Source organism: Pseudomonas arabinosi, assembly GCF_047758675.1.
Lineage (GTDB): Bacteria > Pseudomonadota > Gammaproteobacteria > Pseudomonadales > Pseudomonadaceae > Aquipseudomonas > Aquipseudomonas arabinosi.
Genome location: NZ_CP180480.1, coordinates 5,830,389 through 5,887,225 on the forward strand (window position 1 = coordinate 5,830,389; position 56,837 = coordinate 5,887,225).

At 56.1% G+C, this 56,837-nt stretch carries 52 protein-coding genes and 1 pseudogene (2 of these 53 cut by a window edge); 26 read left to right on the forward strand and 27 right to left on the reverse strand.

Annotation, left to right across the window (positions count from 1 at the left end):
- From ACMXYJ_RS27160 to ACMXYJ_RS27175, 4 genes are all read right to left on the reverse strand, one after another.
- A protein-coding gene (locus tag ACMXYJ_RS27160) for a YebC/PmpR family DNA-binding transcriptional regulator (RefSeq protein ID WP_056741401.1) crosses the window boundary here: on the reverse strand, positions 1-408 show its 5' portion. 339 nt of this gene lie to the left of the window's left edge; only the first 408 of its 747 coding nucleotides appear in the window; the start codon lies at positions 406-408; the stop codon falls past the left edge of the window.
- Positions 409-531: 123 nt separating this feature from the next.
- Positions 532-2,307: an aspartate--tRNA ligase gene (gene aspS, locus ACMXYJ_RS27165; protein WP_056741400.1), complete on the reverse strand. Its 1,776-nt coding sequence runs from the start codon at positions 2,305-2,307 to the stop codon at positions 532-534.
- 119 nt (positions 2,308-2,426) lie between these two features.
- The gene (locus ACMXYJ_RS27170) at positions 2,427-2,648 is read right to left on the reverse strand and encodes an FmdB family zinc ribbon protein (RefSeq protein ID WP_010457489.1); all 222 of its coding nucleotides are present in this window, start codon (positions 2,646-2,648) and stop codon (positions 2,427-2,429) included.
- 115 nt (positions 2,649-2,763) lie between these two features.
- Complete coding sequence (locus ACMXYJ_RS27175; protein ID WP_415757624.1) at positions 2,764-3,123, reverse strand: ribbon-helix-helix domain-containing protein; 360 nt, start codon at positions 3,121-3,123, stop codon at positions 2,764-2,766.
- A gap of 514 nt (positions 3,124-3,637) precedes the next feature.
- Between ACMXYJ_RS27175 and ACMXYJ_RS27180 the strand changes: the two genes are divergently transcribed.
- Complete coding sequence (locus tag ACMXYJ_RS27180) at positions 3,638-4,240, forward strand: cold-shock protein (protein ID WP_111451443.1); 603 nt, start codon at positions 3,638-3,640, stop codon at positions 4,238-4,240.
- A gap of 70 nt (positions 4,241-4,310) precedes the next feature.
- On the opposite strand, the gene ACMXYJ_RS27185 is transcribed toward ACMXYJ_RS27180, so the two are convergent.
- Both ACMXYJ_RS27185 and ACMXYJ_RS27190 read right to left on the reverse strand, forming a co-directional pair.
- Positions 4,311-4,517 (reverse strand): SlyX family protein, encoded by a 207-nt coding sequence (locus tag ACMXYJ_RS27185; RefSeq protein ID WP_056741397.1) that lies wholly within the window; start codon positions 4,515-4,517, stop codon positions 4,311-4,313.
- Between the two features lie 3 nt (positions 4,518-4,520).
- Positions 4,521-4,946, reverse strand: coding sequence for an HIT domain-containing protein (locus tag ACMXYJ_RS27190; protein ID WP_415760813.1), 426 nt, complete (start codon positions 4,944-4,946; stop codon positions 4,521-4,523).
- Positions 4,947-5,405: 459 nt separating this feature from the next.
- Between ACMXYJ_RS27190 and ACMXYJ_RS27195 the strand changes: the two genes are divergently transcribed.
- Together ACMXYJ_RS27195 and ACMXYJ_RS27200 are read left to right on the forward strand one after the other, a co-directional pair.
- Positions 5,406-5,768, forward strand: a complete 363-nt coding sequence (locus ACMXYJ_RS27195; protein ID WP_415757625.1) for a hypothetical protein — start codon at positions 5,406-5,408, stop codon at positions 5,766-5,768.
- A gap of 95 nt (positions 5,769-5,863) precedes the next feature.
- Positions 5,864-7,132 carry an OprD family porin gene (locus tag ACMXYJ_RS27200; protein WP_415757626.1) on the forward strand — a complete coding sequence of 423 codons (1,269 nt, stop codon included), beginning with the start codon at positions 5,864-5,866 and terminating at the stop codon, positions 7,130-7,132.
- 161 nt (positions 7,133-7,293) lie between these two features.
- Here the strand turns inward: ACMXYJ_RS27200 and ACMXYJ_RS27205 are convergent, their stop codons facing one another.
- Positions 7,294-8,136, reverse strand: coding sequence for a mechanosensitive ion channel family protein (locus ACMXYJ_RS27205; protein ID WP_415757627.1), 843 nt, complete (start codon positions 8,134-8,136; stop codon positions 7,294-7,296).
- A gap of 186 nt (positions 8,137-8,322) precedes the next feature.
- Entirely contained in the window at positions 8,323-8,808 is a 486-nt protein-coding gene (locus tag ACMXYJ_RS27210) for a YajQ family cyclic di-GMP-binding protein (RefSeq protein ID WP_007906601.1), read from the reverse strand.
- Positions 8,809-8,949: 141 nt separating this feature from the next.
- On the opposite strand from ACMXYJ_RS27210, the gene ACMXYJ_RS27215 reads away from it, so the two are divergent.
- The 4 genes from ACMXYJ_RS27215 (at position 8,950) to ACMXYJ_RS27230 (ending at position 13,721) form a co-directional block, all read left to right on the forward strand.
- Positions 8,950-9,867: a putative 2-dehydropantoate 2-reductase gene (locus tag ACMXYJ_RS27215; protein WP_415757628.1), complete on the forward strand. Its 918-nt coding sequence runs from the start codon at positions 8,950-8,952 to the stop codon at positions 9,865-9,867.
- 45 nt (positions 9,868-9,912) lie between these two features.
- On the forward strand, positions 9,913-11,949 hold the full coding sequence (locus ACMXYJ_RS27220) for a sensor histidine kinase (RefSeq protein WP_415757629.1): 2,037 nt from the start codon (positions 9,913-9,915) through the stop codon (positions 11,947-11,949).
- Positions 11,950-11,951: 2 nt separating this feature from the next.
- Positions 11,952-12,533 carry a cob(I)yrinic acid a,c-diamide adenosyltransferase gene (locus tag ACMXYJ_RS27225; protein ID WP_415757630.1) on the forward strand — a complete coding sequence of 194 codons (582 nt, stop codon included), beginning with the start codon at positions 11,952-11,954 and terminating at the stop codon, positions 12,531-12,533.
- 240 nt (positions 12,534-12,773) lie between these two features.
- Positions 12,774-13,721: an IS110 family transposase gene (locus ACMXYJ_RS27230; RefSeq protein WP_415756263.1), complete on the forward strand. Its 948-nt coding sequence runs from the start codon at positions 12,774-12,776 to the stop codon at positions 13,719-13,721.
- A gap of 101 nt (positions 13,722-13,822) precedes the next feature.
- Here the strand turns inward: ACMXYJ_RS27230 and ACMXYJ_RS27235 are convergent, their stop codons facing one another.
- The 4 genes from ACMXYJ_RS27235 to secA form a co-directional block, all read right to left on the reverse strand.
- On the reverse strand, positions 13,823-14,773 hold the full coding sequence (locus ACMXYJ_RS27235; RefSeq protein WP_415757631.1) for a Nudix family hydrolase: 951 nt from the start codon (positions 14,771-14,773) through the stop codon (positions 13,823-13,825).
- Positions 14,770-15,402: a glutathione S-transferase family protein gene (locus ACMXYJ_RS27240; protein ID WP_415757632.1), complete on the reverse strand. Its 633-nt coding sequence runs from the start codon at positions 15,400-15,402 to the stop codon at positions 14,770-14,772. Before ACMXYJ_RS27240 ends, ACMXYJ_RS27235 begins: the two co-directional genes overlap by 4 nt.
- A gap of 165 nt (positions 15,403-15,567) precedes the next feature.
- Positions 15,568-16,785 carry a bifunctional glutamate N-acetyltransferase/amino-acid acetyltransferase ArgJ gene (gene argJ / locus ACMXYJ_RS27245; RefSeq protein WP_415757633.1) on the reverse strand — a complete coding sequence of 406 codons (1,218 nt, stop codon included), beginning with the start codon at positions 16,783-16,785 and terminating at the stop codon, positions 15,568-15,570.
- A gap of 122 nt (positions 16,786-16,907) precedes the next feature.
- Complete coding sequence (secA, locus tag ACMXYJ_RS27250) at positions 16,908-19,643, reverse strand: preprotein translocase subunit SecA (RefSeq protein ID WP_415757634.1); 2,736 nt, start codon at positions 19,641-19,643, stop codon at positions 16,908-16,910.
- A gap of 307 nt (positions 19,644-19,950) precedes the next feature.
- On the opposite strand from secA, the gene ACMXYJ_RS27255 reads away from it, so the two are divergent.
- Positions 19,951-20,406, forward strand: a complete 456-nt coding sequence (locus ACMXYJ_RS27255) for a DUF721 domain-containing protein (protein ID WP_111451433.1) — start codon at positions 19,951-19,953, stop codon at positions 20,404-20,406.
- A 124-nt stretch (positions 20,407-20,530) separates the two neighbouring features.
- Here ACMXYJ_RS27255 and ACMXYJ_RS27260 read toward each other — a convergent pair whose 3' ends face one another.
- Positions 20,531-22,018, reverse strand: a complete 1,488-nt coding sequence (locus ACMXYJ_RS27260; RefSeq protein ID WP_415757635.1) for a helicase HerA-like domain-containing protein — start codon at positions 22,016-22,018, stop codon at positions 20,531-20,533.
- Positions 22,019-22,350: 332 nt separating this feature from the next.
- On the opposite strand from ACMXYJ_RS27260, the pseudogene ACMXYJ_RS32090 reads away from it, so the two are divergent.
- The 5 genes and pseudogenes from ACMXYJ_RS32090 to ACMXYJ_RS27280 form a co-directional block, all read left to right on the forward strand.
- Positions 22,351-23,190, forward strand: a pseudogene (locus ACMXYJ_RS32090) (HAMP domain-containing protein); the annotation flags it as partial.
- A gap of 141 nt (positions 23,191-23,331) precedes the next feature.
- The gene (locus tag ACMXYJ_RS32095) at positions 23,332-24,096 is read left to right on the forward strand and encodes a methyl-accepting chemotaxis protein (protein ID WP_432760549.1); all 765 of its coding nucleotides are present in this window, start codon (positions 23,332-23,334) and stop codon (positions 24,094-24,096) included.
- Between the two features lie 189 nt (positions 24,097-24,285).
- Entirely contained in the window at positions 24,286-25,407 is a 1,122-nt protein-coding gene (locus ACMXYJ_RS27270) for a glycosyltransferase family 4 protein (protein WP_415757637.1), read from the forward strand.
- Positions 25,400-26,176 (forward strand): DUF2334 domain-containing protein, encoded by a 777-nt coding sequence (locus tag ACMXYJ_RS27275; protein ID WP_415757638.1) that lies wholly within the window; start codon positions 25,400-25,402, stop codon positions 26,174-26,176. Before ACMXYJ_RS27270 ends, ACMXYJ_RS27275 begins: the two co-directional genes overlap by 8 nt.
- The gene (locus tag ACMXYJ_RS27280) at positions 26,173-27,168 is read left to right on the forward strand and encodes a lysylphosphatidylglycerol synthase transmembrane domain-containing protein (RefSeq protein WP_415757639.1); all 996 of its coding nucleotides are present in this window, start codon (positions 26,173-26,175) and stop codon (positions 27,166-27,168) included. Before ACMXYJ_RS27275 ends, ACMXYJ_RS27280 begins: the two co-directional genes overlap by 4 nt.
- Here ACMXYJ_RS27280 and ACMXYJ_RS27285 read toward each other — a convergent pair.
- Together ACMXYJ_RS27285 and purU are read right to left on the reverse strand one after the other, a co-directional pair.
- Positions 27,155-27,331, reverse strand: coding sequence for a hypothetical protein (locus ACMXYJ_RS27285; RefSeq protein ID WP_415757640.1), 177 nt, complete (start codon positions 27,329-27,331; stop codon positions 27,155-27,157). The two genes, ACMXYJ_RS27280 and ACMXYJ_RS27285, sit on opposite strands and share 14 nt — an antisense overlap.
- Before the next feature lie 86 nt (positions 27,332-27,417).
- The gene (purU, locus tag ACMXYJ_RS27290; RefSeq protein ID WP_056741382.1) at positions 27,418-28,266 is read right to left on the reverse strand and encodes a formyltetrahydrofolate deformylase; all 849 of its coding nucleotides are present in this window, start codon (positions 28,264-28,266) and stop codon (positions 27,418-27,420) included.
- 339 nt (positions 28,267-28,605) lie between these two features.
- Between purU and mvaT the strand changes: the two genes are divergently transcribed.
- A complete protein-coding gene (gene mvaT, locus ACMXYJ_RS27295; RefSeq protein ID WP_007933316.1) occupies positions 28,606-28,983 on the forward strand; it encodes a histone-like nucleoid-structuring protein MvaT in 378 nt (125 codons plus the stop codon).
- A gap of 100 nt (positions 28,984-29,083) precedes the next feature.
- Here mvaT and sbcB read toward each other — a convergent pair whose 3' ends face one another.
- The gene (gene sbcB / locus ACMXYJ_RS27300) at positions 29,084-30,514 is read right to left on the reverse strand and encodes an exodeoxyribonuclease I (RefSeq protein ID WP_415757641.1); all 1,431 of its coding nucleotides are present in this window, start codon (positions 30,512-30,514) and stop codon (positions 29,084-29,086) included.
- Positions 30,515-30,697: 183 nt separating this feature from the next.
- On the opposite strand from sbcB, the gene ACMXYJ_RS27305 reads away from it, so the two are divergent.
- The 8 genes from ACMXYJ_RS27305 to ACMXYJ_RS27340 all read left to right on the forward strand — a co-directional run bounded on the left by ACMXYJ_RS27305 (position 30,698) and on the right by ACMXYJ_RS27340 (position 40,353).
- Positions 30,698-31,423: an RDD family protein gene (locus ACMXYJ_RS27305; protein WP_415757642.1), complete on the forward strand. Its 726-nt coding sequence runs from the start codon at positions 30,698-30,700 to the stop codon at positions 31,421-31,423.
- Positions 31,420-32,397 carry a stage II sporulation protein M gene (locus ACMXYJ_RS27310; protein ID WP_415757643.1) on the forward strand — a complete coding sequence of 326 codons (978 nt, stop codon included), beginning with the start codon at positions 31,420-31,422 and terminating at the stop codon, positions 32,395-32,397. The genes ACMXYJ_RS27305 and ACMXYJ_RS27310 overlap by 4 nt, the downstream gene beginning before the upstream one ends.
- Positions 32,384-33,928: a DUF4129 domain-containing protein gene (locus tag ACMXYJ_RS27315; protein ID WP_415757644.1), complete on the forward strand. Its 1,545-nt coding sequence runs from the start codon at positions 32,384-32,386 to the stop codon at positions 33,926-33,928. The genes ACMXYJ_RS27310 and ACMXYJ_RS27315 overlap by 14 nt, the downstream gene beginning before the upstream one ends.
- On the forward strand, positions 33,925-35,088 hold the full coding sequence (locus ACMXYJ_RS27320; protein ID WP_415757645.1) for a DUF4350 domain-containing protein: 1,164 nt from the start codon (positions 33,925-33,927) through the stop codon (positions 35,086-35,088). The genes ACMXYJ_RS27315 and ACMXYJ_RS27320 overlap by 4 nt, the downstream gene beginning before the upstream one ends.
- Before the next feature lie 141 nt (positions 35,089-35,229).
- Entirely contained in the window at positions 35,230-36,375 is a 1,146-nt protein-coding gene (locus ACMXYJ_RS27325) for a tyrosine-type recombinase/integrase (RefSeq protein WP_415757646.1), read from the forward strand.
- Positions 36,375-38,051, forward strand: a complete 1,677-nt coding sequence (locus ACMXYJ_RS27330) for a hypothetical protein (protein WP_415757647.1) — start codon at positions 36,375-36,377, stop codon at positions 38,049-38,051. Before ACMXYJ_RS27325 ends, ACMXYJ_RS27330 begins: the two co-directional genes overlap by 1 nt.
- Positions 38,048-39,928 carry an integrase gene (locus ACMXYJ_RS27335; protein ID WP_415757648.1) on the forward strand — a complete coding sequence of 627 codons (1,881 nt, stop codon included), beginning with the start codon at positions 38,048-38,050 and terminating at the stop codon, positions 39,926-39,928. The genes ACMXYJ_RS27330 and ACMXYJ_RS27335 overlap by 4 nt, the downstream gene beginning before the upstream one ends.
- Entirely contained in the window at positions 39,925-40,353 is a 429-nt protein-coding gene (locus ACMXYJ_RS27340) for a TetR family transcriptional regulator (protein ID WP_415757649.1), read from the forward strand. The genes ACMXYJ_RS27335 and ACMXYJ_RS27340 overlap by 4 nt, the downstream gene beginning before the upstream one ends.
- Positions 40,354-40,546: 193 nt before the next feature.
- On the opposite strand, the gene ACMXYJ_RS27345 is transcribed toward ACMXYJ_RS27340, so the two are convergent.
- Positions 40,547-40,912 (reverse strand): histone-like nucleoid-structuring protein, MvaT/MvaU family, encoded by a 366-nt coding sequence (locus ACMXYJ_RS27345; protein ID WP_415757650.1) that lies wholly within the window; start codon positions 40,910-40,912, stop codon positions 40,547-40,549.
- Positions 40,913-41,253: 341 nt separating this feature from the next.
- On the opposite strand from ACMXYJ_RS27345, the gene ACMXYJ_RS27350 reads away from it, so the two are divergent.
- Both ACMXYJ_RS27350 and ACMXYJ_RS27355 read left to right on the forward strand, forming a co-directional pair.
- On the forward strand, positions 41,254-41,730 hold the full coding sequence (locus ACMXYJ_RS27350; RefSeq protein ID WP_415757651.1) for a hypothetical protein: 477 nt from the start codon (positions 41,254-41,256) through the stop codon (positions 41,728-41,730).
- Positions 41,730-42,761 (forward strand): serine/threonine-protein kinase, encoded by a 1,032-nt coding sequence (locus ACMXYJ_RS27355; RefSeq protein ID WP_415757652.1) that lies wholly within the window; start codon positions 41,730-41,732, stop codon positions 42,759-42,761. The genes ACMXYJ_RS27350 and ACMXYJ_RS27355 overlap by 1 nt, the downstream gene beginning before the upstream one ends.
- Before the next feature lie 896 nt (positions 42,762-43,657).
- Here ACMXYJ_RS27355 and ACMXYJ_RS27360 read toward each other — a convergent pair.
- Complete coding sequence (locus ACMXYJ_RS27360) at positions 43,658-44,227, reverse strand: hypothetical protein (RefSeq protein WP_415757653.1); 570 nt, start codon at positions 44,225-44,227, stop codon at positions 43,658-43,660.
- 320 nt (positions 44,228-44,547) lie between these two features.
- On the opposite strand from ACMXYJ_RS27360, the gene ACMXYJ_RS27365 reads away from it, so the two are divergent.
- Positions 44,548-46,314 (forward strand): retron Ec67 family RNA-directed DNA polymerase/endonuclease, encoded by a 1,767-nt coding sequence (locus ACMXYJ_RS27365; RefSeq protein ID WP_415757654.1) that lies wholly within the window; start codon positions 44,548-44,550, stop codon positions 46,312-46,314.
- A 963-nt stretch (positions 46,315-47,277) separates the two neighbouring features.
- Here ACMXYJ_RS27365 and ACMXYJ_RS27370 read toward each other — a convergent pair.
- The 5 genes from ACMXYJ_RS27370 to ACMXYJ_RS27390 all read right to left on the reverse strand — a co-directional run bounded on the left by ACMXYJ_RS27370 (position 47,278) and on the right by ACMXYJ_RS27390 (position 51,056).
- Complete coding sequence (locus tag ACMXYJ_RS27370; RefSeq protein WP_415757656.1) at positions 47,278-47,649, reverse strand: hypothetical protein; 372 nt, start codon at positions 47,647-47,649, stop codon at positions 47,278-47,280.
- 32 nt (positions 47,650-47,681) lie between these two features.
- A complete protein-coding gene (tnpC, locus tag ACMXYJ_RS27375) occupies positions 47,682-49,235 on the reverse strand; it encodes an IS66 family transposase (RefSeq protein ID WP_415755988.1) in 1,554 nt (517 codons plus the stop codon).
- 17 nt (positions 49,236-49,252) lie between these two features.
- Positions 49,253-49,612: an IS66 family insertion sequence element accessory protein TnpB gene (tnpB, locus tag ACMXYJ_RS27380; RefSeq protein WP_412041168.1), complete on the reverse strand. Its 360-nt coding sequence runs from the start codon at positions 49,610-49,612 to the stop codon at positions 49,253-49,255.
- 572 nt (positions 49,613-50,184) lie between these two features.
- Entirely contained in the window at positions 50,185-50,607 is a 423-nt protein-coding gene (locus ACMXYJ_RS27385; RefSeq protein ID WP_095022987.1) for a hypothetical protein, read from the reverse strand.
- Between the two features lie 41 nt (positions 50,608-50,648).
- Complete coding sequence (locus tag ACMXYJ_RS27390) at positions 50,649-51,056, reverse strand: DUF6957 family protein (RefSeq protein WP_415757657.1); 408 nt, start codon at positions 51,054-51,056, stop codon at positions 50,649-50,651.
- Between the two features lie 188 nt (positions 51,057-51,244).
- Here ACMXYJ_RS27390 and ACMXYJ_RS27395 point away from each other — a divergent pair, with 188 nt between their 5' ends.
- Positions 51,245-51,712, forward strand: coding sequence for a helix-turn-helix domain-containing protein (locus ACMXYJ_RS27395; protein WP_415757658.1), 468 nt, complete (start codon positions 51,245-51,247; stop codon positions 51,710-51,712).
- A gap of 203 nt (positions 51,713-51,915) precedes the next feature.
- Here ACMXYJ_RS27395 and ACMXYJ_RS27400 read toward each other — a convergent pair whose 3' ends face one another.
- From ACMXYJ_RS27400 to ACMXYJ_RS27415, 4 genes are all read right to left on the reverse strand, one after another.
- Positions 51,916-53,856 (reverse strand): DUF3732 domain-containing protein, encoded by a 1,941-nt coding sequence (locus ACMXYJ_RS27400; RefSeq protein WP_415757659.1) that lies wholly within the window; start codon positions 53,854-53,856, stop codon positions 51,916-51,918.
- Entirely contained in the window at positions 53,853-54,338 is a 486-nt protein-coding gene (locus ACMXYJ_RS27405; protein WP_415757660.1) for a three component ABC system middle component, read from the reverse strand. The genes ACMXYJ_RS27400 and ACMXYJ_RS27405 overlap by 4 nt, the downstream gene beginning before the upstream one ends.
- Before the next feature lie 3 nt (positions 54,339-54,341).
- On the reverse strand, positions 54,342-55,553 hold the full coding sequence (locus ACMXYJ_RS27410; protein ID WP_415757661.1) for an ABC-three component system protein: 1,212 nt from the start codon (positions 55,551-55,553) through the stop codon (positions 54,342-54,344).
- 232 nt (positions 55,554-55,785) lie between these two features.
- Positions 55,786-56,837 carry the 3' portion of a hypothetical protein gene (locus tag ACMXYJ_RS27415; RefSeq protein WP_415757662.1) on the reverse strand. It continues 316 nt past the right edge of the window, so only the last 1,052 of its 1,368 coding nucleotides appear in the window; its start codon lies beyond the right edge, outside the window; the stop codon is at positions 55,786-55,788.

Genomic DNA, 56,837 nt, shown 5'->3' on the forward strand with positions numbered 1-56,837 from the left:
GCGTTCGAACAGATACGCCACCGAACCGTCCGTACCGAGGTTGCCGCCGCACTTGCTGAACGCGTGGCGAACAGCGGCGGCGGTGCGATTGCGGTTGTCGGTCATGCACTCGACCATCACCGCCACGCCGCCCGGGCCGTAGCCTTCGTAGCTCAGCTCGACCATGTCGTCGGTGTCGGCAGCACCAGCGCCGCGGGCGACCGCGCGATCAATGATGTCGCGGCTCATGTTCGCGCCGAGGGCCTTGTCCAGCGCCAGACGCAAACGCGGGTTGGAACCCGGATCACCACCGCCCTGACGGGCAGCAACGGTCAGTTCACGAATCCACTTGGTGAAAATCTTGCCCTTCTTGGCATCCTGACGTTCTTTGCGGTGCTTGATGTTCGCCCACTTGGAATGACCCGCCATATCTCGCTCCGAATTCTCTTTGAAACATTGCCCGCCGCGCAATGACGCGCCAGCCAGCAAACAAAAATCTCGACCAATCTATAAAGAAAGGGCGCATCCGAAGATGCGCCCTTCTGGTCAGCCTTACTCAGCTTTAGGCGTTTCGCGCAGACGAATGTGCAGTTCGCGCAATGCCTTGGCATCTACAGCACCCGGAGCCTGAGTCATGACGTCAGCCGCGCTCTGGGTTTTCGGGAAAGCGATCACTTCACGGATCGACTGGGCGCCGGTCATCAGCATCACCAGACGGTCCAGACCGAAGGCCAAACCACCGTGTGGCGGCGCGCCGTACTTCAGGGCGTCAAGCAAGAAGCCGAATTTCTCTTCCTGTTCCGCTTCATTGATACCCAACAGGCGGAACACCGTCTGCTGCATTTCCTTGCGGTGGATACGGATCGAACCGCCACCCAGCTCGGTGCCGTTCAGGACCATGTCGTAGGCACGGGACAGAGCGGTCGCCGGGTTGGCTTCCAGTTCTTCCGGGGTGCACTTCGGCGCGGTGAACGGGTGGTGCAAGGCAGTGAAGCTACCGTCGTCGTTCTCTTCGAACATCGGGAAGTCGACGACCCACATCGGCGCCCACTTGCAGGTCAGCAGTTCCAGGTCGTTACCGACCTTGATCCGCAGCGCGCCCAGGGCCTCGCTGACGATCTTGGCCTTGTCGGCACCGAAGAACACGATGTCACCGTCAACCGCGCCAACGCGATCGAGGATCACATTGAGGTTGGCTTCAGGGATGTTCTTGACGATTGGCGACTGCAGGCCTTCAACACCTTTGGCGCGCTCGTTGACCTTGATGTACGCCAGGCCCTTGGCACCGTAGATGCCGACAAACTTGGTGTAGTCGTCGATCTGCTTGCGCGGCATGCTCGCAGCACCTGGAACGCGCAGGGCGGCAATACGGCATTTCGGGTCGTTGGCCGGGCCGCTGAACACCTTGAAGTCGACGTCTTTCAGTTGGTCGGCAACGTCAACCAGTTCCAGCGGGTTACGCAGGTCCGGCTTGTCGGAACCGTAACGGCGCATGGCTTCTTCGAAGGTCATGTGCGGGAAGTCGCCGAATTCCAGATCCAGCACTTCCTTGAACAGGTTGCGGATCATTTGTTCGGTGATGCCCATGATCTCTTTTTCATCGAGGAAGCTGGTTTCGATGTCGATCTGGGTGAATTCAGGCTGACGGTCGGCACGCAGGTCTTCGTCGCGGAAGCACTTGGCGATCTGGTAGTAACGGTCGAAGCCGGCGACCATCAGCAGTTGCTTGAACAACTGTGGCGATTGCGGCAAGGCGAAGAAGGAACCGGCGTGGGTACGGCTCGGCACCAAGTAGTCGCGAGCGCCTTCTGGCGTGGCGCGGGTCAGAATCGGCGTCTCGACATCGAGGAAGCCGTTCTCGTCCAGGAAGCGACGGATGCTGGTGGTCATGCGCGAACGCAGACGCAGCTTCTCGAGCATTTCCGGGCGACGCAGGTCGAGGAAGCGATAACGCAGGCGGGTTTCTTCGCCGACGTCGGAGAACTCGTTGAGCGGGAACGGTGGGGTTTCCGACTCGTTCAGCACTTCAAGTTCGTAGCCCAGCACTTCGATCATGCCCGACGCCATGTTGGCGTTGGTGGCACCGGCCGGGCGCAGGCGCACCTTGCCGGTGATCTTGACCACGTATTCGCTGCGCACGCGATCGGCGGCGGCGAAGGATTCAGCGCGGTCCGGATCGAACACCACCTGGGCCAGACCGTCACGATCACGGATATCGAGGAAAATCACCCCACCGTGGTCACGGCGACGGTGAACCCATCCGCAAAGGGTAATTTCCTGGCCTTCCAGGCTTTCGTTCAGTTGGCCGCAATAATGGCTGCGCATCATGGTAGTGGTTTCACTTCTCGTAATCGAAATTCGGTTGGAGGCCTTGCATATTCTGCCCTTGTGAAAGGCGCCAGATGATGCAAGAGCTCGCACGTGTCGTTCAACTCAGGTTCAAGACCCTAGTCAGCTTTGTCGCCGCCGGCCAGATTCTTCTTGGAACCGGTCTTGAAATCGGTTTCGTACCAGCCGGTGCCGCTAAGGCGGAAGCCCGGCATGGACAGCATCTTCTTAAGCTCTGGCGCCTGGCAGGCAGGGCAGTCGACCAGCGGTGCTGCGCTGATCTTTTGAATGGCTTCCAACTGATGACCACAGGAAGCACATTGATAGTCGTACATCGGCATGGGGGTTGTCTCGGCGATCAGATTGCTACCGCACACGCTGGGTTTTGCGGCAAAGAGCGGGATTATATCCATTAAATGCAGCCTGTGCAGCCGTAAGACTGCACAGACCGACACTCTACCCATTCCACCCCTGTGACTGAGGCATGGCGACGCAGCCGCCTTCCTTCAGGCTGTGCACGACGCACACAACCCGCACCAGCCCGGTGAAGTTCTTGACCCCGCCGTGACGTAAATGCACCTCGCGGTCCACATGGGACAACAGCGCACTGACCGTACAGCAGTTGACCTTGGCCATGTCGCCCAAAATATCCCAATAGACCTGCTCAAGCCGCAAACAGGTGGCGAAGCCATTCAAACGCACCGACCGGGATAAAGGCTGGGCCAGGCCCATATCAAATTCGCTGACAAATGGATCGATCCTTATTTCCTTGACCGGGCCGACCCTCCCCTCGCTTCGCCTGTCTTCGTAATCCATATCGTTGACACTCCTTTGCCATCCTTGCTTTTTTATAAGAGCAACAAGCTGTTTCTCTATAAAAGCGCAGGCGCAAAGTTATATCCAGATGACTTTATGACCATCAACGTAGGATAAGCCAACAACTGAAGAGCGATCATGGAGACCGTCCTACTCCAGATAATTTCCTACGCGACTGGACGCAATATCATTCAACAGGAAGGCACTTAAAGTTACGAGAAGACAGGGAGCGCAGCCTCCACGCGGTTTTCTCGTCAACTTGCACACGCGGGGTCAGGCAGCCCGGGATTCTTCGGCCACCTGCGACAAATCGACCCTCAGGGCACCGCTGGACTGCCTGATTTGAGTAGCTGCAGGCTTTGCTGTTAAATAGACAGTGTGTCGCGACCGCCTATTTTCCGGGGGCTGCGCATAGGCTGGTACCGGGTACGTGTCCAACGCCTCTTATTGTTCTGAAGCGAACCGTGCTCAATCAGCTCTTCCTTGTGATCCGTCTTAACGTGAGTTACTCAAAATGTTGAAAATTGTCCACCTGCTAATGGGCGCAGCAGCCTTGCTGTTGTCCTTCATCCCTAGCCTGCGATCCGAAGCCGTACCTTACCTGCAACAACCTGATGCGCTGTACCTGGCCTTTTTCGGCCTGCTCAACCTCACCCTCGCTCCTGTTATCCCTTACTGGAACAAAGGCCCGCGTCATCAACTGCAAAACCTGGTCAGCGCCCTGCTGGTTCTGGCCGTCGTCCTGCAAACCCTGACGCTGATCGCGCCGATGCCTGTCATTGCCGGTCAACCCGCTGTTCTGTTCAGCCTGGTCGCTGCCCTGATTGCTGTTCTTCTGCACCTGGCCATCAGCTTCTACAAATCTTCACCGGCTGCCGCCTCGCCAAGCTATGACATGAGCAACCGCGATACCGGTACCGTCAAGTGGTTCAACACCTCTAAAGGCTTCGGCTTTATTTCCCGTGATTCCGGCGATGATATTTTCGTGCATTTCCGGGCCATTCGTGGCGAAGGTCATCGTGTTCTGGTCGAAGGCCAGCGCGTGGAGTTCTCCGTTATGAACCGTGACAAAGGCCTGCAAGCCGAAGATGTGATCGCCGCACTGCCGCGCCGCTGATTCAAGGCTAAAAAAAACCGCGAACAGCCTGGCTGTTCGCCGTTTTTTATTGCCCGTCTGTTGGTCACACTCAGTAATGCGGCGGTGGCGCTTCTTCTTCAAACGTCTCGAACTGGCCAGCCATTTCTTCTTGCCGCTTGAGCAATGCCGCCATTTGCAGTTGCAGGCGCTCAACCGCACGCTGCTGCGTCGCCAGCACATCACTCAATGCCTGGATGGTGTCATCCTGAAACGCCAGCTGACTCTCCAGATCGGTAACGCGATCTTCCAGGCTCATGATTCAAACCTCCAGAAACGTAAAATCATCGGTCAATACCAGGCGCAACCGCTCGCGAATCAACGCGATCTGCTCCGAGCCATAAGGCTTGGCTGGGTGTTTACCCCAGACCGGCGCTGGCCAGGCGGCATCCTCACGCTTGCGCACAATCACATGCATGTGCAACTGACTGACGACGTTACCCAAGGCCGCGACATTCAACTTGTCCGCGTCGAACGAGTCCTTGAGCATTTCCGCCAGTGCGGTCGTTTCCTGCCACAGCTGGTGTTGATCTGCGACATCCAACTGAAATATCTCACTGATATCGTCGCGACGTGGCACCAGAATGAACCAGGGGTAATTCGAATCATTGGACAGCAGCAACCGGCACAGCGGGAAGTCCCCGATCGGTAACGTGTCTTGTTGAAGTCGTGGATCTAAAGCGAACACTGCGCGCACTCCCGCCTGGTCATCATTTTTCAGCTTAGCGCCCATCCCGAGAGACGGCGCACCAAGCGACAGGACGGCAGCATACCTGCGAACGCTGCTGGCTTCACGACGAACCATGGTCGAAGCCAACCCGAGAAACAACAAACGACCGGTCGTGCGCCCCGACATGAGTCATTTTCGTTCAGGACGCACCATTACAGAACCAGCAACCACACAAAAAACGCCGAACTGACTGATAAACAACGACACGTTCGAATTTGGCAAACGGCCGCACTGTATGAATTCAGTACAGCGATTAAAATTTTTTGCACCAAAACCGCACAGTGCGTCTACGCTGAGTCGGTCAGGTATCCGCCATTTACTCACTGGCGGGGTGAACCGGTAACGTTTTGGGTTGTCGCGCAGTCGGCCACGAAGGCACAACACGATGCAAACCATGGCGTCAAGCCCGAACAAAACGTGCTTGAACCCCCCGGCTTTATGAGGTTTTTACAGCAACAGGCAGGCTTTCAGAAAAAAAACCAGCAGGATTCTGATTTGTGCACGCTTGTTGCATTCACACCCATATCGCCTCTAAAGCGTCCGCTGGAAGTGGAAGCTTTAAGGCAAATAAAAACAGTGGCAGGGTTGCCCGATGGAGATTCAAACGTTTCACCAAGGACTCTTTTTACCGATGCCCAAACCCTGAAAAACAACGCTAAAAGTTGTCAGCCCGCTTGCATCGATGCTGTAAATTTGCGACATCTACCAAGCCGTTTGCGACAGGGTCGTAAAGAAGCTGAAAGGTTAGATACGCAAGTATCGCCAACATGGTCGGCGTGATATAAGTTTGCGCCGACACAAAAAGAAAGAGCCGCCCAGATAATAAATCAGGTGGGACGGCAGTACTCTTCTAAAAACCAAAGGAGCAAATCACGATGCGCGTGATGAAGTGGAGCATGATCGCACTGGCTGTTTCGGCCAGTACTTCGCAGTTAGCAATGGCGTCCTCTCAAGAGGAATCCAAGGGCTTTTTTGAAGATCAGAGTCTGAATGTTCATAGCCGTATGCTGTACATGAACCGTGACTTCAAGAACGAAAACGCGGTTGACAAAGACCAAAGCTATCGCGAAGAGACTGGCCTCGGCGTGCGTACCACGTACGAGTCGGGCTTCACTCAGGGCACCGTAGGTTTCGGCGTGGATGCCTTGGTCAATGCCATGGTCAAACTGGACAGTGGCCGTGGCCGCACCGGTAATGGCCTGTTTGGTACGGATAGCGAAGGCCGCCCGGAAGACACCCAATCCAAGGCTGGCGGTGCAGTCAAATTCCGTCTGTCCGACACTGTCCTGAAATATGGTAACCAATACGTTGCCAGCCCTGTCTTCTCCACAGACGACAGCCGTCTGCTGCCAGAAGTGGCTACCGGCACCATCATCACCAGTAAAGAAATCAAAGGGCTGGAGCTGAGCGCTGGTCGTTTCACCGCTTTGAGTTCGCAGACTGGCATGGGCCGTGACAGCATCAACGGACCGCACAACCCAGGCCTGAGCAGTGCCAACATTGCCGGCGCTACCTACCAGTTCACCGACAACTTTGTAGCTGGCGTGGCTGCTTCCGATGTAGATGACTACTTCAAGAAGCAATACGTCAACGCCAACTACACCCTGCCGATCAACGAAGATCAGTCCCTGAACTTCGACTTCAACGGCTATCGCTCCAAGAGCCAGGGTCAAGAGCTGAGCGGCAATGTTGACAACCGCATCTGGTCCCTCGCAGCTGCCTATAGCATCGGCGCTCACAAGTTCACCGTGGCTCACCAGCGCTCTACCGGTGACACAGGTTATGTTTACGGCGTTGACGGCGGCGGCACTATCTTCCTCGCCAACTCCATCCAATACTCCGACTTTAACGGTGCAGACGAGCGTTCGTGGCAGGCCCGTTATGACCTGAACATGAAAACTTACGGTGTACCAGGTCTGAGCTTCATGACTCGTTACGTCAAAGGTGACAACATCTCCACAGCCACCGAAGAAGGTAAAGAACACGAGTTTGACTTCGAAACCAAATACGTATTGCAAAGTGGTCCAGCCAAAGACCTGTCTTTCCGCCTGCGTAGCGCAATCTATCGTTCGAACACTGCCTACTCTGGCGGCGACAACAACGACTTCCGCGTGATCGTTGAATACCCACTGAGCATCTTGTAATTTCTCAGCGGTAGTTCGATAGCTTCAAATCTGCAATAACAAAAAACCGCTCACCTGATCCAGGTGAGCGGTTTTTTTGCATCTGGCTTCCTAAAGACTTATTCGCCACTTGCTTGCATAGCAACCTAACAATAAAAAGCTGACAAAACCGCCAAAAAGCGTTATTGCGCAGCTCGTTCGTGGAGCATACGGACAACTCGCTGTGGAAACGGAATATCGATACCGGCTGTTTTCAAACGATCACGGGATTGCTCATTGAACATGAACATCACATCCCAATAATCCGCAGTCTTCACCCACACTCGCAGGGAAACAGTAATCGAACTGTCGCCCAGTGTCGAAATCACTGCCTGAGGTGCCGGGTCAGCCAAAACACGCTCATCTTTGGCCAGGTCCAGCAAAACATGACGGGCCTTCTGCAGGTCCGCTTCGTAATCAACGCCCACATCAAACACAACTTTGCGCGTCGGTTGACGGTTAGTGTTGGTGATGATGCCGTTCGACAGGTTGCCGTTCGGCACGATGATGGTTTTGTTATCGCCGGTGCGCAGGACGGTGTGGAAGATCTGAATGCTGTCGACCGTGCCGGCAACACCTTGGGCTTCGATCCAGTCACCAATGCGGAACGGGCGGAACAACAGAATCAGCACACCGCCGGCGAAGTTCGCCAGGCTGCCCTGCAAGGCCAGGCCGATGGCCAGACCGGCCGCACCGATGGCCGCGACGAATGAAGTGGTTTCCACCCCGATCATCGAGGCGACGCTGACGATCAGCAGAACCTTGAGAATGATGTTTGCCAGGCTGCTGATGAAGCCTTGCAGCGCGAGGTCGGCATTACGCAGCGCCAACAGGCCGCCGAGCTTTTGCGTCACCTTGTTGATCAGCCACCAGCCGATGGCCAGGGTAATCACTGCCAGCAGCACGCGGCTGCCGTATTCCATGATCATCGGAATCCAGGCTTGAGACGCCTTGACCAGGTTGTCCACTTCAGTATTCAAATCCATCTACTTTCTCCTGATTTCCGGCCATCCGGCACGCGAAAATGAGCGGCAGAAAAAGACCCGCCGGAATAAACACAATCCCTGTGGGAGCGGGCTTGCTCGCGAAAAAGGTGTATCAGTCGACATCATTGTTGAATGACACACCGCTTTCGCGAGCAAGCCCGCTCCCACAGGTTCCCGCCTGAAAGGTCAGTCGCGGAAGTTGTTGAACTGCAGCGGCATATCGAACGTCTTGGCGCGCAGGGCCGCGATGGCTTCCTGCAAATCGTCACGCTTCTTGCCGGTAATGCGCACTTGCTCGCCTTGAATGGCAGCCTGAACCTTGAGCTTGGCGTCTTTGACATGAGCGACGATTTTCTTCGCCAGCTCTTTGTCGATGCCTTCCTTCAGGACCGCTTCCTGCTTCATCAGTTTGCCCGACGCATAGGCATCCTTGACTTCAAGGCACTGCACGTCGATTTTGCGCTTGACCAGGGCCAGCTTGAGGATCTCAATCATCGCTTCGAGCTGGAAATCGGCTTCGGCGGTCAGGTTGACGGTCAGGTCCTTTTCCTTGAACTCGAAGGTGCCTTTGCCTTTCAGGTCATAACGACGATCGAGTTCCTTGACGGCGTTCTCGACCGCGTTGGTGACTTCGTGTTTGTCCAGTTCGGATACCACGTCGAACGACGGCATGTAATCTCTCCAATAAAAGGGCATGCTCGATCACGATGGAGCACGCCTGGCTTGCGGTTAAAATCCGCGCTGATTATAACGGGTCTTTCCCATCATTCACTGCGAGCCTCCCATGCGCGCGATAAACAGAGCAAAAAGCTGATGTCCACCACCTGGCATGTTCTGGGCGCTGGCAGCCTTGGCACCTTATGGGCCACTCGACTGGCGCGGGCCGGCGTGCCGGTCAAGCTGATCGTGCGGGACGCTGCCCGCTTGCAGGCGTATGAGGTGGCGGGTGGGTTGACGCTGGTCGAACACGGTAAAGCGCAGTGCTATCCAGTGCCTGCCGAGACACCCGACAGCGGTGAACCAATCAACCGCCTGCTGGTGGCCTGCAAAGCCTACGATGCCGAGAAAGCCGTAGCCCAACTGGCACCGCGCCTGGCTCCCGACGCCGAGCTGATCCTGTTGCAGAACGGTCTTGGTAGCCAGGACGCCGTCGCCACGCAGGTACCGCAGGCTCGCTGCATTTGTGCGTCGAGCACCGAAGGTGCCTTTCGCGATGGCGACTGGCGCGTGGTGTTCGCCGGCCACGGTTACACCTGGCTGGGGGATGCCGGACATCCCGTGGCGCCAATCTGGCTGGATGACGTGAGCGCCGCCGGTATTCCCCATGAGTGGAGCACCGACATTCTGACCCGGCTGTGGCGAAAACTGGCGCTCAACTGTGCGATCAATCCGCTGACCGTGCTGCACAATTGCCGCAATGGGGGTTTGCAGGAACACCGCTGCGAAGTCGCCACCCTCTGCGGCGAATTGACCGAGTTGCTTGAGCGCTGCGGTCAGCCAGCAGCGGCCGAGGACCTTCAACAGGAAGTCGAACGGGTAATTCACGCGACCGCCGCCAACTACTCTTCGATGTACCAAGACGTCGCGAACCAGCGCCGCACCGAAATCAGCTATCTATTGGGTCATGCCTGCAAAGTCGCCGCGAGACATCAACTCAACCTGCCGCACCTCAATCAACTGGAGCAACGGTTGATCACCCATCTGCACAGCCTTGGATTGCCCAGCGACTGAGCAGCGGCTACGCTGGCCACTTGTTCCTTTTCAGCGATGAACCTGATGCCATTGCGCCAGCGCCTTGAAAACCTTCCGGTCGGCCAGAAATTGCTGGCCGCCCTGCTGGTGCTGTTGACCACCGTCCTGCTGGTCGCCAACCTGACCTTTATCAGCGCCGCGTACTACATCTCCCAGGAAAGCATGGCACCTCAGGCCTTGCAGACCATCGGCCGCCTGGTGTCCAACCCCAGCCTGGTGTCCGAAGCCTTGCAGTCACCGCAAAGCGCCGAACGCCTGCTCAATGAACTCAACAGCTACTCACCATTGCGCGCGGCGGCCCTCTATGACGGCAAGGGCGAGCGTCTGGCGCAGTTGCAGCATGGCGACAATCTGAGCCTGCCAGCGCGTTACCGGCACATTGAATCCTGGCAAGCTACCGAGTTTCGCAGCAATCAAATCATCACCCTGCCCCGCCCCGGCACCGCGCCCGGCCACCTGTTACTGGTCGCCAGCAGCGAACTGCCGATGGCGTTCTACACCGGTACCCTCACCGCCAGCCTCGGGATTCTGATCTTCAGTGTGCTGTTGTGGCTGGTGATCGCCCGGCAGATCAAACGCCTGATTACCCGGCCGATCCATGAGCTCGAAGAGTTGTCCCGGCAAGTGACACGGGAGGAGAACTACGCCCTGCGCGCCTCCCGCGGCAACCATGACGAAATTGGCAGCCTCGCTGAGGCGTTCAACACCATGCTCTCGCGGATCGAGGCCCGTGAGCAGCAACTCAAACGGGCCCGGGACGATTCCCAGGCGGCGTATGACCAGGCTCAGGGCCTGGCCGAAGAAACCCGTCATACCAATCGCAAGCTGGAACTCGAAGTCCAGGTGCGCAGCAAGATCGAGAAGAAGCTCACCGGTTTCCAGAACTACCTCAACAGCATCATCGACTCCATGCCCTCGGCGCTGATCGCCCTTGATGAACAGCTCTACGTGACGCAGTGGAATCAGGAGGCCAGCGCCCTGTCTGGTACACGCCTCGACGAAGCCTTGAATCAGCCGATCTTCCTTGCCTTCGAACCGCTCAAGCCGTTTCTGCCGCAACTCAAGCAAACCGTCGAGCAGCACACAGTGGCCAAGATTGAACGGGTGACGTGGCTCAAGGACGAAGAACCCAAGCACTACGCGCTGACGTTCTACCCGCTGATGGGCGGTGCCGGGCGTGGTGTGGTAATCCGGATCGACGACATTACTCAGCGTCTGTCGCTGGAAGAAATGATGGTGCAGTCGGAAAAAATGCTCTCGGTCGGTGGCCTCGCCGCGGGCATGGCTCACGAGATCAACAACCCGTTAGGCGCGATCCTGCACAACGTGCAAAACATTCGCCGACGCCTTTCGCCTGATCTGCCGAAGAATCTCGAACAAGCCGAGCAAACCGGGATCGCGCTGGAAACGGTCAACAAATACCTGCAAGCGCGCGAAGTGCCGCAGTTGCTCGACGGCATTCAACAGGCTGGCGCCCGGGCGGCAAAGATTGTCACGCACATGCTCAGTTTCAGTCGCCGCAGTACCCGGCAAATGGCCCCGTGCGACCTGCCGGCGCTGATCGATCAGGCGGTGGAAATCGCCGGTAACGACTTCGACCTGGCGATCGGTTTCGACTTCAAGGGCCAGGCGATCATTCGCCAGTTCGATCCAGCGTTGGGCCCGGTGCCCGGGACCGCCAATGAACTGGAGCAAGTGCTGCTCAATCTGCTGAAAAACGCCGCTCAGGCGATTCACCAACGTGAAGACGACCGCGAGCCGGGACGGATCATTCTGCGCACCAAGCTGAACCCGCCCTGGGCGGAAATCCAGGTGGAGGACAACGGCATCGGCATGAGCGAGAACGTGCGCAAACGCACCTTCGAACCGTTCTTCACCACCAAGGAAATCGGTCAGGGCACCGGCCTTGGCTTGTCGGTCTCGTATTTCATCATTACCAACAACCACAAGGGTCAGATGGAAGTGCAATCGACCCTGGGCCAAGGCACGTGTTTCACCTTGCGCCTGCCCCTGGCGGGCACCCCGCTCGTCTCTCAAGAACTCAATCAGCTATCGAGGTAACCATGGGCTTTCGCTTGTCGAAGATTTACACCCGCACCGGCGACAAAGGCGAAACCGGGCTGGGCGACGGCCGCCGCGTGCCCAAGGATCATCCGCGGATCGAAGCCATTGGCGAAGTCGATACGCTGAACAGTCAGGTGGGTGTGCTATTGGCCGGGTTGGCGGCGGAAAGTGGCACCTATCCAGGATTGAACGAGGTGATCGAGGTTTTGGCGCCTTGCCAGCATCGGTTGTTCGACTTGGGTGGCGAGTTGGCGATGCCGGCGTATCAGGCACTGAACACGGCAGAAGTCGAACGTCTGGAAGCGGCGATTGATGTGTGGAATGAAGAGCTGGGGCCGCTGGAGAATTTCATTCTGCCGGGTGGTTCGGCGTTGATTGCTCAGGCCCATGTGTGCAGATGCCTGGCGCGCAGTGCCGAGCGGCGCTGTCAGCATCTGAACGCCGTCGAACCGTTGGCCGGGGTTGGGTTGGCGTACATCAATCGGTTGTCGGACGTGTTGTTTGTGGTGGCGCGGTTGATTGCCAAGCGGCAGGGGATTGCTGAAATTCTTTGGCAGCCGGCGGCGAAACCAGAGGTTTAGTCGGCGGCTGTCAGGCCGCCTTCGCGAGCAGGCTCGCTTGTATGGTAGGACTTGAAGGGAGGAGGAGGGACAAGGCTCGATTCTGACTGTTGACGCAGTACAGACCGTGGGAGATTTCGCCCCTCCTCCTTTCACCCAAGCGCCGATAAAGAATGCATCTGGCTAGACCGACGATAGGAACAAGCCTGCGCCTCTGGGTGAGCCCTTCAAGTGCTCAAACCTTATCTCGGAGGAAATCCTATGGCAATGCCGGTCTCTCTATCAAAACCGATCGTGGGCGTGGATGTCGCCAAGAATGAACTGGTGATTTATCAGGCGGATAACGATTTGCTTGAAGAGATTCCTAACACTAAAACATCCATCAAGCAGTGGCTGAAGACGTTGCCGGGGACGGTGGCTATTGCCATTGAGGCGACCAACATCTATCACCTGGACTTTGCTGATCTAGCCTATGAGGCCGGATGCGCGATTTACATGGTGGGAGGCTATGAACTCAAACATTATCGCGAAGGCGTAAAGATCCGCGCCAAAACCGACGCGCTGGACGCCAAGTTGCTGGCCCGTTACCTGAAGAACGAAGCCGAGGAGTTGCGCCCTTGGACCCCACCATCACCGCTGTACCGCCAGCTCCTGAGCCTCTTCCGTCGCCGGGCTGCCTTGGTCCAGGCTAGGGTTGGCCTGGTGCAGAGTTGGTCGAATGAGTCGCTGCTGAAGGCGGCTTTTGCAGAACAAGTGAAGTCCATGCAGCAGCTTGAAACGCTGATCGAAAAGACGATCAACGATCAGCTCAAAGAAGCCGGTTTACTCGGTCAACTGAAACGTTGCCTGAAAGTTGAAGGCATTGGATTTTTGACTGGGGCTCGCTTGATAACTGCGTTTCAGCGCGGGGATTTTAGAAACGCGGATGCGTTTATCGCCTTCCTGGGCATGGATTTACGGGTGTCTAAATCAGGACAGAAGGACGGTCGCCGCAGTTTGACCAAGCGCGGTGACCCCGAGGCTCGCCGGCTTCTGCACAATGCAGCGATGTCGGCTAGCCGTACGAAAGCCTGGAAAGGGTTTTACGAAGCCCAAAGAGCCCGGGGTTTCAGCACCACTGAGGCGCTGGTGATGCTGGCTCGCAAGCTTGCGCGGGTGGCATTCGCCTTGCTGAAAGGGCAAAGCGAATATCAGTCAAAGGTCAGTTGAGGGCTTCCCCTCAACCATAGAATCTCCCACAGTTGACCGAGTTCTTCCTGTAGAAATGCGATCCACTGTAGGAGCGAGCCTGCTCGCGATGGGGCCAGTAGTTACACCGAAGAATCAGGCCAAAACGCCCGAATCCCCGCCGCACCCTGTGCGCCCGCTTCCCAGGCTTTCTGAAGATCAGCCGGGCCAACACCGCCCAACAGGAACACCGGCTTACTGAAACCAGCAATCAACGCCGAAGCCTGCTCCCAACCCAACGGCTGCGCATCCGGATGAGTCTGGGTCTTCTGCACCGGTGACAGCGTCACAAAATCCACACCCATCTGCTCCGCCAACGCCAGTTCTTCAGCGTTATGGCAGGACGCCGCCAGCCAACGCGACGCCGGTAACGGGCGGCCAGCCGCCGCGTGCTTGCGCAGTTGCGCGGAAGTGATGTGCCAACCGGCGGACGGGAAATCTCCCAGCCATTCGAACGGCCCCTTGATCATCAACTGCGCCTTGCCCGCACACAGCCCCGCTGCGTCCACCGCCAGATCGCGGTACTTCGGATCGTAGCCGTTGGGTGCCCGCAACTGGATCAATTTGATGCCACCGGCAATGGCTTTTTGAATACCGCGCAGCAAGGCCGGGGTTTCCAGGTCTTCCGGGGTAATCAAATACTGCGCGGGTAACCGTGCAGCCGCGACAATCGGTTGGTTGGCGGCCGGGAACTCGTAGTTCAGCAGATCTCGTGGCGCGACCCATTCCAACGGCTGGCCTTCGGCGCCGTGCGGTTCGCCGGTAAAGGCCGACACTTCCCAAACGTCCAGCAACACTTGCTTGTCCGGGTAGTCATGCTGAACCTTGATCAGCGGGCGAGCGGCATTGACCACGATGCCCAACTCCTCATGAAGCTCGCGAGCCAGGGCGGTTTCGACGGATTCGTCGGCCTCGACCTTGCCACCGGGGAATTCCCACAGGCCACCCTGATGCTGGGTGTCGGCACGGCGGGCGATGAGGATCTTGCCACCGCCATCACGGATAACAGCGGCAGCTACGTGGACTCGTTTCACCGTTCTACTTCCTCCAGTCCTGCCTTCTGCCAAGCCTTGAAGGCCGGCCATTGGTAGATGGTTTCAACATAGGCCGCGTCCGCTGCGGGCAGCCTCACCTGATAGGTGCGCAGGCGCACGGCAATCGGTGCGAAGAAGGCATCCGCCAGGGTCGCGCCGCCAAACAGGTACGGACCGGTTTCGGTGGCGGCGGCGCGGCACTCGGCCCACAACGCCAACACACGCTCGATGTCGGCCTGGACGTCAGCCGGCGTCGGCGACAGCGCAGCGTCGTGGCTCAAGTCGAATGGCATGTTGCCGCGCATGGCGAAGAAACCGCTGTGCATCTGCGCGCAGGCCGAACGGGCCTGGGCGCGGGCGGCGGTGTCTTTAGGCCAGAGGTCGGCGTCGGGGAACTGCTCTGCCAGATACTCGGCAATCGCCAGGGAATCGGCGATGGTGCCGTGTTCGGTTTTCAACAGCGGGACTTTCGCGGTCGGCGAGTGCTTGAGCAGACGCTCGCGCGTATCCGGCTGGTTCAGCTTGATCAGTTCTTCGGTGTAAGGAACGCCGGCCAGGTCGAGGGCCAAAGCGCCACGCAGGGACCAGGAGGAAATCAGTTTGTCGCCGATGATCAGGTGAAGGCTCATGTTCGGGACCTTTTGATGGAGGGAACAAGCCAGTCTATGCAGTGACTGACAGACCGTCATCGCGAGCAGGCTCGCTCCCACATGTTTTTCTGCCGTACACAAAATCTGTGTTCACTGGAGATTTACTGTGGGAGCGAGCCTGCTCGCGATAGCGTCGACTCGGTCTTACGTGCGGTACTCCGCGTTGATTTTCACGTATTCGTGGGACAGGTCGGTGGTCCAGATGGTTTCGCTGCACTCACCGCGACCCAGCTCGATACGGATAGTAATTTCTTCCTGCTGCATCACGGCCGCGCCCTGGGCTTCGGTGTAAGTCGATGCGCGAGCGCCACGGCTGGCGATACAGACATCACCGAGGAACACGTCGATCTTGCTGACGTCCAGGTTCGGTACGCCGGCACGGCCGACGGCAGCCAGAATGCGGCCCCAGTTCGGGTCGGAGGCGAACAGTGCGGTCTTGATCAGCGGCGAGTGAGCCACGGTGTAACCGACGTCCAGGCATTCCTGGTGATTGCCGCCGCCATTGACTTCAACGGTCACGAACTTGGTCGCGCCTTCGCCGTCACGAACGATGGCCTGGGCCACGTCCATGCACACTTCAAACACCGCTTGCTTCAACTTGGCGAACAACTCGCCTTCGGCGCGGGTGATTTCCGGCAGTGCAGCCTGACCGGTGGCGATCAGCATGCAGCAGTCGTTGGTCGAGGTGTCGCCGTCGATGGTGATGCGGTTGAACGACTTGTTGGCACCGTCCAGCAGCAAGTTTTGCAGCACGTCGCGGGAGACTTTGGCGTCGGTGGCGATGTAGCCAAGCATGGTCGCCATGTTCGGGCGGATCATGCCCGCGCCTTTGCTGATACCGGTGACGGTGATGGTCACGCCGTCATGCTGGAACTGGCGGCTGGCACCTTTTGGCAGGGTGTCGGTGGTCATGATGCCGGTGGCGGCAGCTTCCCAGTTGTTGACCGACAGGTCGTCGAGGGCGGCTTGCAGAGCCCCTTCGATTTTCTCGACCGGCAGCGGCTCGCCGATCACACCGGTGGAGTACGGCAGCACCAGGCTGGCGTCGACGCCGGTCAGCTCAGCCAGTTTGGCGCACGTGCGCTCGGCAGCGGCAAGGCCTGGTTCGCCAGTGCCGGCGTTGGCATTGCCGGTGTTGGTCAACAGGTAACGCACCGGACCTTGCACACGCTGCTTGGCCAGGATCACGGGAGCTGCGCAAAAAGCGTTCAGGGTGAACACGCCAGCGACCGTGGAACCTTCGGCACAGCGCATGACCACAACATCCTTGCGCCCCGGGCGCTTGATGCCAGCCGAGGCGATACCGAGTTCAAAACCGGCAACCGGGTGCAACGTTGGCAAAGGACCAAGACCAACAGCCATGAATGCGCTCCTTAATAAATGATGTCAGCACCGCTTTCAGGAAGAACGGTGGTTTAAATGGCAAAACGCCGCGACGGCATAAGCCGGTCGCGGCGCGGGTATTTCAGCGTATGAAACGGGTTTTACTGGATCTGCCCGTGGCAATGCTTGAACTTCTTGCCCGAACCGCAGTAGCAAAGTTCATTGCGGCCCAGCTTCTGTTCGTTGCGTACCGGAGCGACGGCAAGGGCGACATCGACCTCTTCACCCAGCAGTTCCGGTTGCTCAAGCCCCGGTGCTTCGTCGTGCTGGAACTGCATGCGTGCAGCCAGCGCTTCGGCTTCCTGACGCAGACGTTGTTCTTCTGCTTCCGGGTCTTCGCGGCGAACCTGAACGTGGGACAGCACACGGATCGAGTCGCGCTTGATCGAATCCAGCAGCTCGGAGAACAGCGTGAAGGACTCGCGCTTGTACTCTTGCTTCGGGTTCTTCTGTGCATAACCACGCAAGTGGATGCCGTGACGCAGGTGATCCATGGTCGACAAGTGGTCTTTCCACAGGTCGTCGAGCACACGCAGAACGATTTGCTTCTCGAAGCTACGCAGCGCTTCGGCGCTCGCCTGCTCTTCTTTCTCGTTGTACGCGGCCAGCAGCTCGGTCATGAGCTTCTCGCGCAGGGTTTCTTCGTACAGGTGATCGTCTTCGTCGAGCCATTTCTGGATCGGCAGCGCCACACCAAAATCGCTCTGCAACGCCGCTTCCAGACCGGCCACGTCCCACTGCTCAGGCAGCGATTGCGGTGGAATGTGGGCGCTGACAGTTGCGTTGAGCACGTCCTGACGGAAGTCGGCGATGGTTTCACCGATGTTGTCGGCGGCCAACAAACTGTTACGCATGTGATAGATCACTTTACGTTGTTCGTTGTTGACGTCGTCGAACTCGAGCAGTTGCTTACGAATGTCGAAGTTGCGGCCTTCAACCTTGCGCTGAGCCTTCTCGATGGCGTTGGTCACCATGCGGTGCTCGATCGCCTCGCCAGGCTGCATGCCCAGGGCCTTCATGAAGTTCTTCACCCGATCAGAGGCGAAGATGCGCATCAGGCTGTCTTCCAGCGACAGGTAGAAACGGCTGGAACCGGCGTCACCCTGACGACCGGCACGACCACGCAGCTGGTTGTCGATACGGCGCGATTCGTGACGCTCGGAAGCAATCACCTGCAAACCGCCCGACTCGAGCACTTGCTGGTGACGTTTCTGCCAGTCGGCCTTGATCTGGGCAATTTGCTCAGGGGTTGGCTCTTCCAGCGAGGCCACTTCCACTTCCCAGTTGCCGCCCAACAGGATGTCGGTACCACGACCGGCCATGTTGGTGGCGATGGTCAGTGCGCCTGGGCGACCGGCCTGGGCAATGATCTCGGCTTCTTTTTCGTGGAACTTGGCGTTCAGAACCTTGTGTTCGATGCCTTCTTTCACAAGCAGGCTGGACATGTGTTCCGACGTTTCAATGGTTGCAGTACCCACCAGCACCGGACGGCCCTGGGTCATGCATTCCTTGATGTCGTTGATGATCGCCGCGTATTTCTCTTCGGCGGTCAGGAACACCAGGTCGTTGTAGTCTTTACGCGCCAGCGGTTTGTTCGGCGGGATAACCATCACCGACAGACCGTAGATCTGGTGGAATTCGAACGCTTCGGTGTCGGCGGTACCGGTCATCCCGGACAGCTTGTTGTACAGACGGAAGTAGTTCTGGAACGTGGTCGAGGCCAGGGTTTGGCTTTCGGCCTGAATGTTCAGGTTTTCCTTGGCTTCGATGGCCTGGTGCAGGCCTTCGGACAGACGGCGACCCGGCATGGTACGACCGGTGTGTTCGTCGACCAGAACGACCTGGCCATCCTGCACGATGTATTCGACGTTGCGATTGAACAGCTTATGAGCGCGCAGACCGGCATAAACGTGGGTCAGCAGACCGAGGTTGTGCGCCGAATACAGGCTCTCGCCTTCAGCCAGCAGGCCAACGCGGGTCAGCATGTCTTCGATGAACTGGTGACCGGCTTCGTTGAGCTCAACCTGACGGGTCTTCTCGTCGACGGTGTAGTGGCCGGCCTTGGTGACTTCGCCTTCCACTTCTTCGATGTGCAACTCAAGCTGCGGGATCAGTTTGTTGATCTCGATGTACAGCTTGGAGCTGTCCTCGGCCTGACCGGAAATGATCAGCGGGGTACGGGCTTCGTCGATGAGGATGGAGTCGACTTCGTCGATCACGGCAAAATTGAGTTCGCGCTGGAATTTTTCTTCCATGCTGAACGCCATGTTGTCGCGCAGGTAGTCGAAACCGAATTCGTTGTTGGTGCCGTAGGTAATGTCGGCAGCGTAAGCCAGACGTTTCTCTTCCGGCGGCTGGAACGGCGTGACCACACCGACCGACATTCCGAGGAATTCGTAGAGCGGACGCATCCAGTTGGCGTCACGACGGGCCAGGTAGTCGTTCACCGTCACAACGTGCACGCCCTTGCCGGACAGTGCGTTGAGGTAAACGCCCAGTGTTGCCACCAGGGTCTTGCCTTCACCGGTACGCATTTCCGCGATCTGGCCTTCATGCAAGGTCATGCCGCCGATCAGCTGGACATCGAAGTGGCGCATACCCATGACGCGCTTACCGGCTTCGCGGGCGACCGCAAAGGCTTCTGGCAGCAGCTTGTCGAGGGTTTCCCCTTTGGCGATGCGGGCCTTGAACTCATCTGTCTTGGCACGCAATTGATCGTCCGAAAGGGCCACCATTTGCTCTTCGAAGGCATTGACGAGTTGCACCGTCTTGAGCATGCGTTTGACTTCACGCTCGTTCTTGCTTCCAAAAAGTTTCTTTAACAAAGGCGCAAACATATCGGCAGGATCTTCCACACTAAAGGGATGGAGGGCGGCCCCGTGAGTCGCCCGAGCAGCCCTCATGGCCGCATGCGAACGAGCATTCTACCCGGAAACGATGGTGAGGAAAGTGGCGTTGTTCCACGATGCTGGCACAGCGTTGTAACGGGGCTCACTTAAAATAAGGGCTTTTTGCTGAACTTCAAGCCATTCACGGCAGAAGTTACTTGTTGATTTAATGGGTAAAGCGCTCGCAAAGCAATGGCTCGGGTGCATCCGGTGCTTTCTGCTACCATGGCGGCTCTGTTACTTCAGGTGTCTGATCATGGCATTTCGCCCTCTTACGGCCAGAGCACCCGCCGTTCTGCTTCGCGAAGCCAAACCGCTGAAAGCCATCTTCGGCCACGCTCAACGCCTGGGTCATTTACAACGTCTGCTGGAAAGCCAATTGCAGCCCGCCGCCCGCGAGCATTGCCATGTGGCGTCGTGGCGCGAAGGCAGTTTGTTGCTGATAGTGACCGACGGTCATTGGGCAACCCGCCTGCGTTATCAGCAAAAGCGTCTGCAACGGCAATTACAGATGTTCGACGAGTTCGCCAGCCTGACGCGGATTCTGTTCAAGGTTCAGCCGCCCACGGTTCAGCAAGGGGCGGCTGGCCATACCATCAGCTTGTCGACCGATGCGGGCGCGACCATTCAGGCCACAGCCGACGGGATCAGCGATCCGAATCTGCGGGCGGCGCTGGAACGGCTGGCGGCTCACGCCAAACCCAAGGCATGACATAGAACCCAATGTGGGAGCGAGCCTGCTCGCGAAGGCGGCCTGACATTCAACATAGATGTTGTCTGATCTACCGCTTTCGCGAGCAGGCTCGCTCCCACATTGATTGCACCCAGCCAGATGTTTAGCGGCGTTTGCTGCCGCCGAGCAGCGAGCCCATCAAGCCGCGTACCAACTGTCGGCCCAATTGATTGGCCGCCTGGCGCATCGCTGATTTCAGCGCCTGCCCTGCCGCTGTCCCCAGGAATTCCCCGGCCTTGTCGGTGAAGCTTGGCTCTTCGGCTGCCGGTTTGCCCGCAGCAGCGTCAGGCTCTGGCGCCAACCCTTTGCGCCCCATCAACACCTCATAAGCCGATTCGCGATCAACGGGTTTGTCATACCGCCCCTTGAACGGCGACCCCGCGATCAGCACTGTGCGTTCAGTCTCGCTCAACGGCCCGATCCGCGATTGCGGCGGTGCCACCAACACCCGCTGGACGATCTCCGGCGTGCCCTTGTCCTGCAACGTGCCGACCAGCGCCTCGCCGATCCCAAGTTCGGTCAGCACTGACAAGGCATCAAACGCCGGGTTCGGCCGGAAGCCTTCGGCCACCGCGCGCAGGGATTTCTGTTCCTTGGCGGTGAACGCGCGCAAGCCATGCTGAATGCGCAAACCGAGCTGAGCCAGCACGTCATCCGGCAAGTCGCCCGGCGATTGGGTGACGAAATACACGCCAACGCCTTTCGAGCGTATCAACCGCACCACTTGCTCAAGACGATCCTGCAAAGCCTTGGGCGTACCGGCGAACAATAAATGCGCTTCGTCGAAAAACAACGCCAGCAGCGGTTTGTCCGAATCGCCGCGTTCCGGCAATTGCTCGAACAATTCGGCCAGCAACCACAACAGGAACGTCGCGTAGACTTTCGGCGCTTCGTGCACCAGACGGCTGGCATCGAGCAAATGAATGCGCCCGCGGCCGTCGGCGGTCGGCTGCAGAATGTCTTCGAGTTGCAGCGCCGGCTCACCGAACAGCGCTTCGGCGCCCTGCTGTTCCAGGGTCGCCAGACGCCGCAACAGCGCCTGACTGGAACCGGTGGTCATCAGCGCGGCGTCGTCACCGAGCAATTCGGGGTTGTCACGCAGGTGATTGAGCAGTGCCTTCAGGTCCTTGAGGTCCAGCAGCAACAGCCCTTCGCGGTCCGCCACCTTGAACGCGGCGTACAGCGCCGACTGCTGACTGTCGGTCAGCTCCAGCAGGCTGCCAATCAATAACGGCCCCATTTCGCTCAAGGTTGTGCGCAATGGATGACCGGACTGGCCGTGAATGTCCCACAGGGTCACCGGATACGCCTGAGGCTTATGGTTCAGCCAGGGCATCCCGGCGATCCGCTCGGCGATTTTGCCTTGAGGGTTGCCGGCGGCGCCCAGACCACACAGGTCGCCCTTGATATCGGCGGCGAACACCGCCACGCCGGCATCGCTGAAGGCTTCGGCCATCCGTTGCAAGGTGACGGTTTTGCCCGTCCCGGTAGCGCCCGCGACCAAACCATGACGGTTCGCCAGACGCATGGCCTGGGCAATGGGCTGCCCGGCGAGGTCGGCACCGATAACGAGTTGTAATGAGTCAGGCATTTTGTCACCCATGGTTAATCTTTGATCCTTCACGGCCGATAGGAATAAGCGAGAGACCCAATTGAAAGCAAGGTCCGACATTCCCCTATGGAGAGCAGGAATTACCGACTCGCTCCATTGCGCACTCATTTTGCGCGCATTAGCAGCAACGCGCCCCGAACAATATGACCATAGCGGACCCCCGAGCCATGAACAAAAATCTGCGCTTCAGCCATAAAATCCTGCTTGCCGCCGCCCTCATCGTCATTGCCGCCTTCGCCTCGTTCACGCTGTACAACGACTATTTGCAGCGCAATGCGATACGCCGCGATCTGGACAACTATTTGCAGGAAATGGGCAGCGTCACCGCGAACAACATTCAAACCTGGCTGGCCGGCCGCAGCCTGCTGATCGAAAACCTGTCGCAAACCGTTGCCTTGAACGCAGATGTAGCCAATGTCTCCAACCTGCTGGAACAGAAGGCTGTGTCGTCGACCTTTATGGGCGCCTACCTGGGCAACAAAGATGGCACCTTCATCATCCGCCCGGACAGCAAGATGCCCGACGGTTATGACCCTCGTGCCCGCCCTTGGTACAAGAGCGCGCAAAGCACCAGCGGCTCTGCCCTGACCGAACCCTACATCGACCTGGCTTCTGGTCAGTTGGTGATTTCCATCGTTAATAGCGTACTCAAGGACGGTCAAAACATCGGCGTGGTCGGTGGTGACTTGAGCTTGCAGGTGATCACCGACAGCCTCAACGCACTGGACTTCGACGGCATGGGCTATGCGTTCCTGGTCAGCGCCGACGGCAAAATCCTGGTCCACCCGGACAAAGCACTGGTGATGAAGTCCCTGAGCGAGGCGTACCCGAAAAACACCCCGCGCATCAGCAGCGACTTCAGTGAAGTAGACGTCGACGGCAAGACTCGCATCGTGACCTTTACGCCGATCAAAGGGCTGTCCTCAGTCAATTGGTACATCGGTCTGTCGGTGGATAAAGACAAAGCCTTCTCGATGCTCAGCGAGTTCCGCGCCTCGGCGGTCGTTGCGACGATCATTGCCGTGGCCATCATCATCGCTCTGCTGGGCATGCTGATCCGCATCCTGATCCAGCCGCTGCACGTGATGACCCGCGCCATGGCCGACATCGCCGACGGCGAAGGCGACCTGACCAAACGCCTGACCATCGTGAACAACGATGAATTCGGCGCTCTCGGTACCGCGTTCAACCGCTTCGTGGAACGCATTCACGGTTCGATCCGCGAAGTGTCGTCGGCCACCGGGCAAGTCAACGAAGTGGCTCTGCGTGTCGTGGCCGCCTCGAACTCGTCGATGTTCAACTCCGACCAACAGGCTTCGCGCACCAGCAGCGTGGCCGCGGCGATCAACCAGCTCGGCGCCGCCGCTCAGGAAATCGCCCGCAATGCAGCGCAAGCATCAAGTCAGGCCAGCGATGCCCGCAGCCTGGCTGAAGACGGCCAGCAAGTGGTGGATCGCAGCATTGTCGCGATGAATCAGCTGTCGAGCATGCTCAGCGCCTCGAGCGCCAACATCGAATCGCTGAACAGCAAAACCGTGAACATCGGGCAGATTCTCGAAGTGATCACCAGCATCTCCCAGCAAACCAACCTGCTGGCGCTCAACGCAGCCATCGAAGCGGCGCGCGCCGGTGAAGCCGGACGTGGTTTCGCCGTGGTGGCCGATGAAGTGCGCAACCTGGCGCACCGCACTCAGGAATCGGCGCAACAAGTGCAGACCATGATCGAGGAGCTGCAAGTCGGCGCCCGCGAATCCGTCAGCACCATGAGCGACAGCCAGCGCCACAGTCAGGACAGCGTCGAAATCGCCAACCTGGCCGGCGAGCGCTTGAACAGCGTGACGTTGCGTATTGGCGAGATTGACGGGATGAACCAGTCGGTGGCCACGGCGACCGAGGAACAGACGGCGGTGGTGGAGTCGATCAATGTGGACATTACCGAGATCAACACACTGAATCAGGAAGGGGTGGAAAACCTGCAGTCGACGTTGCGGGCGTGTTCGGATCTTGAACAGCAGGCGGCGCGCCTGAAGCAGTTGGTAGGCAGTTTCCGTATTTAACGTCTGATCCGGCCCCATCGCGAGCAAGCTCGCTCCCACAGGTACAGCGCCAGACCTTGTGGGAGCGAGCTTGCTCGCGATGGCGGTCTATCAAACATCGCTAAACCCCACTGACACCCCGCCACAAAACCCCAACCGAACATCTATCCTTCATAAAGGTCAACCAAGGGAGAACAACGGACCGGAGGGATGTTCATCGTGCATATCGCTGACATAACCATGTTCTACGCCCCTGCCAGCGGTGGCGTGCGCACTTATCTGGATGCAAAACACCGTCGCCTGAGCATCAAGCCGGGCATTCGCCACAGTCTGTTAATTCCTGGGGCTTACTTGAGTGAACAGGATGGCGTTTACACGGTTCCGGCCCCCGCCCTGCCCTTCGGCAAGGGTTATCGCTTTCCCCTCCGTCTCGCGCCTTGGCGCAATGTCCTGCAGGATTTACAGCCCGACCTGATCGAGGTCGGCGACCCCTACCTCACCGCATGGGCGGCCCTCGACGCCCGGCGGCAACTCGATGTCCCGGTGATCGGTTTCTATCATTCGGACCTGCCACTGCTGGTCAGCAATCGCATGGGTAACTGGGTCACCACCAACGTCGAAGCCTATGTCCGCAAGCTCTATGGCAACTTCGATCGGGTTCTGGCACCCAGCCAGGTCATGGCCGACAAACTGATCGGGCTGGGGGTGAAGAACGTTTTCGTGCAACCGCTGGGCGTCGACTTGCAAACCTTCAATCCCACTGCACGAGACACGGGCCTGCGGGCCGAATTGGGCATTGATGAAAACACTCATTTGCTGATCTTCGCCGGGCGCGGTTCCAAGGAAAAAAACCTGCCGGTGCTGCTCGATTGCATGAAATGCCTGGGACGACGTTATCACCTGCTGTTGGTAGGTTCGTCGATGCCGGCCGCAGTGCCCGACAACGTCACCGTGATCGGTGAGTTCTGTACGGCGGCACACGTGGCGCGATTGATGGCCAGCGCCGATGCGCTGCTGCACGCCGGTGATCAGGAAACCTTTGGCCTGGTGGTTCTTGAAGCCATGGCCAGTGGCATTCCGGTGGTGGCCGTGGCGGCCGGGGCCTTTCAGGAAATCATCACCGATCAATGCGGCCTGCTCTGCCCGCCGAATAATCCATTGGCGATGGCCAACGCGGTCCGCGAGCTGTTCAGCTTGGGCAGCGTCGTTTTGGGCAAACAGGCCCGCAGCCATGTCGAGCGGCATTACTCCTGGGACACGGTGGTCAACAGCCTGCTGGGGCATTATCACGCCGTGCTCGACAGCCACTGGCCGCTGACGGCCAATGGTTGAGCCCATGAACCCGCCCAGCCTGTTACTCGTGCTGCACGACGTCGCACCGCAAACCTGGGCCGATTATCAACCCTTTGTCGAAGCCGTCGACGCCTTGGGCGAGGTGCCGATGACCTGGCTGGTGGTGCCCAATTTCCACAAGCGCAACGATCTGGAGGAGCATCCGGGATTTCGACGTTTGCTCACCCGTCGTATCGCCCGAGGTGACGAACTGGCCTTGCACGGTTACTTTCATTGCGATGAAGCGCCCACGCCCACTAATCCACGAGACTGGTTCATGCGCCGGATCTACACCCACGAAGGCGAGTTTTACAGCCTGTCTCAAGAAGCCGCCCTCGCCCGCCTGCGCGCCGGCATCGAAGTGTTCCACCGTTATCACTGGCCGCTGGAGGGCTTCGTCGCGCCAGCCTGGTTGATGAGCGAAGGGACGCGCCAGGCCTTGCGCCAGTTACCCCTGAGTTACACCAGCGATTCGCAGCATCTGTATCGTCTACCGGACTTTACCGCCGTTGATGCGCCAGGACTGGTCTGGAGCGCGCGCAGTGCCTGGCGCCGAGGGTTGTCGAAGCTCGTCAGCGATCAGCGCGAACAACGCTGGCAGCAAGCACCGGTGATCCGTCTTGGCTTGCACCCGGTCGATATGCGCCATGAGTTCTCGCGCACCTACTGGCTGCAAACCCTCAAGCGTTTGCTCGACGAGGGACGTGTGCCGATGACCAAGGCGCGCTGGCTGGCGCTGCAAAGCGACCGTATCGGTCGCGCCGCATGAGTCGCGGGATTCTGCTGCTCATCGCGCTGCTCGCTGCGGTGCTGATTCCGTCGCTGTTGGGTGGTAACGAAACCTGGTATCGGCTGCGAAGCTTTCCACTGAACTGGCTGCTGATCATGTTCGGCATGATCCTGCTGTGCTGGGTGCTGAACACGATGCGCTTGCGCCTGTTACTCGGGGATCAACGCGACAAGGTGGGCCCGCTCAGAAGCCTCGGGGTAGTGATGGCCGCCGAATTCGCTTATTGCGCCACCCCCGGCGGCAGCGGTGGGCCGCTGACGATCATGGCGCTGCTGGCGCGCAATGGCGTGCGTCCGGCCAGGGGCAGTGCCGTGTTTGCCATGGATCAGTTGAGCGATTTGCTGTTTTTTCTCTGCGCGCTGAGCGGGATCCTGATTTATGCGTTGTTCCAGCACCTCAGCCAACGCATGGAATGGCTGCTGACCGTCAGCGCCATTTCGATGTTCGGCGGGTTGTTCAGTTGCGTCGTGGTTGCCCGCTACCATCGAATACTGATTCGTCTGAGCGGTCGGTTGCTTGCTCGTTTGAATGTCAAAGCCACCACACGCCTGCGCTGGGCGCGAAAACTCCTGCACTTTCTGGCGGCGTTCACGGACACATTGAAGCTGCCTTTTCAGACGCTCATTACGGTGTTTGCCCTGACGTGCCTGCATTGGATCTTGCGCTATAGCGTGCTGTATCTGGCGTTGCGAGGGCTCGGGGCGGATTTGCAGTGGGCCTGGAGCTTTCTGATCCAGATGCTTTCACTGAGCGCGGGGCAGTTCAGCCTGTTGCCGGGCGGTGCCGGGGCGGCGGAGTTGACGTCGGCGGCGCTGCTGGCACCGATGGTTGGAAAATCCACCGCGGCGGCGGCGATTCTGATCTGGCGGGCGGTGACTTATTACTTCTACTTGGTGGTGGGTGGCCCGGTGTTTTTGCTGATGCTCGGGCGGCCGCTGCTGAAGAAGTTGATGAAGTTCAAACAGGCTTAGTTTTATCGTCGGGCTCGTTCTGCAGCTGTTCCCACAACTCGGCGGCACCGGGAAACTCCGTGCCATTTTCTGGGTTCATGTCATCCGGATCGTAACGACTCAAACACCCTTCGCCTAATGTGACGGGAGCCTTGGATGTCGCTTTGTCCAGTGGGTCGGCCATGGTCATGTCCTCAGTGCAGAAACGGCGAAGGGCCTGAAGCGATTGAACGCCCAGGCCCTTCGAATTTCAACCGTGTTGAAAAGTTGTCAGAACACGACGGTTTTGTTGCCGTGCACCAGCACCCGGTCTTCCAGGTGATAACGCAAACCACGGGCCAGCACCATCTTCTCGACGTCCCGACCGAAACGCACCATGTCTTCGATGCTGTCACTGTGGCTGACGCGAACGACGTCCTGTTCGATGATCGGGCCGGCATCCAGCTCTTCGGTCACGTAGTGGCAAGTAGCGCCGATCAACTTCACGCCACGCAAAGATGCCTGGTGATAAGGCTTGGCACCGACGAACGACGGCAGGAAGCTGTGGTGAATGTTGATGACCTTGTGAGCATATTCGCTGCACAACTCGGGCGGCAGGATTTGCATGTAGCGGGCAAGTACGATCACTTCGGCATCGTGCTGTTTGACCAGGCGCGAGACCTCGGCGAATGCCGGCTCTTTGTCCTGCGGATTGACCGGTACGTGGTAATACGGGATCCCGTGCCACTCGACCATGCTGCGCAAGTCGTCATGGTTGGAAATCACGCAGGAAATTTCGCAATCCAGCTCATCACTGTGCCAGCGGTGCAACAAGTCGGCGAGGCAGTGAGACTCTCGACTGGCCATCAGTACCACGCGCTTTTTCTGCTCGGTATCGGTGATGCGCCAGTTCATCGAGAACTCTTCGGCAATCGGTGCAAACGCTTCGCGAAAGGCATCGATACCAAAGGGCAGCGAATCGGCACGAATTTCGTGACGCATGAAGAACCAGCCACTGAGATTGTCCGAGTGATGGCTCGCTTCAGTGATCCAGCCGTTATGTGACGCCAGAAAGTTACTGACTTTAGCAACGATGCCGACGCGGTCCGGGCAAGCAATCACCAGCCGAAAAGTGCGCATGAGGGTCAAACTCCAGAACTTCGCAAAGGCGGCCATTCTAGCGATTGCGCAGCAAAACTGCAGTATTGATGACGTTTGGCCCGACACAAAGGTAAGCGGCACAGGTTCTGGCAGCACCTGCAGCCCGCGCGATGGTGTTCCTGTTGCCAATCTTCAAGTGCTCAATTGTGAATATTCGTGATGACTGCATCACACTATTTAACTACACCGGCAATTTATGCCTATTCACCGCAACTAATTTAAATAAAACTCCGGTTAAATGTTTACTTGGTGAAACACCCTGACTATTATTGCCGCACTGTCACCTGCCATCCAGCGCCCCAACATAAGGTAGTCCTCATGTCCTTGATCAACGAATATCGCGCCACCGAAGAAGCTATCAAAGAGCTGCAAGCCCGTTTGAAGAACCTGTCCCAAGACGACAAACTGCAAACCGAGCTGGAATTCGAAGGCAAACTGCGCACCCTGATGGGCGAGTACTCCAAGTCTCTGCGTGACATCATTGCGCTATTGGATCCAGAGTCCAAAACCAAAGCACCACGCGGCGGCGCAGTAAAAACTACTGGCACCAAGCGTGCTCGCAAAGTTAAACAATACAAAAACCCGCACAACGGCGAAGTCATCGAAACCAAAGGTGGCAACCACAAAACTCTGAAAGAGTGGAAAGCCAAGTGGGGCGGTGACGTGGTTGAAGGCTGGGCTACCCTGCTGGGCTAAGCCGTAGCACTTGTCGCAGATTCATCCGCGACAAAAAAGAACGCCAGCATTTGCTGGCGTTTTTTTATGCCCGGGATTCAGCACCCGAACATTTTCGATTTCAAAGATTCAAACGTTTGCGTAATCCGTCGACATAATTCTGCCATTCATTCAGCACCTCTCGCTGAAACGATGTAGCCGTAGTACTCCATTGGGCTGCGGCTTCTACAAAAGTTTCCAGCGTATTTGGCGCGCCCCACTCGGGTGCTGACAAACGTTGCTGACAGAATATTCGCCAGCGTTCTTGCTCTTCGAAACTCAACGTATCGGGGAAGTTGCGTGCGCGATATCGAAACAATAATTCAGGCAATCGTTCATCATCGAAAGGCCATTGTTGTTGCGCTAATTGAGCCGGGTCGGCAGACCTGACTTGCTCACAAAGACGCCGATCCCGATCACCGATAAAACCATCGTATAACTGTTGCTCAGGGTCTTGGCTCGAGGTGAAATCTTCGCTGGCATAAATCGCCTGAACTTTATCTCGCCAAACTGCTTGTGCGTCACTTAGCCGCAGCGCGCGCTCTTGGTAGAGCGACATATCCAGCCCCAAACGTTGCTGATCTTCAGCGCGAAGTACCGACAACGGCGCCACCACCGGGCATTTATTGATGTGGATAAGTTTGAGCGGCACCGGCAACTCGCCCTCGGCCAAGTCATCGCGGCGGGTATACAGCCGTTGACGCAAGGTGTCGGCATCGAGATCGAGCAAACCCTGAGGGTCCAGATGCAGGTCACAGACTATCAAGGCATTCTTGTTGCGCGGGTGCCAGGCCAATGGCAGTACCACGCCAACATAATTGCGCGCCGCTGAAAAGCGCCCGGAGATATGCACCATCGGCTGCAACAGACGAATCTGATCCATCACCTTTTGTTTACCGCGTAACTGAAACAACCAGTCATACAACTTCGGCTGCTTTTCCCGGATCAGACGCGCCAGGGCGATGGTGGCGCGAACGTCCGAAAGCGCTTCGTGAGCATTTCCGTGATCAATGCCATTGGCGGCGGTCAGGCGTTCGAGTTTGAGTGTTATCCGCCCCTCGTCGTCCGTCGGCCAAACGATGCCGTCAGGGCGCAAGGCATAGGCTGCACGCACCACATCGATCAGGTCCCAGCGGCTATTACCGCCCTGCCACTCGCGTGCATAAGGGTCGAAAAAGTTTCGGTAAAGACTGTAACGGGTCATCTCGTCATCGAAACGCAGCGTGTTGTAACCCGCCCCACAGGTGCCGGGCGCAGCGAGTTGTGCATGCACTCGGGTCATGAAATCGGCTTCGCTCAGGCCATGCTCGGCCAGTCGGCCGGGTGTGATACCCGTGATTGCACAGGCTGCCGGATGGGGCAGGATGTCTTCACTGGGCTGGCAGTAAAGGTTGACCGGCTCGTCTATTTCATTGAGATCGAAGTCAGTGCGAATCCCCGCCATTTGCAGCGGGCGGTCGCAACGGGGGTTGATGCCAGTGGTTTCATAGTCGTACCAGAAGATAGAGGTCACGGGCTATTCCTGAACTGAAGATCGGCGAAGTCTAGGCGTTCACATCCCGCCCCGGCCAGTAATCTCGTCATTCAATCACCTCCGGCCACTTACCGTGCACTACATAGTTATGTCGTTTTCCCCCGAGAGGCTGCTAGCATCGGACGGACATCGAATCCCGAACAGGCCACATCAAGGTTGCCCATGCTCGAGACCACAGCACTGCCAAGGAAAGCGACGCTGTCCCCGCCACTGGATACGCGGTATCAAGTCGAAACGCCGGAAGGCATCGACTTGCCACTGCGCCCGGCCGGGTTGATGGTTCGTGCGCTGGCGTTCGCCATCGATCTCGGGCTGCGCGGGTTGATCGTTGGCCTGCTGTTTATTGTCCTGGCATTCCTCGGGAAACTCGGTGCAGGGCTCGGCTCGATTCTGTTGTTCGTGGTGAGCTGGTGGTACATGGTGCTGTTCGAAGTGCTCAATCAGGGTCGTTCGCCTGGCAAGCAATGGATGGGTCTGCGGGTGGTGCAGGACGATGGCACGCCGATTGGCTGGTCTGCTTCGCTGCTGCGCAACCTGCTGCGATTTGTCGACATGCTGCCGTTCGGCTATTTCCTCGGGGCCATCAGCTGCCTGCAACATCCCACCTTCAAGCGCCTCGGCGATCTGGCTGCCGGCACGTTGGTGATCTACCGCGAACAACCGCTCACCCGACCGCAACTGCCTGACATCCAGCCCCGGCGCCCGACCTTTGCGCTGACGCTGATCGAACAACGCGCCATCCTCGGGTTTGCCGAGCGCCAGGGTGAACTCTCTGAAGCACGGGTCAAAGAGCTGGCAGCCATACTCGCCCATCCGTTGCAGGTGTCGGCGCCAGGGGCCGTGGACGAACTCAATGGCATCGCCCGCGGCTTGTTGGGCCCCACATGAAGCAAAGCCTTTTCGAAAGTCGCCACAAGGCCGAATGGGAGCAATTTACCCTCGTGCTTGAACAGCTGGAGCACGGCAAGAAAGCAGAGCGAGTCGCCAACTTTCCAAGCGACTACCGTCGTCTCTGCCAACACTTGGCGCTGGCCCAGGAACGCGGTTACAGCAGCTTTCTGATCGACTCATTACAGCAACAAGTGCTGCGCGGGCATCAACAGTTTTATCGGCATCGCAGTCGACTGGGTGCCAACGTGCTGGGCTTCATCCTGGCTGACTTCCCGCGACTCGTGCGCGAACAGTGGCGCTTCGTACTCGCCGCCGGCCTGATGTTTTTTGGCAGTCTGATCGGCTTCGCGCTGCTGGTGTATCTGTTCCCGGACCTGGTCTACAACCTGATCCCGGCCGAGCAGGTCAGCGAGATGCAAGGCATGTACGACCCCGAGGCCGGTCACCTGGGGCGCTCGGCGGAACGGGCGGCCAGTGAAGACTGGGTGATGTTCGGTTACTACATCATGCACAACATCGGCATCGCCTTTCAGACCTTCGCCAGCGGTTTGCTGTTTGGCCTGGGCAGCGTGTTTTTCCTGTTCTTCAACGGTTTGATGATCGGCGCAGTGGCCGGGCACCTGACGCACATCGGCTACGGGCAAACCTTCTGGTCATTCGTGGTTGGCCACGGCGCCTTCGAACTGAGTGCTATCGCCCTGGCCGGTGCCGCCGGTCTGCAACTGGGTTGGGCATTGATCGCGCCGAGGCGTCTGCCCCGCTCCGAAGCCCTGCGATTGGCGGCGCGCAAGAGCGTGTTGCTGATTTGCGGGGTCATGCTGTTTCTGCTGATTGCGGCGTTTATCGAAGCTTACTGGTCGTCCACGATCGGGGTCGCGCCAATGACCAAATACCTGGTCGGTGCAGCGCTCTGGTTGTTGGTGGCGGTTTATCTGCTGTTTGCCGGACGGACCCGCCATGCGCCTGAGTGACGCCACGGTAGTGATCCGCCCGCGCACAACCTGGGAAGCCATGGACCTGGGCGTCCTGCTGAGCCAGCGACACCGACGACTGCTGATGACCAGTTGGGCCATCGTGACCTTGCCGGTTTTCGCGCTGCTCAGCTGGGTGCTGTGGGATTCACCCTCCCTCGCCGTGTTCATCTTCTGGTGGTTGAAACCAGCGTTCGACCGCCTGCCGCTGTACATACTGTCCAAAGCCATGTTTGGCGAAACGCCTACCCTGAAACAGGCGCTACGCCAATTTCCGCGGCTGCTCCAACCGCAATTGCTGGCGAGTCTGACCTGGCGACGCCTGAGCCTGAGTCGCAGTTTCCTGATGCCGGTGGTGCAACTCGAAGGGCTCAGTGGGCAGCCACGACAACAGCGCTTGCAGGTGCTGTTGCAGCGCAACGCCGGTGCCGCGCGATGGCTGACCATCATCGGCGTACATCTGGAAACCGCGCTTTGGATCGGCCTGATGGTGCTGTTCTACCTGTTCTTGCCGCAACAGGTCGAACTCGACTGGAGCTGGCAGACCTTGATCACCGCCGCCACACAGGACTGGCGTTGGCTGGAACACCTGACCAACGCCTTTTACGCACTGGTGCTCATTGCCTGGGAACCGGTTTATGTCGCCTGCGGCTTCAGCCTTTATCTGAATCGGCGCACGGTGCTGGAGGCCTGGGATATCGAGCTGGTGTTCCGCCGCATGCGCCAACGCTTGAGCAGCGCCGCCGTCACCTTGTTGCTGGCAGCATTCCTGTTGATGCCGACAACGCAAACCGTGTGGGCCGCCGAGCCGGTCATTTCACCCGACAGCCCACGGCTGCTGGACCAACCTCTGACCAGTCAGGCATCCCGGGACAGCATCAAGGCGATCCTCGATCAGCCTCCGTTCAAGAACAAGGAATCGGTCACGCGCTATCGGTTTGGCGAGGACAAACCAGCCGCCGACACGGCGGACGATGACCCAACAACCGAATGGCTGGAGGCGCTGCTCAAGCTTCTGGACAACCAACGATTCAGCGCAGCGGCCACGCTGATTGAAGTCGTGTTGTGGGGTGTCGTGATCGGTGCCATTGCTTTATTGATCTGGCATTACCGTGACTGGCTGCAGGCGTTCGTCAGCCGTCGACCGAGCTTGAACAGCAAAGTCGCGCGGCCATTACCGCAACAGGCTTTCGGCCTGGACCTCAGCCGCGAAACCTTACCCGCCGACATTGCAGCCAGCGCCGAGAACCTCTGGCAGACCCATCCTCGTGAGGCCCTCGGGTTGCTCTATCGCGGTCTGCTCAGCCATTTGCTGCACGACTTCAACATGGCGTTGAAACCCGCCGACACCGAAGGCCAGGTCCTGGAGCGCATCGAACACCTGCAACAACCTGCCTTGCTGGCCTTCAGTAAAAACCTGACCGGGCACTGGCAGAACATGGCCTACGGGCATCGCCTGCCGCCCGCGCATGTGCAACAGGAACTCTGTGACGGCTGGCGAACCTTGTTCGGCCCGGGAGCGGAGCGTTGAACCGGCAACGCTGGCTGGCGGTCGGCGTATTCATCGCCGTGCTATTGATCGCGCTGAGTATTTATCTGTACGTCAAGGCGATGCCCTATCAGACAGACATCGATCACGGCCCATCACCCGAAGCCCAGGCCAATCCTTACCTTGCTGCCGAGCATTTTCTGCGCAATCAGGGCCTGACCGTCGGCCACGCCAACAGCCTCGATATTCTGCCTACCCTTGAACCGCATCAGCACAGCCTGTTGTTGCTCGGGGACCGGTACAACATGACCCCTCGCCAGATCGATCAGTTGTTGAACTGGACCCGGGCCGGCGGGCGTCTTTTGTTTGTCGCCCAGTCGCTGTGGGATGAAAAAACCGGCCAAAGCAATGACCTGTTGCTCGATCGGGTGCAACTGCACCAGTCGCTGAGCAAAGACCTCAAGGACCCGCCGCCCGTTATCGACGACGATCCTTACCCCAAACTGACCAAGCTGTACCTTGAAGACGAAGACGCGCCGGCCTACGCCAGTTTTGATACCGCATTCCATCTCGAAGACCCGAAAAACCTCGCCCAGGCCTGGGCCAACAGTGGCAAGGCCACGCACATGATGCAGCTGACCCACGGGCTCGGTTCGATCATCGTGGTCACCGACGCCGACCTGTGGAAAACCCCGGCCATCGACCAATACGACAACGCCTGGCTGCTCTGGTACCTGACCGCGGACACGAACGTGACCCTGCTGTTCAATACCGATCACGACAGTCTGCTGACCTTGCTCCTGCGCTATTTCCCTCAAGCATTGGTCGCCCTTTTTGCCCTGATCGGCCTTGGCTTCTGGCACGTCGGCGTACGCCAGGGTCCGTTGCTGGAACCGGCCCCGAGAGCCCGCCGTCAACTTCAGGAACACCTGCGCGCCAGCGCCGATTTCATGTTGCGCCACAACGGTCAGCAGCACCTGCTGCAAGCCTTGCAGCACGATATCTTGCGGCGTGTGCGGCGCCGTCATCCCGGTTTCGAACAACTCGGCGTTGCCGAACAATGGCGGGTGCTCGCACGCCTGACCGGCCAACCCACACGCGCTATCAGCCAGGCCATGAGCCCGCGACCGAAGCAGCGGCTATCCAGCGCTGAATTCAGTCGTCAGGTCGCCCACCTGCAAACCTTGAGGAACGCCTTATGATCCGGAGCGTTGCAGCAGTTATATCTGTGTGATATTAAAATCATAGCTCTGTCTGATGGGGAGTGAAGAGCCACAGCAGTAGCCTTCACATAGTCCAAGCAGACAGAGTCACATAGCGATTGGTCGACAACGGGGTGAAAGATGGAGCTTGTGTGGGGCACCAAGGATTTCTTGATCGCCGGACAACCTTACCAAGGGTTTCCGATTCTGCTGTGGGACTCCATGGAGAGCTGCAGCCAGGCCAATCAGTTCTTCCGCTACTACCTCCTTCGCGCAGACATCGGATCGAAGCAATCCTGGCCGAGTACAGGGCGAGCGCTGTACGACTACTTCAGCTTCCTACAAGCCCATGATCTTGATTGGCGGGACGTAGATCGTGGTGAGGCCAAGAGCCTTGTCGCTGCCTACCGGGACTACTGCTTGGTGACGTGCGAACTGGCTCGCAACACTACTCGCCAGCGACTGACTTACATCTGCAAATTCTACGAATTCGCCCTAGAGAAAGGCTGGGTGACGCGCCTGCCGTTCGGTTATGAAGAACGCACCGTAAAACGTGAGACGAGTTTCCTTGAGCACATCGATGCCAGTGGTGGCAAAGCCTTGATGAACGATGTGATGCCGCGCCGTCACAAAACCCTTCCAAAGTTCCTCAGCATGGCTCAGACCAAGTCGCTTCTAAAAGCGGCAGAGAATCCACACCATCGGATGATGATTCAACTGGCGCTGCGCACAGGCCTGCGTCGTAACGAACTGGCTACTTTCCCAGTGGCATATGTTTTCGACCCGGACAAGGCTGGGCGAACCGAACGCAATCTTCGAGTTCTGCTTAATCCATACGATGGCAGCGGCATGGAGACCAAGAGTAGCAAGGAGCGACAGATCTGGGTCAGTCGCAAGTTCATGGCCGAACTATACCGATACGTGTCGAAGGTGCGCGGCGAGCGGGCGTCTCTGGGTAAGGATCAGAAAGCACTGCTCCTCAACCATCTCGGAGAACCGTATGGCAGCGCCGGCAAGAGCCTGAACCGGATCATTAGCGAGACAGGGGCGTTAGCCGGAATCGAAGTCCATACGCACATGCTGCGCCATACCTATGCAACCCACACTCTGGTTAACCTCCAGCGCAAACCTCAGAACGGACTCGATCCCCTAGTGTTCCTGCAGCGTCAACTCGGACACAGCTCGATTCAAACCACCATGGTGTACCTGCACCTGATCAACGAAATGGCCGATGAGGCAGTGTTGACTTATGACGACGAGCTTAATGAGATGGCAGGAGCAGCCTGATGGGAAAGCGAAAGGTATTTTCCAAGACTGACCTGAGCGTGCCGCAAATTGAGCACAAGCTCGACACGGCAGGCAATGTGGTCATTTTGCCTGAGGTAATCCCTCCGAAGAACACTGTGGTCAAATTCGGGCGCAACGCCTCCAACCTCCGCAGCTTCGATTTTGCACGATGGTACAGCTCAGGTATCGACCCCATCACCTACGCCTGTCAGCGTCAGGCTGAGCGCTTTTTGGTTGGACTAGACAGCGACCTTTCGGTCGCTACTGTGGCTTCTTACTGCAACACCGGGCTACCTTCCTTCCTCGAGTTCTGCGTACTCCATGCGACAGCCTTAGAACGTGACTTAACGCTTGATGATGTGAGCCGAAGTCTTATCGACGGCTACCTTGGCCATCTGTCAGCCCACGGAATAGCGACCATCAGTCAAAAAAACTGCTACGCAAAAACCAAGGCAGTGCTGGTTGCACTTGCGCAGCGTGGCATTGTGCGCTTGGTCGTATCAGGTGATGCCGCCACCTTTCCACGCAATCCGTTCCCAAACATCAACCGCAAAACTAAGGGTGAGACAGCGCTCTCAAAGCGCGAGCGGCAAGAGTTTGCGGCGGCATTGAGGCAAGCCATCAAGCCAATTTGGATCGATGACACCATTATCACCGGCGAACTGTTGGTCTTTGCCCTACTGGTAGTAGCACTGCACACAGGGCGCAATACGACCCCTTTGTTGGAAATGGGCCGTAATTGCTTGCGCCCTCATCCCAAAGACGACACTGTCTTTCTGGTGCTGTGGAAGCGGCGTGGCCACAATTTTAGCAAGGTAGCTCTGCGGGCTGAGTCGAAAACTAAGCGTGTGCTCGAAGCGATGCCCAGCGTAAGAATCAACGTCGAACGCCTGATCCGTCGAGTGATGGTCGTGACCGAACCATTAGTCTCAGACGCTCCGGACGACCTGAAGGAACGTGCATGGTTGTTCCGCAGCCGGTCTACGAACGCAGGCCAGGTCACGACGCTGCAGGCTCAATTTTTGCAAAGAGGGGTTGATCACCTAGTAGCCGAGTATGGCTTGAAGGACAGCGACGGAAAACCACTGCGCATCAACATCTCCCGCCTGCGTAAAACCTTTGCGAATCGCATATTTGAATTGACCGATAGTGATCTCGCGACCACCGCCGCCGCTCTTGGCAACACCCCACGTGTAGCCGACCAAAGCTATCTAGCGCCGCCCGAAAATGCTCGCCGAAACTGGCGTTTCATGGGGGAGGTATTGGTAGAGGAATTGCTGACTGCGACTATCGGTGCAACCTACAAGGACACTCCCCTGGGTCGCTGCGGCGATCCAGTAAATGGTCAGTTCGCCCCGAAGCGCGAGGGCGCGACCTGCATGAACTTCATGAACTGCCTGCGCTGTAAACACTACGCAGTGACCGCCGACGACCTTTACAAACTCTTCAGCTTCTACTTCCGAGTGCTGACTGAGCGTTCTCGTATGGACAAGCGGCGCTGGGAACGGGAGTACGCTCATATCCCTCGTCTAATTGACCATTACATCATTGCAGAGGGGCTGCGTCGGGGCACCTTCAAGGCTGCAGCCGTAGACGCGGCTCGTGAGCGTGCCCGTACCCAACCACACCCGTTCTGGTCAGTTGATCTCATCGACAGCTTGGAAGTCTTTTCATGAACGACAGCACCTTAGAAACGCTGCCCTGGGCGTCGATTACCGCTCAGCCTGGCGATGTGCGTGAGCTAACCGACATAGAGCGCGACAAGCTGATCATCACTGCAACTAAGGTCGATGGGCAATGGGTCATCCTAAGCCGCTACGGTGACGACATCTGGCAGCTTGACGGTTTCCCCAGCAACGTTTCAGCCCAGAAGAGACGGCTGAACTTCATCGCCGTGCCGCCGGCGTTACGAACAGTTATGAAGGCCATTTTTTATCGCTATATGAGGCGAGGTCGCAGTGGAACGGATCAGCCCAGGGGTGGCGGAATTCGCGATGTCTTCGATAGCGCATTGCCGTTCTTGCGACACTTAGAGGCGCTCAAGATCGAGCATTTAGGCGCAGTCACTCCCATGATCGCAGCAACCTATGTGGCCGCCTGCAAAGCTCACAGAATCGACCGATCAGGAAAGTCGCTGTCGGTGGAAACGCTACGCACCCGCTACATGATGGTTGAGGCGATCTATGAGCTCAGTCACTACACGAACGACCGGATACCGCAGCATCCATGGCCCGAGACATCTGCAAGAGCAATGGCCGGAGCTATCGGTATACCCTATGGTGGAAAAACGCCGCTGATTCCCGATGAGGTTTTCTGCACTTTGTTTGAAAAGGCACATCAGCAGGTGGAACGCGGCAAGCTATTGCTCGACCTACGCGATGATTTGAATGAAATCGGGTCAAAAGCTGGGGCCCAGAAAAAATTCGACGTACTACGATTTAAAAACCAGCATTTGGATGCCATGGGCTGGGAAGGTGGCTTGAGGGCGTTCAATGCGTCGCTATTAGCCCTGCGCACAGCATGCTACATCGTATTGGCGAGTACCTCGGGATGCCGCAATCATGAGCTGGCCAACCTGCAATCTGGAGCGCATCGGCGCACTGAGGACGATGAGGGCACGATCTATCATTGGATGCGTTCTAAGTCAGAAAAGACTGATGAAGGAATCCATGACTGGATGGTTCCAGAGGCCGCAGTGCGTGCCCTTCGCGTGATAGAGCGCTGGGCCGCCCCCTACCAAGCGATAATCGCCGATGAAATTATCCAGCGACGTCGCATCAACCCGCAAGATCCAGAAATCGCGACAGCTTACAAGCACCTCCATTCGCTTTTCCTGGGCGCTTACGCGAAAGAGGGTGGTCAAGTGCGCACGCTATCTAACCGCGGTTGGGACGGCCACTTAAAAGCATTCGCCAAAGATTGCGGGCTGATTTGGAACCTAGCCAGTCATCAATTCCGACGCAAATTCGCCAACTATGCCGCACACAGCAGTTTTGGCGACCTGCGCTACCTCAAGGAGCATTACGCTCACTGGTCGATGGACATGACCCTGGGTTACGCCATGGACGATAGCTGGGGACAGCATCTGGATCTTGAGTTGTACATGGAAATCCAAGGGGAGATGGAAGATATCAAACTCGGCGTCGTAGACAACTGGATGGCGGATGAGTCCTTGGCTGGAGGCTACGGACGCGCCATAAAGGGATGGCAGCGGGTGCCACAGAACCTGCTGATTTTCAAGGATCACGCCTCGATGCTGAAGTCCATCGCTGAAAGCACATCTATCCGCAGCAATGGCCATGCCTGGTGTACAGCAGACAACGACGCTTGCGTCGGCAATACACTTGAGCGCTCTCGCTGCAGTGGCTGCGACCACTCAGTGATCGGACATACCCATGCCCCTTTCTACCAGAGACTCTACGACGATCTTAAAGAGCTTCTGTACTGCAAAGACATCGGTGAGGGCGGTCGCCAACGTGTTGAGCGCGATCTGAACCGCTGCCGAGACGTATTGGTACAACTGGGCATGCCTCCGGAGGCTCTGACCGCATGAAGATCAAGGACAAAGCAGCTAACTACAAGCCTGCCGAGGATCGAGAAAAGGATCTCAAGCTGGCCATCCACCGCCTCCAAAAGGGGCGTGCTCACACCAAGGAAATCAAGGTGTCCATCGCCGCTGTTGCCCGCGAGGCCGGCGTTTCGACGGCGCTGATTCATAACCACTATCCTACAGTTGCGGAGGCCATACGTGAGATCCAGGGTCGATCCAGCCGCGCCATGCGGGATGTCAAACATCAAGATCTGATCGCCGAGCGCCAAAAGTCTGCAGGCTACCGTCAAGAGATTGAGGAACTCAGAGCCAAGCTCGCCAGCATTGCATCCATAAATGAGGTGCTGCTGGAGGAGAACCGTGTGCTAAAGGCCAAGCTGAAAGACCGGAGCGTAGTTGAACTGGTTTCATCCCAGCCCCGCAGGTAGGCGACCTCTTACGAGCTACTTAACCTTCGGGTGTAGACGCCGACACAGAACTGACCCACGTGCCGACGCAAGACTGCCCCCAAGTCGGCACAAATCCCACACAAACAAAGGTTCGCGAGGAGTCAGACTGGATCAGTGACATCTCGGCGACCGGTTCAATTCGGCGTCGGCGCCAGTAGTACTCAAACCAAAATCACTTGGTCAGCCAAGACTCGACAGTGTCGGAACCGTATTTCGCTTTCCACTCTTTCAAAATCTTGTGGTTGCCACCTTTGGTTTCCACGACTTCGCCGGATTCAGGATTTTTGTAGACCTTAAACTCGCGAGGCTTGCGGGCTCCAGATTGCAGCTGGGCAGTCTGAGCGCGACGATCGACTTGAGGATCAAGCAGATTGATGATGTCTTTCAAGCTGTAGCCGTACTTGGCAAGCAAGGCGCGAAGCTTGGTTTCAAATTCGATTTCTTGCTTCAGGCCAGCATCGCCTTTGAGAGCTTCGAGAGCTTCGAGCTGCTCAGCCAGGTGCTTTTCCAGTTGGCGAAATTCAACAAGTTTTGACATGAGAGATCTCTTTTCAGTAGTTACCTAACAATATATTGCAAATCGACTAGTGCAATACGGACTGCTGGCGACAACTGAGCTAGCAGCCGAAAATTATGGCTCAGCAATAATTATGGCTGAGCCATAATTTGGAATAATTCAGTTATGCCGCTTCTTCGACCAGCCCTGCCACTCGCCTTTTTGGCAAAGGTGGATCTGGAGTACCTCTGCTTTGCTGTGCTTGAGCCCTGGCCGGAACACTCGATCAGCCAAGTGCCACCTCTTCATTTGTGCTGATAGACTGAGAGGAACCGGGCACTCCACTCATCACCAGCGAAAGCCCCCTTACAGGAAGTAGACGAATGACAAGACGTTACGTAAGCCTCGTAGTTGTAGGAGAGGTCATCACGGTTGTGAATGCCGAAGTGCCAGACGACGACAAGCAGCCCATCACCATACATTCCGATACGACTTGGAACCTGCAAAAAGGTGATCGAGGGCCCGCGCTTGCCGTCCTTCATCAACGTTGTGCAGGTTATCTGACCGAGCACAAAGTCGATCAGGTCGTTATTAAGGCTAGTGCGTTACCAACTGGTTCTGCAAAGCTGGCATTGCTTGGAAGCGCTGAAGTACGGGGCGTGGTCATCGCTGCCGCCGCTTCTGTACTGAACGAAGTCAAAATACTTTCGAAGGCGGTCATCAGTCGCACATATGGCGAGCGAAAGGTTGATGAATATTTGAAGGACGACGACTTCTGGAATGAGCACACCGTGGGGGGCAAGCTGAGAAAAACCAGTCGCGAAGCCGCGATGCTAATTGTTGCTCAGAGGAATGCCTGATGCACGGTATTGTACCGGCGCTTCAGGTCGGCCAGAAGCTCGGAAATGGCCACTTCGGTGAGGTCTTCCTTGGCGAAGATGGAGTGCACGGCCAGGTTGCCGTCAAAGTGTTAAGTCGAAAACCACAGCATACCGACCCTGAGTGGCGGCAATATAAAACGGGCTTTCTCGCCGAGGCTCAGAATCTCTCAAAGGCTCGTCATAGGAATGTGGTTCAGGTCTATCACATAGAAGAGCTGCCAGACGGCAACAGCATCCGTTTTTGTATGGCCTATTGCCCTGGCGGCTCACTTCAGAGCGTTTACGAGGTGAGGCCAATGCGGCTTCTCGAAGCACGCAAAGCCGGCACTGAGGTGTCCCTAGGCTTGGAAGCACTACATGCGCGGGGAATGCTTCATCGGGATATCAAACCTGGCAACATCCTGATTGATGCTGTAGGGGTAGCCCAGCTTGGCGACTTCGGGCTGGTTACTGATAATTTGATCCTAGGGTATGGATCGCAGGCTGGTTATCTAGACCATATCGCTTATGAGGTTTGGCTAGGGAATGGCACAAGTGTAAAAACCGATATCTGGGCTCTTGGTATGACCCTTTTCCGCCTTTTGCATGGGCAAATCTGGTATGACGAAGCAATAGCTCCTAAGCACATAGTGCAAGATGGCGGATTCGTCGACACACTCCAATGGCTCCCGCACATACCAAAAGCGTGGCGCAGGGCGATCCGAAAAATGCTCAACGACGATCCGGCTTTACGCTATCAAACCGCCGGCCAGGTTCTGAATGCTTTATCGGGTCTGCCCACGCCTAACTGGGCTGCCACCGTCACTCCTAATTTGGTGAGGTGGGAGCAAATCTTAGGAACAAGACGGAAAATTGTTGAATGGACGCAACATTCGCCACGAAGTCATGAATGGAAATCCTGGAGTGAGCCGTTTGGGGTTCCCGGGCGAAGCAAATCGTTAGGCGGGTCGAATGGAAAAGTGCCAAAGCGCCAGCTAATAAAGCAACTTGAGGACTACTTTGAGATTTAATTCGCGCGGCTTAGGATTTCACTTGAACGATTTGTCTTGCACGTATAGCCAGTCCTAAACCGATCAAGGCAGGTTTAGGACTGAGCACGGCGAAGAGCGCGAGGTAGCAGGTAAAAATCGTTCTCGTCAGCTGGCTTGAGAGGCTTGAAGCCAAGGCGCTGTGCCGCTTCGGCACGCCTAGACTCCGAGCAGAACGGACAGTAGGTGCTGCTAGCTAATACACCCTCATCAGGTTGCCAATAACGCTGACAGTGCCGACAGCGAGGAAGCGCTACTTTTAAGTTTGCTGACTTAGTGCTCATATCCTGTCCGTCCTCAGTCCTTTGACATTTCGGTCGATACGCTTTTTGCAACTCCCTGCAAAAGCTGTCTATGTATACAGTATTGCACAAGTCGCCTGGTACACAAGCGGTCTTCGATGAATGGGCGCGCCTAGGTGAAGGGATCAGAAAGGCCGTTGAATGTAGTCAAGGACACAAAGATTAATGCCCGACATCAGGCCCTAATTATGTTTGCCTATAGCAGCTCTGTGCATTTTCTAAATGCTGCATTTCATTCTGCCACTCGACAAGAAACTTATCCCAATCGTGCGCGTATGGCCCTTCAGGGACACGAGTGGATCCCACGCTGGCACGCGGGAAACGCTCACGCCACGGCTGCGGAATGCTTGACTCGCGAACGATGCGGCAACCTATCGAATGTGGCTCAGTCGGTACAAAACGTAGAACGTCCTCAACTCTGAGAGCTGTTCCATTGACGCAGTATCAAGCTGCTCTCGCTTCTCAACATCGTCAAGAACGTCCAGCGCATCAAGCGCCCTGACATCTCCTGGAAGGATATGGGCAAGCGTCCAATGTGCTTTTCGCCTTTCGGTCTCACGATGCCGGAGCGCTGCATCAGAAGTCATCGCAATCACCTCCAGCCTGCTTTGAGACCGTCGATAATCGTCGATAAAGTCCTGAGAGCAATCGCGCATCGAGCAGCGCCTGGTGAGGAAGTTCGGGGAGTGCTACGTCTCCAATGTCGTCTGCCTCGATATGTCTGAGTAGCTGGATCAGGTTCGTCGGCCTGTTCACCACATGGCTAGGCCATCGGTGATTCACGTCGGCAAGTTGACAGAAGAAGTCCCAATCCCAATCCGGTGCGTCTGTGCAAATCTCTAGCGGGCCTTCGATACCATCGAGGAAAGTCCGCAGTGAGGCTTGGGCTTCCACGAGTGACATGCCATAGATAGGTAGATCAAGCTGGGGCAGGACGTTCTGTATGACGAACTCACTGCAGTCCTCGACTTGGTAGGTGTCCGTAAGCTCGACGTAAAACTCGTCATCGGTCTCCGACACCAATGCCAACGAAATCAACTTCGTGTCCTGGTTCAGCTGGGTGAACTCACAGTCCAAGAATAGCTTCACCGATTCATTCTCTCCAGATGACAACTTTTCAAGTATCGAACCTACCACACTCGGCACACCGTGCTCCTTGGGCAGCTGGAACCCGACAGTCCTAATTATCAACCAATTTCTGAGTATGCATGAGTTTTACCTCCGTGCAGGATGCCAGATCGCACGCTTCCGACACTGGAGGTCAAATCAGTCCACTTTTTTGTTGCAATAACCGAGTAGCACTGTGCTAGTATTTGACTAGGCTTATAGATAGATTTTTGGTCGTGTTTCGCGATCTGTGATACCTAATGTCGGAGTACATTGCTCCTACAATTTTGCAAGCTGTTTGGCGCTTCAGGGTTACTTGGAGTTTCGCATAAGAGTATCTATAAGCCTACTTACTAAATATGATAAAGCTAAAACTTTTACAGAGTGCTGCAACACTTCGCGACCTCTCTATTGTGCTTGGATTTCAACCAAAAGCTGTATCATTCATACTATATAAATACTCAAAAGAAAAACTTTACACCAGCTTCACCATTCCGAAAAAGTCAGGTGCGCTTAGAGACATCCACGCTCCATGCGCGGAATTAAAAAACCTTCAAAGCCGGGTTTCCGAGTATCTCCAAGACTGTATACAGGAAATAAATGAGTATAAAAGAATTACTCAAACATTGTCTCATGGCTTTAAGCGCGGCTATTCAATAGTCACAAACGCTAGCACGCACAGAAAACGACGTCTTGTTCTTAACATCGACTTGGAAGATTTTTTTGGAAGCATAAACTTTGGACGTGTACGAGGATTTTTCATAACTAACAAAAACTTCTCATTGAATCCAAATGTCGCCACGGTACTGGCCCAAATAATATGTTTCGACAATAAACTTCCACAGGGTAGCCCCTGCTCACCGGTAATGTCTAACCTCATAGGTCATTTGCTGGACATTAAACTTGCCGCAATGGCTTCTTCCATGAAATGCACTTATTCGCGGTACGCGGATGACTTGACTTTCTCGACGAATAAGCAACAGTTTCCAGTGGAGCTGGTGTCTCCTGGTGATAATCACCATGATTGGGTGGCTGGCGCGAAATTAGAACAGATCATCAGCAAGTGCGGTTTCAAGGTTAATGCTCGTAAGACCCGATTGCAATATCAAGACTCACGCCAAGATGTAACTGGCTTAGTGGTCAACGAAAAAGTTAATGTACCTGCTCCGTATAGGCGGCAGGCTAGAGCGATGGCGCATAAATTATTTGAGCACGGCAGCTTCCAAATCGAACGACTTTCGATAAAAGACAAAGGCCAGGTTATCTCCGAAAGAATAGAAGGAAGCGTAGATCAGCTCTCTGGCATGTTCAGCTATATCGCCATGGTCTCTCAACACAACAAAGATCTTTTGTTAAAAGCCGGCTTGAAAAACGCTCAGACAGAGCTATCATCAATTGAAAAAGTCCATAGAGATCTGATTTTCTACAAAAGCTTTTATGCCAATCCCATGCCGACAATAATCTGCGAGGGGAAGACGGATAACGTATATTTAAGGTGTGCTATACGTAGTCTAGCCAAGCAATACCCATTGCTTGCGACTTTTGAAGATGGAAACAAGTTAAAGCTAAACGTGTCACTATTCAAATATTCCAGACTAAACTCAAGCCTGCTTGGCATTAGTGGTGGAACCTCTAATCTCAAGCCTTTCATTTCGGATTTCTCAAAAAATATAGCCAGGTATAAAAGTAGAAAGTCGCCTTTTCCTGTAATTATTTTGATTGACAATGATCGTGGCGCCAAAGAAATATACTCCACCATCAAAACAACGACAAAGACAGCTGACACGATTGATGGAAGTATGCCGTACTACCATATTGCCCAAGGCCTCTACGTCGTCCCCACTCCAAAATTAAACGGAGCGTTAGAAAGCAAGATTGAGGATTTCTTCCCCTTACAAACCTTAAGCGAAACTCTGGATGGAAAAAAATTTAATGATAAAAACGAAGATTTGAAAGCCGATGAATATGGAAAGCATTTTTTTGCAGAGCATGTCATAAAGAAGAAACAAAACTCTATTGATTTTACTGGCTTCAAACCGCTGCTTGATATTATTTCTTCAATTATATCCCAGAGCGTAGCATTACATATGAGTGCTGTTGTTCCGCCGGCAGCTCCTAAGGTTTGATCGTGCTAGGTGTTAAGAACACCCTGTAAATAAATCTCCGGTTCACTGTGGCATTTTTCCAAAGACCACCTAAGTAACCAGGATCCATTTACCCATCAGACGCACAGGCTGCTACTGCAGGACAGGCGGCGTGAAGACGTACCGGCCCTGCGTAGGTCGCAGGAATGTCTTAAGATTGGCCCTACCGCCCCCCGCTTGAAGGACGCCACGACGTAACGCGAATTCATTGTGCTCAGCACCTAGAATCTACCCTCTTTTCGTGCAAAGCAGATCTCGAACGTCCGCACAAAATGGCCGTCTGCAAACCGCCCATGCTGGTCGCGTTTCTTGTGGCCAAAGACCACACCTATCGCGGAACATGACGTTAATCGTGTTCAGCATTTTCTTTTTCCTAACGCGTACTTGCTCGGGTTTTGAACATTTTCCGCACGGTACCCGACGCAAGTCTTAAGGCGTTCAAAGGCATCCAATTTCTTGAACGTCGACCTGCCCAACTGACGCTTAAAACTGGCTACGACGTACAAGCTGTTCAACGTAGTAAGAACCCAGAACTGACCCTCTTTATGCACAGATAAAATGTGGGAGGTTCGAATCATGTTCCCATCCTTGAACTGCTCGCGGGGCCCTTTCCGTGAGTGATCGAAGACTATGGCGATGCACGTATTGCCCACGAACAGCGCATCGCTAAGATACCCAGTGATCGGTGAATCGTAAGGCCACTGTTGGGCGCAAATGATCCTTTTGAGTTGAAAGTCAGTCAGGTGGCGGTCATGACGGCCTGCGTCGCTCGTGTCGAGCATGTTAGATCTCCATCCACTTTGATGATCTGACGTGGCTGAGGTGCCTCGCCCGAGCCAAGCTCTGGTGGCTATCGTGCTGATACCCACAAAACTAACTCCTGGTGCTAAATGGAAGACGCAATTTTCCCTGCGATCAGCCATTTCCTTTGAGATCTAAGCATCGTCAGAAGCGTTCGCCGGACTTGAGGAACTGGAGAAGGCTAGCTCTTCCGCCGCCTCGCTTAAAGGTACCTACAACGTAGTGTCCTTCGTGCGTCGATAGCACCCAGAACCGGCCTTCTTTTCGAGCCGATTGGATTTTTCCTGTTTGGATGATTGAGCAATCAGCGTGACGCCCGAAGTCATCTTTATCTAGATGGCCAAAGACCACCCCCAAGCACGTGTTATCTATGATCATCGCACCACTAATAAATGCCGTGATGACAATGGTGTACTTTTGATTCGTTGCTCGCACCAGACGAATCAACTCAAAGTCGGTTAGCCATTTGCTGTGGAACTCCACGTTAATAACTTCAGACAAAAGTATCCGATCCATGAAGCACACCTATCGCCAGGTGGGCCCCTCGTTTACCGTGGCATTTCCGGTGAGCAGTTCCACGGCAGCAAGGCTTCGTAGTCTTCCACCGACGAGGCATGCGGCAAGCGCTCAAGTACGTGGCGCAGCCACGTATAGGGCTCTTGGCCGTTGACTTTGGCGGTCTCGACCAAGCTATAGATCTGCGCACTGGCGGTGGCGCCTTTGGGTGTATCGCTGAACAGCCAGGCCTTGCGCCCAATCACAAACGGCTTTATTGCACGCTCCGCCGCGTTGTTGTCGATAGGTAAAAAACCAGCTTCAACGTAACGCTCCAGCCGAAGCCAGTTGCTCGCCAGATAATTAACCGCTTTACCCAGCACGCTTTGCGGTGTCACTTGGGACTGCGTTTTATCCAGCCAGCTTTTCAACTGGGCGAGGATCGGCAAGCTCTTTTCCTGCCGACCGATAAATCGCTGCTCGTCGCTGACGTCTTTCAGCTCACGCTCGATGCCATACAGCTTGTTGATCATCGTCAGCCCGATATCGGCACGCCCGGTCTTGCCCTTGGGCTGCACTTTCTGTGCTTCCACGAACTTGCGACGTACATGAGCCATGCACGCCAGACGTTCCACGCCCGGTTGCAACGCCAGCGCGTTATAGCCTGCGTAATCGTCGGTCATGACATAGCCGCGATAACTTTCCAGCAGACGCAATGGTACGTCCTGCGCTCGGCTGGAGGTGTAGTCGAACAGCACGACTTTGCGATCCGGCGGGCCGCTTGCTTGCACCCACATCCAGGATTGGCTGGTCGGGTCTCGATCCGGCTCTTTGAGTACCTGGACGCGGGTTTCATCGCAGTGGATGACCGGACTTTCCAGCAACCGCTCGCGCATCAGATTCAATAACGGTTGCAGATGTTCGCCGCACTGGATAACCCAGCGGGCCAGAGTTTGGCGGGGGATTTCTATGCCATGTCGGCTTAGCACCGTTTCAAAACGATGCAGCGGCAAGCCATCGACATACTTGGTGGTCAGCAGCATCGCCAACACGCTTGGACTGGCCATGCTCTTTTCGATTAATTGAGCGGGCTTGTCGGCGGTGACCGGCGCTGTTTCACAGCCACGGCAGCCGTAAACCTTGCGGATATGTTTGATCACGCGGATCTGCATCGGCACGATGTCCAGCTGTTCGCTGGTTTCTTCACTGATCACATGCTTGTGGCAACCACAGGCACAGGTCAGTTCGTGTTCGGGCAGTTCGTGGATGACTTCGATACGCGGCAGATCAGCCGACAAGGGTTTGCGCTTACCACGGCGTAGAGTCGGAGCAACGACTTCTTCGTCAGCGTCGCCGACTGAAGGCATCGGCTCGCTTTCGGGCTCGTTGAACAGTGCCAGTTGCGGCGTGTTGGGCTCGACCGTCTGCTCGGATTTGCGCCCGAAGATACGGTCACGCAACAGCTTGATCTGTTCTTTCAGATCAACAATGTGGGTGGCGTAAGCGTCTTTGACTTCCTGCTCGCGCGAGCGTGCTTCGTAACTCTCAAGCAGCATCTGTTTGAGCAGTACGGGATCGTCAGGAAGGTTTTCGGGCAATGGTCGCATGCCCTGGATTATACCCGTCAGGCAACAAACCTTGGAGTCAAAACCTTGTGCGGGCGGTTGCGCCAGAGGTCAAACCCATCCAGTAACCAGTTCAGTTCTTGCACCGTCAGCACGATGGCCTCATCCAGTTCATCGGGTGAAGTTTTGAACCGCTCGGATTCCAGACGCTTGAGCCAAAGGCAGAAGCCGTTGCGCTCCCAATACAACACCTTGACGCGGTTGCGGTGGCGATTCAGAAAAACGAAAAGCACGGGGTCAAACACCGCGACTTTGATATCCAGTTCGACCAGCGCAGCCAGGCCGTCGATGGACTTTCGAAAGTCCACCGGTTTGGGGTAGAGGTACACTTTTTCAACACTGGCATTGGGACGCATCATGGTGATGGGCTCCTGATGGAAATCGGGAGCACAGCATCCGTTGTCAGCTATTCGCTTGGAATGTGGGGTTCGTGGAGCGGATACAGACAAAATGCCCTCCTAAGTCATTCCCTTCTTCTTCGATTTCCATCCACCCCCTCTCTACGAGGCTTGGACGCTGGTGTAAATCCGTCCGGTCTCTGTCACGAATTCATAAAGGGGCGGGTCTCTTTCAGTATTTCGCAGTATGATTTTGGTAAGAGGTTCCATAAGGTACTGACCTTGATGGTTCATCCAGGGTGGCGAAATCAGTGACACCTGGTTAACCAAAAAATCCGACTCGCCTAGCCATAGCTCCAGAAGAGTCTCTTCGTCACTCACAAGCTTCCTACACGGCCCGATCTTTCCATTAATCGAACTTACACCCTCTACAAAAAAGGAGTACGTACTGAAGGAAAGGTCGACAGTTTTCCAATGAAGCAGTTGCTCATCAGGCCCGCCTTGGAGGTCTCCCCGAGTCGTTCTAAACAAATGAGTCTCCAGCTAATGGGCGCTACGCGATCATTTCATCGCTGCAGAGGTACGAGATCAGATCAAAAAATAACTCGCATTCCCTTTAGGGAATGGGCGTCGATCAGTTGTCCAGGCGCATCGGTATAAGCTTTTTCGTCATCTATATTGTGTAGACAAACCCTACGTCCTGTGGAGTCATATCCCACCAGCAACCCCGAAAGCCCCTCCATAATCCATTTGCCGTCTTTGTTCATCCACCCAGGCGTGACGACCTGAATTTCCGTAACGACAAACTCGCTGGTTTGTTTGGAAAGTATTTCTTCGAGCATATCGACGTCACTAATCATCATGGTGCTTGACCATACCGTGCCCTCCAAGCGCTCCTGAAGGACGACGTGATACCAAGGATGAGCCAAGTGGCGTTCAAACATCCGCCAGTTTGAATACCCATCCCCAAAAAAATTAGGAGTGCCCTCGGCAGCGGTTTCATGACTTCTAAACATTTAACATTCCCGTGGTCTACAGACCGCAGATGCAGCTGACATCATTGATAAAGAGACAGTATCGCGGCGAGACTGGCTGACTTTTCGTCGCCGTCTCCCGCCAAAACGTACACCGTGTTTTTGGTTTCAAAGAGAAAGCCATCTTGGAATGAAATGGCCATGGTACTGCGCACCCAATTTCCGTAATCGAAGCGTCCTCGGCTATCTAGGATGACTTTTTCGGCGAAAACAAAGAGCGGCAGGTGGCCATGAACGTGGATTTTGGTGAGATCCCCATCGCTCGCTATCGCGCGCACGATTGTCCACTGCTGGACGATGCAAAAGCCTTTGTCGGGGAAGCGTGCTTGGACGATACGTATTAACGCCTCTTGGTTTTCACCGGATCCAGATCGTGGTTCTCCTAGGGTATTTAACAGCTCGTTGGCTGCTTGGATTTCTTCTAATTCCATGCTTCATTCCCGTCAATACATGTCATATGTTTAAACGCTTCACCGCCAGGAAAGCTCACGGAAGCAACGCTACCTCGGGTATTGCCTTCTCATGGTTGACGAAGTCGAGCGACCCGTAACGAGGATTATATGACGTGTTATGGATCGACGCAATGTGGCTTTATCCTCTGTTTTGTAGAGGATCATAAATGTCTCTCAGCGAAGCATTCGCGGTCGTTATCCGGGCCTTGAGGCAGAAATCAGGAATGTCCCAGGACGACCTATCTTTACTTGATCGCTCTTATCTGAGTCGCGTAGAGCGAGGTAAGGGGAACGTTTCGATCGAAATGCTCTTGAAAATTTCAAAAATGCTGGACGCTGAGCCCACTGTTCTAATGCTCCTAACAACCTCTTTGCTTTCTGAGGAGGCGACAGATGTGGCACTGGAGCGGATCTCGCGGAAGCTAGAGACACTGAAAGAGACTGGAGTGATCGAGCTGATCTCCAGCGGTGGTAGGCCACGCCAACATGGACGACCTTCCAACCTCGCTGCGAGTGAAAGACTAAAAATTGCTCCACAGCTGAAGCAAAAAGGCCTATCTAATTCAGAGATAGCTCGAGAATTGGACGTTTCTAAGTCAACGGTACAACGGTATCTAGCCAAGGCTACTCATTAACGGTAAACGCTGAAATTACCGATATGATGATCTACCTCTCAGGCACGCTTCCTCTCCACTTGACCTCTTCGCTGAGCTCTCAATCCGTAAGCGAATAACCTCACCCACACGTCAACTGAGGGTCGAACGCTACCGTCAAGACGACGAGCGAGATGACCTCATCGGCTATGCTGGGACATTGCACAGAACAGCCAAATGATTCATCACTGCGTATCCGGCCTCCTCGGCCAATCCAGCGGTATCAGCGCATCGCCGGAAAGCTTGTGCCAACGCTTGCGAGTAGCTGCGACGTAGCGGGGATCATCTCCGAAGAATGCGTGCTCAATCAGCAGTACCTGCAAGCCCTGCTGTGCAGCCGTTTCATTGAATAGGAAGTCGAGATGTCGGCGCATGGCCAAGACTTCCTCGTTCTCACCAATGGTCGACTCATCCTCGCCACGTTGGGGATAGTACGGACGGCTGATTTGGTCGAATGCCAAGAACGCCGGCACCGGAGCATTGATCTCTCCAAGATACTTTTGGAGCGCAAAGGACAACGCGATATGGATAGCCAGATAGTTCTCATCTGACCCCGCATCCGGCAACCTCAGTACAGCTTGGGAGTGAGCCTCAATGATTGCGACGTCCGGGGGCTTGGACGAAAACTCCAGATCAGCGCCCACGCAAACACCACCCGTTGGTAATTCAGCGAAAGCTGCTGACAGGTATTGAGATATCTTGCGTTCAGCGCGTGAAAGCAGCACTTGCTTTGCGGCACTATCGATAAGAGCTTCCAGGCCATGGATCTGTTCACGCAGAACGTTCAGGTCAGAACCAGGCAGCGACGTTGCCGGGTTCATTTCCAGAAACTGTGTCACTTTGCCCAGCAAGTGGGCGTGATATCGGGCCAGGTTATCCAGCTGCTTTGCTTCATCACTCTGCCTAACCCACGTCTTGATGCGCTCATCGATTTCTCGCAGCTTGTGGTTGAGGCGGGTGAGCTCAATCTGTAATGAGTCTTCATGTTCGATCAGGCGCGGCCTGACATTCTCAACCGCGACGCTTTCCGACCGGACAATACTTATGGAATTGCGAATGGCCTCGGAGATCGCAATGCCGCGCTCAGTTGGGGTATCGCACAACGGGCATGTATGTGCCGCTGGCTGAAGGTGCTCGGCAATTTTCAGCTTTTCGTACTGACGCCGTACCGCACTCTCAAAGCCAGTCATATCCTGCAGGGCCGTCCGGGTAGCACGGGACTGCCGTCGTGCCTTTTCGATGTCGCTCAGCAAGGTGCGCCGCTTCTCGTAAAGGTTGCCGAGCTCACTTTCATTAGGGTTGGAAATCCCCTTGGCATTGACACGTTTGACACCAATCAGAGCAGCCTCTAATTCCTTTTCGGAGTTGTCGTCTGAGGGGAGGTCGCACAGGCCGCTGCGGCTGGCATCCAGTAGCAGTCGCATGGCGTGCTTCTTGTACTCGCTGCCCGCAGCCAGACGAATACGCTGCTGCCGCTCCTCGCGCTCAAGCTTCTTGCGAAGATCACGCAAGCGTCGCTCCTGGAGCACGGAGTCTTCGGTCACGACGCCTAAAAAGTAGGGCATCGTTTCAATGATGGCCGGAGCCTCATCCGCCTGATCGAGCCCATGTAGCAGGGCCGTCTCGTTATAGATCACATCTTTCGGGACAAACATGTATGCCGTCGCGTGGCGCACTGTTGGCCGCCATTTACGGGCAGTCCGGTCATCGGAGGCTTCCGGTACACCGCCGATCCCAAATGCGCGCTCGATAAAGGACTTACCCGCATCGACGGTGGTTGCACCTTCGAACTGCTCAACAGAATTTGGAATTGTAAGATTGCGCCCGTTACTCACGAACATCTTGGTACTGGTGCCTTGCCCTACAGGCGGAACAATACGGGCGGTGATCATCTGCGCGTCACCCAATACCCACTTCACACCAACTGCGAGGCTGTGGCGCTTCACGTGAGCTGCTAGCTCGCATTTGCTGGAGCCTAGGCAATAGTCGATGGCCTTGATCAGCGTTGATTTACCGGTACCCGATGCCCCGGTGAAAATGTTCACCTGGCCAGGCTTCAGATCGAGGATGCGAACCCGTCCTTCTTGACCCACGAAAAAAATGTTTGAAATGTTCCAGCGGTTCATAACTCCAGACCCATCATGTCGAATACCGTCCTTGTAGAGCCTGCGAGGGCCAGCCAGCAGCCCAAGCGGTCAATGTTCTTGAATATTTGACGAGTGTCCTCACTCAGCTGCTTGGTGAGATCTTTGCGCAAGGTAGAAGCACCAAGGACTAACCGGCCTTCGGAATTGATCATCAGCATGTGGCTGAAGCACGCAAAACGAATTGCTTCAGTGACGATATCCAATGATCCATTCACGCGATCTGCAAGCCGGATCTGTATGACTGGGCAGCGATGAAGCCACTCCAACAAACCCGTCCTGCGGTCGGTACGATTAAACGTGGACGCAAGGTCTCCTGACAGCGCCAGAGGCAGAGCTGCATAACACAGCGTGATATCCGGCCCTGCGTCGGTGCGCGAGCAGTAGGCTCCGACGAATTGGGTCAGTAGCGCGGCGCAATACGCCGGATTGGTTTCGGCAAAAATATCGTGGGCAATGGGCATACTCTAATCCTTGAGAAGCTTCAAATAGTCGGCGTGCCACCCAACTTGCAGATCAATTGCCAAAACCTGATACGTGCCCCGCACGTAATAGTGTCCACTCCAGCTTGGCGAGATCGGCTCTACATCCTTCGGTGCAAGGTCGTGCGTCCAACGCAAAAGCTCCAGTCCCTTGGCCCCTACTTCAGAAGCTTCAAGATCCTCACAATCTTCAGCCATTCGAGCGTGCCGATCCGACCAGTATTCGGCGAGTTTTGCATCATAGCTTGCGATCTTTGAGCGCATCTGGGGCTTATCCACGATCCATTTTGACCGTTGTTGCGTAGCCCTCCATTGCTCACGAACGGCTCTGGACACATCCGAAGACCGGCCCTGAACCAAAGCGATCTGGCGATAGAGCATGCCGTCAGCTTCATAGCCATCCGGATGGCTGACCAGATCGAAATCAGCCACTAATTTCTCGTCATCCAGCTGGGCAATGATCGAGGAAATACTATGTTGCAACTCGCTGCGCTGAATGACCCGCTCACGCTTGCCACATAAAGTGTAAATAACCTGCTGATCCCACCATGCCAGCAAGCGTTCAGCGGCTTGGAAACGTTGTTCCTTTGGGATCAGATGCATTCTTTTGGACAGTGCCTCGGGGATCTGCCCTATGCTCACGCTGCCATGTTGGATGCGGATTCTGCGCACGAGGCTCAATCGGGTCGAAGCATCAAGAGCAAGAAACGCCTCACAGCCAGCCGCACGCGGCCCATGGCGAAGCTTGTCACCAGCGGCTTTGTCCGCAGCTCGCTCATCGACCACCCTGCAGGCTTCCACAAGCATCGCAGTGAGCAGAGACTCCCGGTCAGTCTGCATGTCACACAGAGCCATCAAGGGCGAGTTGCTAGGCACACTCCCTACTGACACAAGATGGAAGGTCGTATCGGCAAGCGACACGAACGGAATGGCGTCGATCCAAACCTTGAGGGTTTTCCAGAATGCAACGCATGCAAGGGTGACGGGTGGAGGATTGTCTTTAATGGAATGCTTGAGCTGGAGCAGTAGAGTCTGGCCATTGGCCTTGAGCTCTACATCATCCAGCCTCTCGATGGCCACAGCGGCATCGTCTGCTTCCTGAGATATCAGAGTCAATAATGCAAATTGGCTCTGATAGTAAAATCCCAAAGCGGCTGCCGTCGCATCGTGAACCGAATTTGAGTCTGTGCTTTCCATCACCCGAACAAGCGCCTCCCTGGTACAACATGCGATCCAACGTAAGTAAAAATGATACCAGAGTGCCATCGTGGAAACACAGACAGGTAGGTGCCGGAGTCAGAAAGTGGAATGGCTACACGCCCAGATCAACCGAGAACAACGAGTCCTTCAACGGAAGGGAAGAGGGTTGATAAAACGAATCCAATAGCGAAGATCGACGAGCCTTAATCACCCGACCGTCAAGCTGCGCTCAATCGTCACTATCAACCTCCGGCGGCGGTGGACTCCAGCCGTCTACCTGGAGGAGCGTGATCACTTCATCATACTTTTCTAGTCGACGCATCTGGCGTGCATGATGGTAAAAACGATCCCGAGCTGCCGGTGTAGGCAGACTAGCAAGAGTCGTATTGCGCAGCAGCGCCAGAAGGAGCGTATCGGTTTCAGATGCATCCCAGTTCTGCCCATTCCCGATGATGGCATCGGTGAGCTGGTCGAGCTGCGGCCCATTTAGATGCCCTGCGAAAGGGGTAATGAGCTCTCTGAATCTTTCTTCTGATCCCCGCCAATTACCGGATCTCGAATATATTTCAATTGCCCTGGGCCATAACTCAACGACAGGCCGAGAAGCTATCGCATCGACGAGTTGCTGGTGAGTGAGACCGCCGATCAGCCCCGTCAAGGCATCCCGAAATTGCGGAAGCGCTACCCCGGCCAGGATACGGTAGTCATGTATCGTCTCGCCGGGAGAATTATTCACGGTCTCCTGCAGCACAGTGCGGGTCGGTTGCTGAAGTCGCTGCCAGAAATCAGGGAACGCCGCGATAAATGCCACGGCGCGTGGACGGCTGGCCGGCTCCGCGTTGTCCAAAAGGTTTGCAATTACCTGCGAGATATCCGGCCAGCATTCCGGCGCCCGATCCCGCACTGCGACCAGTGACGAGATGATCTTGTGATGAAGGGGCTCCCATTGTGCTGGAACTCCCTTGAGAAGCGATTTAGCGAGTACCGTAGCAAAATTGCGCACGTTCTGAGAGCGGACTCGCGCAAGGTAACGCTGCTCGACATAATCGAGAATGCGTTCATGGTTCGTTGGGAACCCCGGCGATTGAACATCGATATCATAAAGATCTGAAATCGCTTTGCCCTGCAGAGGCTCTTGGGCCAGCACAAGGTCGACCGTGTTGACGAGGTGTAGCCGCACGAGTTCGGCGGACGGTTCAAATAGATCGGCTTCGGCGGAGAAGGCTGGATGGGCACAAAGATTCCGATCCTCTCGAAGGCGTTCCAAGTGCTTTCGGGCGA

Coding starts and splice junctions, on each gene's coding strand:
- aspS (WP_056741400.1), bottom strand. CDS start 2,307: ATGATGCGCAGCCATTATTGCGGCCAACTGAACGAAAGCCTGGAAGGC.
- ACMXYJ_RS27170 (WP_010457489.1), bottom strand. CDS start 2,648: ATGCCGATGTACGACTATCAATGTGCTTCCTGTGGTCATCAGTTGGAA.
- ACMXYJ_RS27175 (WP_415757624.1), bottom strand. CDS start 3,123: ATGGATTACGAAGACAGGCGAAGCGAGGGGAGGGTCGGCCCGGTCAAG.
- ACMXYJ_RS27180 (WP_111451443.1), top strand. CDS start 3,638: ATGTTGAAAATTGTCCACCTGCTAATGGGCGCAGCAGCCTTGCTGTTG.
- ACMXYJ_RS27185 (WP_056741397.1), bottom strand. CDS start 4,517: ATGAGCCTGGAAGATCGCGTTACCGATCTGGAGAGTCAGCTGGCGTTT.
- ACMXYJ_RS27200 (WP_415757626.1), top strand. CDS start 5,864: ATGCGCGTGATGAAGTGGAGCATGATCGCACTGGCTGTTTCGGCCAGT.
- ACMXYJ_RS27205 (WP_415757627.1), bottom strand. CDS start 8,136: ATGGATTTGAATACTGAAGTGGACAACCTGGTCAAGGCGTCTCAAGCC.
- ACMXYJ_RS27210 (WP_007906601.1), bottom strand. CDS start 8,808: ATGCCGTCGTTCGACGTGGTATCCGAACTGGACAAACACGAAGTCACC.
- ACMXYJ_RS27215 (WP_415757628.1), top strand. CDS start 8,950: ATGTCCACCACCTGGCATGTTCTGGGCGCTGGCAGCCTTGGCACCTTA.
- ACMXYJ_RS27220 (WP_415757629.1), top strand. CDS start 9,913: ATGCCATTGCGCCAGCGCCTTGAAAACCTTCCGGTCGGCCAGAAATTG.
- ACMXYJ_RS27225 (WP_415757630.1), top strand. CDS start 11,952: ATGGGCTTTCGCTTGTCGAAGATTTACACCCGCACCGGCGACAAAGGC.
- ACMXYJ_RS27230 (WP_415756263.1), top strand. CDS start 12,774: ATGGCAATGCCGGTCTCTCTATCAAAACCGATCGTGGGCGTGGATGTC.
- ACMXYJ_RS27240 (WP_415757632.1), bottom strand. CDS start 15,402: ATGAGCCTTCACCTGATCATCGGCGACAAACTGATTTCCTCCTGGTCC.
- argJ (WP_415757633.1), bottom strand. CDS start 16,785: ATGGCTGTTGGTCTTGGTCCTTTGCCAACGTTGCACCCGGTTGCCGGT.
- secA (WP_415757634.1), bottom strand. CDS start 19,643: ATGTTTGCGCCTTTGTTAAAGAAACTTTTTGGAAGCAAGAACGAGCGT.
- ACMXYJ_RS27255 (WP_111451433.1), top strand. CDS start 19,951: ATGGCATTTCGCCCTCTTACGGCCAGAGCACCCGCCGTTCTGCTTCGC.
- ACMXYJ_RS27260 (WP_415757635.1), bottom strand. CDS start 22,018: ATGCCTGACTCATTACAACTCGTTATCGGTGCCGACCTCGCCGGGCAG.
- ACMXYJ_RS32095 (WP_432760549.1), top strand. CDS start 23,332: ATGTTCAACTCCGACCAACAGGCTTCGCGCACCAGCAGCGTGGCCGCG.
- ACMXYJ_RS27270 (WP_415757637.1), top strand. CDS start 24,286: ATGTTCATCGTGCATATCGCTGACATAACCATGTTCTACGCCCCTGCC.
- ACMXYJ_RS27275 (WP_415757638.1), top strand. CDS start 25,400: ATGGTTGAGCCCATGAACCCGCCCAGCCTGTTACTCGTGCTGCACGAC.
- ACMXYJ_RS27280 (WP_415757639.1), top strand. CDS start 26,173: ATGAGTCGCGGGATTCTGCTGCTCATCGCGCTGCTCGCTGCGGTGCTG.
- ACMXYJ_RS27285 (WP_415757640.1), bottom strand. CDS start 27,331: ATGGCCGACCCACTGGACAAAGCGACATCCAAGGCTCCCGTCACATTA.
- purU (WP_056741382.1), bottom strand. CDS start 28,266: ATGCGCACTTTTCGGCTGGTGATTGCTTGCCCGGACCGCGTCGGCATC.
- mvaT (WP_007933316.1), top strand. CDS start 28,606: ATGTCCTTGATCAACGAATATCGCGCCACCGAAGAAGCTATCAAAGAG.
- ACMXYJ_RS27305 (WP_415757642.1), top strand. CDS start 30,698: ATGCTCGAGACCACAGCACTGCCAAGGAAAGCGACGCTGTCCCCGCCA.
- ACMXYJ_RS27310 (WP_415757643.1), top strand. CDS start 31,420: ATGAAGCAAAGCCTTTTCGAAAGTCGCCACAAGGCCGAATGGGAGCAA.
- ACMXYJ_RS27315 (WP_415757644.1), top strand. CDS start 32,384: ATGCGCCTGAGTGACGCCACGGTAGTGATCCGCCCGCGCACAACCTGG.
- ACMXYJ_RS27325 (WP_415757646.1), top strand. CDS start 35,230: ATGGAGCTTGTGTGGGGCACCAAGGATTTCTTGATCGCCGGACAACCT.
- ACMXYJ_RS27330 (WP_415757647.1), top strand. CDS start 36,375: ATGGGAAAGCGAAAGGTATTTTCCAAGACTGACCTGAGCGTGCCGCAA.
- ACMXYJ_RS27335 (WP_415757648.1), top strand. CDS start 38,048: ATGAACGACAGCACCTTAGAAACGCTGCCCTGGGCGTCGATTACCGCT.
- ACMXYJ_RS27340 (WP_415757649.1), top strand. CDS start 39,925: ATGAAGATCAAGGACAAAGCAGCTAACTACAAGCCTGCCGAGGATCGA.
- ACMXYJ_RS27345 (WP_415757650.1), bottom strand. CDS start 40,912: ATGTCAAAACTTGTTGAATTTCGCCAACTGGAAAAGCACCTGGCTGAG.
- ACMXYJ_RS27350 (WP_415757651.1), top strand. CDS start 41,254: ATGACAAGACGTTACGTAAGCCTCGTAGTTGTAGGAGAGGTCATCACG.
- ACMXYJ_RS27355 (WP_415757652.1), top strand. CDS start 41,730: ATGCACGGTATTGTACCGGCGCTTCAGGTCGGCCAGAAGCTCGGAAAT.
- ACMXYJ_RS27365 (WP_415757654.1), top strand. CDS start 44,548: ATGATAAAGCTAAAACTTTTACAGAGTGCTGCAACACTTCGCGACCTC.
- ACMXYJ_RS27370 (WP_415757656.1), bottom strand. CDS start 47,649: ATGGATCGGATACTTTTGTCTGAAGTTATTAACGTGGAGTTCCACAGC.
- tnpC (WP_415755988.1), bottom strand. CDS start 49,235: ATGCGACCATTGCCCGAAAACCTTCCTGACGATCCCGTACTGCTCAAA.
- tnpB (WP_412041168.1), bottom strand. CDS start 49,612: ATGATGCGTCCCAATGCCAGTGTTGAAAAAGTGTACCTCTACCCCAAA.
- ACMXYJ_RS27385 (WP_095022987.1), bottom strand. CDS start 50,607: ATGTTTAGAAGTCATGAAACCGCTGCCGAGGGCACTCCTAATTTTTTT.
- ACMXYJ_RS27390 (WP_415757657.1), bottom strand. CDS start 51,056: ATGGAATTAGAAGAAATCCAAGCAGCCAACGAGCTGTTAAATACCCTA.
- ACMXYJ_RS27395 (WP_415757658.1), top strand. CDS start 51,245: ATGTCTCTCAGCGAAGCATTCGCGGTCGTTATCCGGGCCTTGAGGCAG.
- ACMXYJ_RS27400 (WP_415757659.1), bottom strand. CDS start 53,856: ATGAACCGCTGGAACATTTCAAACATTTTTTTCGTGGGTCAAGAAGGA.
- ACMXYJ_RS27405 (WP_415757660.1), bottom strand. CDS start 54,338: ATGCCCATTGCCCACGATATTTTTGCCGAAACCAATCCGGCGTATTGC.
- ACMXYJ_RS27410 (WP_415757661.1), bottom strand. CDS start 55,553: ATGGAAAGCACAGACTCAAATTCGGTTCACGATGCGACGGCAGCCGCT.